43 protein-coding genes (2 of these 43 running past the window's edge) are annotated in these 57,671 nt (G+C 61.3%); 19 read left to right on the top strand and 24 right to left on the bottom strand.

What is annotated here, in order from left to right; all coding sequences use genetic code 11:
- Positions 1-524 carry the start of a lipid A export permease/ATP-binding protein MsbA gene (gene msbA / locus AB4O05_RS07260; protein ID WP_460131939.1) on the bottom strand. The gene continues 1,282 nt to the left of window position 1, outside the view, so 524 of the gene's 1,806 nt are visible here — the first part of the coding sequence; it begins with the start codon at positions 522-524; the stop codon falls past the left edge of the window.
- 158 nt (positions 525-682) lie between these two features.
- Here msbA and AB4O05_RS07255 point away from each other — a divergent pair, with 158 nt between their 5' ends.
- Complete coding sequence (locus tag AB4O05_RS07255; protein WP_460131940.1) at positions 683-2,536, top strand: O-antigen ligase family protein; 1,854 nt, start codon at positions 683-685, stop codon at positions 2,534-2,536.
- Between the two features lie 46 nt (positions 2,537-2,582).
- Here the strand turns inward: AB4O05_RS07255 and AB4O05_RS07250 are convergent, their stop codons facing one another.
- The 15 genes from AB4O05_RS07250 to glnE all read right to left on the bottom strand — a co-directional run bounded on the left by AB4O05_RS07250 (position 2,583) and on the right by glnE (position 20,863).
- A complete protein-coding gene (locus tag AB4O05_RS07250; RefSeq protein WP_460131941.1) occupies positions 2,583-3,467 on the bottom strand; it encodes a glycosyltransferase in 885 nt (294 codons plus the stop codon).
- Complete coding sequence (locus AB4O05_RS07245) at positions 3,464-4,618, bottom strand: glycosyltransferase family 4 protein (protein ID WP_460131942.1); 1,155 nt, start codon at positions 4,616-4,618, stop codon at positions 3,464-3,466. Before AB4O05_RS07245 ends, AB4O05_RS07250 begins: the two co-directional genes overlap by 4 nt.
- The gene (locus AB4O05_RS07240) at positions 4,615-5,499 is read right to left on the bottom strand and encodes a DUF6625 family protein (protein ID WP_460131943.1); all 885 of its coding nucleotides are present in this window, start codon (positions 5,497-5,499) and stop codon (positions 4,615-4,617) included. Before AB4O05_RS07240 ends, AB4O05_RS07245 begins: the two co-directional genes overlap by 4 nt.
- A 57-nt stretch (positions 5,500-5,556) precedes the next feature.
- Complete coding sequence (locus tag AB4O05_RS07235) at positions 5,557-6,963, bottom strand: PIG-L deacetylase family protein (RefSeq protein WP_460131944.1); 1,407 nt, start codon at positions 6,961-6,963, stop codon at positions 5,557-5,559.
- Entirely contained in the window at positions 6,960-7,856 is an 897-nt protein-coding gene (locus tag AB4O05_RS07230) for an antimicrobial resistance protein Mig-14 (protein ID WP_460131945.1), read from the bottom strand. The genes AB4O05_RS07235 and AB4O05_RS07230 overlap by 4 nt, the downstream gene beginning before the upstream one ends.
- Positions 7,856-8,986, bottom strand: coding sequence for a glycosyltransferase (locus tag AB4O05_RS07225; RefSeq protein ID WP_460131947.1), 1,131 nt, complete (start codon positions 8,984-8,986; stop codon positions 7,856-7,858). Before AB4O05_RS07225 ends, AB4O05_RS07230 begins: the two co-directional genes overlap by 1 nt.
- A complete protein-coding gene (locus tag AB4O05_RS07220) occupies positions 8,970-10,727 on the bottom strand; it encodes a carbamoyltransferase family protein (RefSeq protein ID WP_460131950.1) in 1,758 nt (585 codons plus the stop codon). Before AB4O05_RS07220 ends, AB4O05_RS07225 begins: the two co-directional genes overlap by 17 nt.
- A 183-nt stretch (positions 10,728-10,910) precedes the next feature.
- Positions 10,911-12,362 carry a lipopolysaccharide kinase InaA family protein gene (locus AB4O05_RS07215; protein ID WP_460131951.1) on the bottom strand — a complete coding sequence of 484 codons (1,452 nt, stop codon included), beginning with the start codon at positions 12,360-12,362 and terminating at the stop codon, positions 10,911-10,913.
- Positions 12,362-13,114 carry a lipopolysaccharide kinase InaA family protein gene (locus tag AB4O05_RS07210; RefSeq protein ID WP_460131953.1) on the bottom strand — a complete coding sequence of 251 codons (753 nt, stop codon included), beginning with the start codon at positions 13,112-13,114 and terminating at the stop codon, positions 12,362-12,364. Before AB4O05_RS07210 ends, AB4O05_RS07215 begins: the two co-directional genes overlap by 1 nt.
- Entirely contained in the window at positions 13,111-13,845 is a 735-nt protein-coding gene (locus tag AB4O05_RS07205; protein ID WP_460131955.1) for a lipopolysaccharide kinase InaA family protein, read from the bottom strand. The genes AB4O05_RS07210 and AB4O05_RS07205 overlap by 4 nt, the downstream gene beginning before the upstream one ends.
- Entirely contained in the window at positions 13,845-14,651 is an 807-nt protein-coding gene (gene rfaP, locus AB4O05_RS07200; protein ID WP_460131957.1) for a lipopolysaccharide core heptose(I) kinase RfaP, read from the bottom strand. Before rfaP ends, AB4O05_RS07205 begins: the two co-directional genes overlap by 1 nt.
- On the bottom strand, positions 14,648-15,772 hold the full coding sequence (locus AB4O05_RS07195; protein ID WP_460131958.1) for a glycosyltransferase family 4 protein: 1,125 nt from the start codon (positions 15,770-15,772) through the stop codon (positions 14,648-14,650). Before AB4O05_RS07195 ends, rfaP begins: the two co-directional genes overlap by 4 nt.
- Entirely contained in the window at positions 15,772-16,833 is a 1,062-nt protein-coding gene (gene waaC, locus AB4O05_RS07190) for a lipopolysaccharide heptosyltransferase I (RefSeq protein ID WP_460131960.1), read from the bottom strand. The genes AB4O05_RS07195 and waaC overlap by 1 nt, the downstream gene beginning before the upstream one ends.
- A 1-nt stretch (position 16,834) precedes the next feature.
- Complete coding sequence (waaF, locus tag AB4O05_RS07185) at positions 16,835-17,869, bottom strand: lipopolysaccharide heptosyltransferase II (protein WP_460131961.1); 1,035 nt, start codon at positions 17,867-17,869, stop codon at positions 16,835-16,837.
- Positions 17,870-17,923: 54 nt separating this feature from the next.
- On the bottom strand, positions 17,924-20,863 hold the full coding sequence (gene glnE, locus AB4O05_RS07180) for a bifunctional [glutamate--ammonia ligase]-adenylyl-L-tyrosine phosphorylase/[glutamate--ammonia-ligase] adenylyltransferase (protein ID WP_460131962.1): 2,940 nt from the start codon (positions 20,861-20,863) through the stop codon (positions 17,924-17,926).
- 383 nt (positions 20,864-21,246) lie between these two features.
- On the opposite strand from glnE, the gene aceE reads away from it, so the two are divergent.
- The 4 genes from aceE to msrA all read left to right on the top strand — a co-directional run bounded on the left by aceE (position 21,247) and on the right by msrA (position 29,273).
- Positions 21,247-23,892: a pyruvate dehydrogenase (acetyl-transferring), homodimeric type gene (gene aceE, locus AB4O05_RS07175; protein ID WP_460131964.1), complete on the top strand. Its 2,646-nt coding sequence runs from the start codon at positions 21,247-21,249 to the stop codon at positions 23,890-23,892.
- 10 nt (positions 23,893-23,902) lie between these two features.
- Positions 23,903-25,546 carry a dihydrolipoyllysine-residue acetyltransferase gene (gene aceF, locus AB4O05_RS07170; RefSeq protein ID WP_460131966.1) on the top strand — a complete coding sequence of 548 codons (1,644 nt, stop codon included), beginning with the start codon at positions 23,903-23,905 and terminating at the stop codon, positions 25,544-25,546.
- A 313-nt stretch (positions 25,547-25,859) separates the two neighbouring features.
- Positions 25,860-28,553 (top strand): putative bifunctional diguanylate cyclase/phosphodiesterase, encoded by a 2,694-nt coding sequence (locus AB4O05_RS07165; protein WP_460131968.1) that lies wholly within the window; start codon positions 25,860-25,862, stop codon positions 28,551-28,553.
- Between the two features lie 72 nt (positions 28,554-28,625).
- On the top strand, positions 28,626-29,273 hold the full coding sequence (gene msrA / locus AB4O05_RS07160) for a peptide-methionine (S)-S-oxide reductase MsrA (protein WP_460131969.1): 648 nt from the start codon (positions 28,626-28,628) through the stop codon (positions 29,271-29,273).
- Between the two features lie 84 nt (positions 29,274-29,357).
- Here msrA and AB4O05_RS07155 read toward each other — a convergent pair whose 3' ends face one another.
- Positions 29,358-30,194 (bottom strand): 23S rRNA (adenine(2030)-N(6))-methyltransferase RlmJ, encoded by an 837-nt coding sequence (locus tag AB4O05_RS07155; protein ID WP_016975658.1) that lies wholly within the window; start codon positions 30,192-30,194, stop codon positions 29,358-29,360.
- Between the two features lie 174 nt (positions 30,195-30,368).
- Here AB4O05_RS07155 and AB4O05_RS07150 point away from each other — a divergent pair, with 174 nt between their 5' ends.
- Positions 30,369-31,646 (top strand): O-acetylhomoserine aminocarboxypropyltransferase/cysteine synthase family protein, encoded by a 1,278-nt coding sequence (locus AB4O05_RS07150; RefSeq protein ID WP_460131972.1) that lies wholly within the window; start codon positions 30,369-30,371, stop codon positions 31,644-31,646.
- On the opposite strand, the gene AB4O05_RS07145 is transcribed toward AB4O05_RS07150, so the two are convergent.
- The 3 genes from AB4O05_RS07145 to putP form a co-directional block, all read right to left on the bottom strand.
- Positions 31,632-32,357, bottom strand: coding sequence for a DUF4123 domain-containing protein (locus tag AB4O05_RS07145; protein ID WP_460131974.1), 726 nt, complete (start codon positions 32,355-32,357; stop codon positions 31,632-31,634). The genes AB4O05_RS07150 and AB4O05_RS07145 overlap by 15 nt on opposite strands.
- A gap of 16 nt (positions 32,358-32,373) precedes the next feature.
- The gene (locus tag AB4O05_RS07140; RefSeq protein WP_460131977.1) at positions 32,374-34,389 is read right to left on the bottom strand and encodes a type VI secretion system Vgr family protein; all 2,016 of its coding nucleotides are present in this window, start codon (positions 34,387-34,389) and stop codon (positions 32,374-32,376) included.
- Positions 34,390-34,593: 204 nt separating this feature from the next.
- On the bottom strand, positions 34,594-36,078 hold the full coding sequence (gene putP / locus AB4O05_RS07135; RefSeq protein ID WP_460131978.1) for a sodium/proline symporter PutP: 1,485 nt from the start codon (positions 36,076-36,078) through the stop codon (positions 34,594-34,596).
- 471 nt (positions 36,079-36,549) lie between these two features.
- Between putP and putA the strand changes: the two genes are divergently transcribed.
- Both putA and AB4O05_RS07125 read left to right on the top strand, forming a co-directional pair.
- Entirely contained in the window at positions 36,550-40,503 is a 3,954-nt protein-coding gene (gene putA / locus AB4O05_RS07130; protein ID WP_460131979.1) for a trifunctional transcriptional regulator/proline dehydrogenase/L-glutamate gamma-semialdehyde dehydrogenase, read from the top strand.
- A gap of 286 nt (positions 40,504-40,789) precedes the next feature.
- Positions 40,790-42,592, top strand: coding sequence for an acyl-CoA dehydrogenase (locus tag AB4O05_RS07125; protein ID WP_460131981.1), 1,803 nt, complete (start codon positions 40,790-40,792; stop codon positions 42,590-42,592).
- Here the strand turns inward: AB4O05_RS07125 and AB4O05_RS07120 are convergent.
- The gene (locus AB4O05_RS07120; RefSeq protein WP_460131982.1) at positions 42,589-42,879 is read right to left on the bottom strand and encodes a cell division protein ZapA; all 291 of its coding nucleotides are present in this window, start codon (positions 42,877-42,879) and stop codon (positions 42,589-42,591) included. The two genes, AB4O05_RS07125 and AB4O05_RS07120, sit on opposite strands and share 4 nt — an antisense overlap.
- Complete coding sequence (locus tag AB4O05_RS07115) at positions 42,876-43,106, bottom strand: hypothetical protein (protein ID WP_248077257.1); 231 nt, start codon at positions 43,104-43,106, stop codon at positions 42,876-42,878. Before AB4O05_RS07115 ends, AB4O05_RS07120 begins: the two co-directional genes overlap by 4 nt.
- A gap of 277 nt (positions 43,107-43,383) precedes the next feature.
- On the opposite strand from AB4O05_RS07115, the gene AB4O05_RS07110 reads away from it, so the two are divergent.
- The 5 genes from AB4O05_RS07110 to trxC all read left to right on the top strand — a co-directional run bounded on the left by AB4O05_RS07110 (position 43,384) and on the right by trxC (position 52,505).
- Positions 43,384-45,009, top strand: a complete 1,626-nt coding sequence (locus AB4O05_RS07110) for a methyl-accepting chemotaxis protein (RefSeq protein WP_460164857.1) — start codon at positions 43,384-43,386, stop codon at positions 45,007-45,009.
- A 168-nt stretch (positions 45,010-45,177) separates the two neighbouring features.
- A complete protein-coding gene (locus AB4O05_RS07105) occupies positions 45,178-46,920 on the top strand; it encodes a potassium/proton antiporter (protein WP_460131984.1) in 1,743 nt (580 codons plus the stop codon).
- Between the two features lie 52 nt (positions 46,921-46,972).
- Positions 46,973-50,353 (top strand): mechanosensitive channel MscK, encoded by a 3,381-nt coding sequence (mscK, locus tag AB4O05_RS07100; RefSeq protein ID WP_460131985.1) that lies wholly within the window; start codon positions 46,973-46,975, stop codon positions 50,351-50,353.
- Positions 50,354-50,401: 48 nt separating this feature from the next.
- A complete protein-coding gene (gene selO, locus AB4O05_RS07095) occupies positions 50,402-51,865 on the top strand; it encodes a protein adenylyltransferase SelO (protein ID WP_460131986.1) in 1,464 nt (487 codons plus the stop codon).
- 205 nt (positions 51,866-52,070) lie between these two features.
- Positions 52,071-52,505 carry a thioredoxin TrxC gene (trxC, locus tag AB4O05_RS07090; protein ID WP_460164856.1) on the top strand — a complete coding sequence of 145 codons (435 nt, stop codon included), beginning with the start codon at positions 52,071-52,073 and terminating at the stop codon, positions 52,503-52,505.
- 114 nt (positions 52,506-52,619) lie between these two features.
- Here the strand turns inward: trxC and AB4O05_RS07085 are convergent, their stop codons facing one another.
- Positions 52,620-52,790, bottom strand: a complete 171-nt coding sequence (locus tag AB4O05_RS07085; RefSeq protein WP_460131987.1) for a DUF6124 family protein — start codon at positions 52,788-52,790, stop codon at positions 52,620-52,622.
- A gap of 445 nt (positions 52,791-53,235) precedes the next feature.
- The gene (locus tag AB4O05_RS07080) at positions 53,236-54,006 is read right to left on the bottom strand and encodes a ParA family protein (protein WP_460131989.1); all 771 of its coding nucleotides are present in this window, start codon (positions 54,004-54,006) and stop codon (positions 53,236-53,238) included.
- Between the two features lie 328 nt (positions 54,007-54,334).
- On the opposite strand from AB4O05_RS07080, the gene AB4O05_RS07075 reads away from it, so the two are divergent.
- The 6 genes in view from AB4O05_RS07075 to AB4O05_RS07050 are tightly spaced (at most 9 nt apart) and all read left to right on the top strand, a layout consistent with a single transcriptional unit that may run on beyond the window.
- Entirely contained in the window at positions 54,335-55,054 is a 720-nt protein-coding gene (locus AB4O05_RS07075) for a beta-ketoacyl synthase chain length factor (protein ID WP_460131991.1), read from the top strand.
- The gene (locus AB4O05_RS07070) at positions 55,030-55,836 is read left to right on the top strand and encodes a lysophospholipid acyltransferase family protein (RefSeq protein ID WP_460131992.1); all 807 of its coding nucleotides are present in this window, start codon (positions 55,030-55,032) and stop codon (positions 55,834-55,836) included. The genes AB4O05_RS07075 and AB4O05_RS07070 overlap by 25 nt, the downstream gene beginning before the upstream one ends.
- Positions 55,820-56,089, top strand: coding sequence for a phosphopantetheine-binding protein (locus tag AB4O05_RS07065; protein ID WP_460131994.1), 270 nt, complete (start codon positions 55,820-55,822; stop codon positions 56,087-56,089). Before AB4O05_RS07070 ends, AB4O05_RS07065 begins: the two co-directional genes overlap by 17 nt.
- A gap of 9 nt (positions 56,090-56,098) precedes the next feature.
- Entirely contained in the window at positions 56,099-56,353 is a 255-nt protein-coding gene (locus tag AB4O05_RS07060; protein WP_460131996.1) for an acyl carrier protein, read from the top strand.
- On the top strand, positions 56,350-56,895 hold the full coding sequence (locus tag AB4O05_RS07055; protein ID WP_460131997.1) for a COG4648 family protein: 546 nt from the start codon (positions 56,350-56,352) through the stop codon (positions 56,893-56,895). Before AB4O05_RS07060 ends, AB4O05_RS07055 begins: the two co-directional genes overlap by 4 nt.
- Positions 56,892-57,671, top strand: the beginning of a protein-coding gene (locus AB4O05_RS07050) for an ApeI family dehydratase (protein ID WP_460131999.1). Its footprint extends 891 nt past the window's final position; the window shows 780 of its 1,671 coding nt (coding positions 1-780); it begins with the start codon at positions 56,892-56,894; its stop codon lies off the right edge, out of view. Before AB4O05_RS07055 ends, AB4O05_RS07050 begins: the two co-directional genes overlap by 4 nt.

The raw sequence follows: 57,671 nt of genomic DNA, 5'->3' as shown, positions 1-57,671 counted from the left end.
AGCAGGGAGGCAAACAGGAAGATCACCGTCATGCCTTCACGGATCACCACCTTGATCGCATCGGTCGCCGCCCCCGTGACCATCGTCACGTTGAAGGTGATACGGGAAATCAGGTGCCCGGAGTTGTGGTTGTCGAAATACCGGTTGGGCAGGGTCAGCAGGTTGTTGAACAATTGCACCCGCAGGTCGTGGACCAGGCCCAGGGAAACCTTGGCCAGCAGGTAGTTGCCCAGGAACGACCCCAGGCCCTGCCACGCCGCGATAAGGATGATCAGCAGCGGCACAGCCTGCAGCAGTTGCAGGTCACGCAGGAGCGGCACGCTGGGGAACAGCACGGCTTCCGGGTTGGACAGGCCGTCGACGAAGTACTTGAGGATGTACCCCAGCATTGGCTGGGTCGACGCGAAAATCAGAAATCCGACGATGCTCAACATGAACAAACCCGCGTAGGGTTTAACGTAACTGAGCAGGCGGAAGTATATTTTCAAGCTCGAAGGGCTTGCGCTCGGACTGGAGTCGGTCATATCACGCGGCGTTTTGAAAAAGGAGGCTGACTTTAGCACAGCTTCTCTGTTGTACTTGCACCCCGTAGGCGCTTCGGCGCTACTGGATCCAATCAGTGACATCACATAGCCATCACCTTATGATGGTCGGCTTTATCTATTCTGGAACGGCTTTTTGTATGCACTCCAAGCGCCTTACCTATGGCTCAAATCGCGTTTTCGACTTCCTGGTCCTATGGATTCTGCCCATTGGCTTGTTGTTGCTCTTGAGTTCGCTGTTCTTCGTCACCAATCGCAATGTGCTGCACAAGTTCTACTACGGCTTTTTCAGCGCGCCAACCTTGCTATTGCTATGCCTGCGGCCGCGAGAGCTCAAGAACCTGCTACGTGAACCCCTGGTGGTTGGTTTCGTGGTGTTCTGCGCCTGGGCGCTGATCACGCTGTTTTGGAGCCCGGAGTCCACCGTCGACTCTGACCTGTTCAAGCGACCGCTGCACACCTTCATGCTCTTTGCCGGTTGCGGGCTTCTGCTGCATTACCGCAACGAACTGATCAAACCGATTTTCTTCAGTGCCGCAGTGATCGCCCTGGTGGTGTGTCTATGCAACCTGGTGGCGTTCGTCAAAGGCTTTGAGCCGGGCATGCGCATGATCGGCGGCCGTGGCGCGCTGGATAACCCCCTGCTCAGCTCCCATCTCTTCGGGTTTTTCTGCGTCTATTGGCTCTATGTCTGCGTGACCACCCAGCGCCTGCGAGTATTGTGGTTCAGCGCTCCCGCGCTGGTGATCATGACGGCCGCGGTCCTGGCCACCGGCTCTCGCACGCCACTGGTTGCGTTGACGCTGGCAGCCGTTTGGATCGCCTTTGTCAGCCACAACCGCCGTTCCATACTGCTGATTGCCACGCTGGTGTTGGGCGGCGCGGCGCTTCTCGTGTTTTATCCTGAAGCGATTACCGAACGTGGCAGCTCATATCGCCTTGATTTGTGGGGTATGACGCTCCAGCGTATAGCCGAGCATCCCTTGATCGGCCACAGTTTCAACTCCGGACTGACCTTGAGCGTAGCCGGTATCGAGCTGATCGAGCCTCACAGCTTCGCCCTCGGTGTACTTTATTACGTTGGCATCATCGGCTTCATCCCATGGGCCTTCATGCTTGGGTGGGGGCTTTACAAAGGTTTCAAGGAGCGCGCACAGAAACTGTTCATCCTGACCTCCGCCCTGCTGGCCTACGGCATCGGCGCCGGCTTGACGGAAGGCGGTGGCATCTTGTCGCGGCCCAAGGAGCACTGGTTCCTGCTGTGGATTCCACTGGCACTGCTCGCCGGCCTGAGCATCGCCCAACGCCGTCGCAGCGTACTGCGCATGCCGGTGAAAACGCCGAAGTCGCAGGCCTTCGAAGCCCTGACCAACGGCGCTGACATCATCGAGGAAGACGGCCTTGGACCGAAAGTCCTGCGTCTTGAAGATGGCAGCTTCCTGAAACTGTTCAGGGCCCGCCGCTGGTATACATCCGGTACGTTCAACCCCTACTCGGAACGCTTTGCCAGCCACTGTGAACAGCTGCGGCAGCTCGGTATTGCCACACCGTCGATCCTTGATCTGTACAGCCTGCACGACAACAGCACCGCGGTGCGCTATCGCCCACTTCCCGGCCTGACCCTGCGCCAGACCCTGCAAAGCCTGGACAGCAGCCTGCGCGAATCGCTGATCGAACGCTTTGGTCGATTCATCGCCCACCTGCACGAGCACGGCGTTTACTTCCGCTCATTGCACCTGGGCAATGTGTTGATCCTGGAAAGCGGGGAATTCGGTCTGATCGACGTGGCCGACATGCGTATCTATCCGTCGGCACTGCGTAACACGCTGCGTCAGCGCAACTTGAAGCACATGCAACGCTATTCGCAGGACCGCAGCTGGTTATTCGAGACTCACTTTGAACAGTTGGCCAAAGGCTATGCGTCCGTTGCATCGCCGCAGGCAACGGTGAAGTTCCGTGAACAGGTGCTGACACTCGCCCGACCAGCGGCCTGAAACCTGAGCCCGGTGCGCCCCTGAACCGGGGCGCACCAGCGCCGTATCAGTCTTTTTCCAGCGGTGAGAAATACAGCCTCGCCAAGCCACGCCAGGTTTTCTTGTTCCATGCCCGAAACGGAATCTGCGCCAATAACTCGCGCGCCAATGCGCGGTTTCGGTTGGAGGTTTTAAGAAACATGGAGCTGAGGAACTTGTAACGCACCTCGTCGTATTGCGGATGGTCGCTGAACAACGCGTAGGAACGCAGAATATTGTCGATCATGAATCGATGGTTCTTGTACGAATTGGTGGCGTGCTTGCGGTAACGAGCCATAAGCACGTTCAAGCCGTCGATGAAGTACCCCGCACGGGTGATCTTCAACTCGATCAATAAGTCTTCCAGGCGAATCTCAGGATCAAACCCTCCGACCTTTTCCAGCGCCTCGCGCCGGATCATAAGCGTGGGCGCCGGCGGGTAAGGCTTACGCTCCAGGAACATGTCGTCGAAGTCCAGGCGTCGAAAAGGCACGTCCCGACGCTGGCGTTTTTCAGGATACAGCTCGCCCTGGGCGTCGATCAGCTCGATATTACCTGCGCAGATACCGACCTCCGGCTTGCCATCCATATAGGCAACCTGCGTGGCAATGCGCTCCGGCAACATGATGTCATCGGAGCCGAACGGCACAATCAGCGGCCCTTGAGACCGTGCAATAGCGCCATTGAGCGTATTGGTCAGGCCCTGGTTCTGCTGGACCCGAAAGTCGAACGTGTAGCGCTCTTGCAATCGGCGAATGCGCTCGACACTGTCATCCGTCGATCCATCGTCAATCACCAGCAACTCGATATTGGGATACGTCTGTTCCAACACACTGAGGATACTTTGCTCAATATAGGGAGCATGGTTATAAGACGCGATGATTACCGTGACCAAAGGCTGGCTCTGATTCATACATTGTTCCTGAGTACGTGAGCCAATTGTGAGTCGATCAGTTCCAGGTACTTCTGACGGAACACCTCAATGTCATGTTGCGCCTGAAGATACTGGTAAGCCTGCTCACCTTTCTGCGCGAGCGCCTCATCGGAGAGCGCCAAATAGGTGTCCAGCGCCTGGGTCAGTTCGGGGACATTGGCCGGCTGCACCGCCAAACCACCCGCGCCTTCAATCAATGGAAGCATCGCCGGCACGCTTGAGGCAATTACTGGCAAGCGGCCGCTCATACCCTCCAGCAAAGCCAGCCCCAGGCCTTCTGCCAACGAAGGCATCGCCCAGATATCGAAGGCTCGAACATATTGCAGGGCATTCTCCTTGAACCCCAGCAAGTGCACACGTCCATCCAGGCCGAGGCTGTGGATTTCAGCAGCCAGGTTGGACTCCTCCCGCCCCGCACCAATGATGGCGAGCTGTGCCATAGGGTAGTTGTCTTTAAGTGCCGCAAACGCCTGCAACAGATAGGTATGACCTTTGACGGGAACCAACCGCCCCAATGCGCCGATCAAACGAACCGAGGGGTCGATGCCCAGCAACTCGCGCGCGCGTTCACGCGGGTGCTGCAACGCTTCGGCCTGCTCGATGTCGATGGCATTGGTAATGGCGTAGGTATTTTGTTCGGTAAACCCGCACTGGCAATCCAGCAGGTACTGCTTGACCGCCGGCGACACGCCGACAAAACGCCAATGTTCGTCAATCCAGCGCTGCGCCTGCTTGCGTCGGTATAGACGCTCATACTCACCAAAACCGTGGGAGATACCGATACACAGTGGAATCTTCAACCAACGGTTCAGTTGCAACATCATATTGACCGGCTTGAAGCGGTTGCACACCACAACGTCAAACTTGTTCTTGCGACAGAACTGGTACAACCGCCACATGGCGCGCAGCCGCAGCCCCTTGAGCGACTTGTCAGAAAACTCAAAGTAGACGGACGAGGCCGCACGACTGACCGGCCCGCCAGCCTTTGGCCGGCCACGCAGAAACGCAGCGGTAACTTCATAGCGGTCTGCAGGCAATGCCTTGACGATCTGTTCGGCCAGATCGGCAAAGTCATGGGATTTAACATTGTAGTCAGGCTGCAATTGCAGGACCTTGAAACGCCGGCTCATAACTCTCCTCGATGGAAACCCGTGGCATCGACAACCCAGGCCGACTCTGCAGCCAGCGCCTCGACATACTCAGTGCCTGGCTGCGGCAGCAATGGCCACTGATTTCGTTTCCAACAGACAAAATGGAAATACGGAAATTCCCGGTCGCCATCCCTGTCGTTGGTCAATCTACCGTTATTCCAGAACCATTGATGGGGGAAGCGATCACTGCCGTCATGCCATTTGATCACGCCACCCGGCGTACTGAATGCCTCGACGAATTCACTGCGCCGGCGCCAGGGGTTGAACTTACCCACCAGCTCAAACAACGGCTTCGGGAAGTTCTTGCGCCACAGGAAAATCCGACTGAACGCGCCCTCATCCAACGCATGATGTGCCTGATCGGTGAAGCGCGCTTGCCAATCCTTGATCCGCATGAACACCTGCCGCTTTCTGGCGGTATTACGCATCAGGCACAAATGACCGGCGACTCGTCGCTCATGGGTCGAGAACAAGTCATAGCCCGCCAGCCGCTCCGCCGTGAAATACTTGCGCAGATTGCCGTAGATCAAGTCCAGGTCGCCAAACGCCCAAAAATCATAGCCCTCGAGCCGATCGGCATGGATATGCCCCAGCGCTGGCTTGATGTCACATAATTTGTAAGCCGCCTGCGGGGCAAAGTTGATACCCAGCCGCTGTGAAACCAGCGCGCAGTAATCGGCAAACGTGATGCTTTCGATTTTGACGTTGCCTGGAACGTTGCCCGGTATCGGGCAGTCGCTGAACAACAGCCAGTCGATATCGGCATTGCGTCGGCAGCTCTCGAGAAAAAACGGCATCCAGAATGGCCAGGAGCCAAAGTAAGGAATCAGGAAAAGGATGCGCGGGCATTGATTGATCATAAGGGACTCACTGTCATTTTTACGGGCGCGCTCCGCGCCTGGCTACGGTGCGCAACCTTACTCAGGCTTGATGAACCAAAAGAGCTCGTGCCGTCGGATGGCCTTGCGGAAAAACTCATTCTCTCCCCATGGCGAGACGGCTCTTCCAGCCAGAAGGCGTTGTATGAAACGCCGCGTACGTCGCTTAAACGGCATCCTGGGTTGCAGGTCATGCATCATGCCGAGCGACATGGCCTTGTCACGTTGGCGGCCCTTGGATAACGGCAAGCAATAAGGCCTCAAAGTGTACACGCAGTCGAAGAGCGGTGGCAAAGAGACACCATTACCAGCATCCCCCATCGGCCAGCGGTCGTTGTCATGCAAGTGATTGGCGTAGCCCAGCACCGTGGTCGGCTGCCACTCCAGCCCCTGCAACGCTTCCATCACGGCTTGCTGCGCGCACAGGTGATCCGGGTGCGGATCGAGCAGCGGGTGTGGCAACACGATCACTTCCGGCCGCGCGGTCAACAGCAGGTGGCGCAAATCGGCCAGCAGATTATTCCAGGTCGGCAGGCCGTCATGATCGGCGGGCAGGGCGAAGGGGTTGAATTGGCGAAACAGGCGAATATCGCTCAGGTCTGCCTCGCGTGAGGCCACAGGCTGATCCGGTGTTGCGCGCATCGCCGGCAGTTGCAGGCAGAAATAACCCAACTGTACGCACTGTGCCTGCGGCACCCCGGCCCACAATGGCACGGCAATGCTGTCCCAGGCACGCAGGCGCCCCTTGATTCGCGAGGCTTCAACCGGATCCAGGCCCATCTGCTGGTAATGCTCGGCTTCGATCTCCCCGGCGGTGAGGGTTACGATCCACGGTTCTTCTGCCTGGCTGTACAGGCCGAAAGCGGCCAGTTCGGCATCGTCGGCATGGGGTGCGATCACCATCACGCGCTGCGCGGTGTAATCCGGCGTCGCCCACGCCCACAACCTTGGCGCGCCCTGCAAGGTGCAAAAGCGCCCGCGCAAACGCAGTTCGCCCGCCGCCAGGGCGGGCGCCAAACCACTGAGGTTGAGATAACGCACGCCTTTCACACCGCGCTCGAACGTCTGCGAATCCAGGCTGCCTGCCCCTGAAATTTCAACACGGGGATCAAGAAACCGCCCCAACCAGCCGCTCTTGACCTCGATTGCCAATACCAGGGTCGCCTCCGCGCCAGGGGGTTGATCCACCAACAGCCGCCCACCTTCCAGGCGCGCGCCAGCCAGCTCGGCGTCTGCCGAAAAACGGTATTGATAGTCTTCGTTGGGGGCATAAAACAGATGGTCGGCAAACCACGCTTCATGGGCGACCCACGCCAGCACGCCGAGGACAAGGGGCAACCACCAGGCGACCCAGATGCCGACCACCACCAGCAGCAGGATACCAATGAGTAAACCGACCCGTTTATTGCGCCGATGGCGCTTGAGCAATTGCTGTTTGCGGCTCATACGGTCAGCACCGGCACAGGGTTGCACCAGCGGTCCTTATATTCACGGTCGGCACGCCCGAAGGAAAAGCGCAGCGGTTTGCCGACCTCGCGCGCCTGTTCCCAGGCACTTTGAGTATTCAGAAAACTCAACACACTGCCTGGGCTGAACGCACGGGTTTCAGGGTCGACGCCACCATTGACATATTCCACGCTGATCCACTCGGGCGACTCGACCCGATACACCAGTTGGACAGCAATAGGCGCATCATTGAGAAAAATCACCGAACCGATCAGCCACTCGCGCAACAACCCGATCACCTCGGCCATGCGCTCGGCGCCCGTGGCGACAAACCCCCAACGTCGCAGAAACAGATCGCAGTAGATCGCCGCCAGTTCAGCGCTGGAAAACTCGCTCACCGGGCGCGCAACGCCACCGGCCTCTTCCAGCAAGCGCAGTTCGCGGCGCTGGTTGTAGCGGAACTTCTTCGACAGTTCTTCCGGCGTGCGCGCCATGGCCAACTGCTCGGACTGGGGTTTGAGGCCGCTGAAACGGCCTTCATTCAGAGTCGACAGGTAGCGTGCGCGGTGCCGCAAGGGCGCCTGGGCGTCAGGAGCGGCGGGCAGGATCAACTCGGCGTTACCCAAGTCGAACAGGCCCTTCTTGCCGCGCTGCTTGAGTACATCCTTGGACAATGCCAGGTCGCGGCCCCAGGTGGCGATGCAGGCCTGCAATTCACCGCCTTGCTCCCAGGCCAGGTAACGCACCGGGATGTCGGCCAGCCCGGCCAGGCGTTCGATCACCTGCGGATGGGTGGCGACGCTGCCGCCAAAACGTTGCCAGGCGTCGCTGTAGACGGGTGCGTCAACGACGGACCAGCCCCGTTCCCGCCAGCCTTGGAATCGATTGAGCATCAAGCCCCCGCGGTCAATTCAAGAACGTGCGGCAGTTGCCAGAAGGTATCGCGTACCGCCTGATCCGAGAACTGCTCGCGCAGGCGCTCCAGCATCATCTCGGCACACTGGCGTCGTTGCGGCTGATCCATCGCCGCCAGGTGCCGCAAGCCCTGGGCCAGGTGTTCGGCATCGCCGAAGGGAAACAGGATACCGACGCCTTCGACCACTTCCCGCGCGCCGCCACAGGAGGTGGCCAGCATCGGCACACCCGCCGCCATGGCCTCCAGCAGTACCATGCCGAAGGGTTCGCGGTCCGAGCTCAGGGCAAACACATCGAACGCCCGAAAATACCGGCGCGCATCCGGTACTTGACCGAGGAACAGCACGTTGTCGGCGATCCCCAGCGCCCGCGCCTGCGCCTTGAGGTCCTGCTCCAGGCGCCCGCTGCCGAGGATTGCCAGGCAGCTTTCAGCCGGCAAATGCGGTAACGCCAGGGCGAACCCCTTGAGCAGCGTGGCCTGATCCTTATCCGGGTGCAGGCGGCCGACATTACCGACCACCCACGCATCCGGCGACAGCCCCAGGGCATCGCGCGCCTCATGCACAGGCACCTGGGTGGCCTGCTGGGCATCGACATCAATGCGGTTATACAAGGTCTGGATACGTGACGCGGGCCAGGCAGGCAGGCAGCGGCGCATGTCGTCACGCACCGCATCGGACACCCCCAGCAAACTCAGGCGCTGGCGGAACATCCCGGCAAACAGCCTGCGACTGCCGCGCTGATAATCACCAAAGGCGTGATGCACACCGATCACCGGCAGCCGCGTGCCGAGCAAGGCGATGTAGATCGGCTTGAAGCGGTGCGCAATGCAGAAACTGAAGTTGCGCGACGCAGCAATTTTGCGCAGTTCACGGATGGCGCCCAGCTTCAGGCCACGAATGGCCTTGGAGCTGAACTCCATGAACAGCACTTCATCGGACGCGCAACCAGCGGCCACGTACGGGTCGGCGGCCCCGGTGAGAAACACCGTGGTCACCTTGTAGCCTGTGCCTGCGAACAAGCTGGCATACTGCCGCGCGCAATCGAGGAACGGCCCGTCATAGCCGTGGCAGAACTGCAGGACGTGGCGGTCAGCCGAGCGCGTCATATGGGTCCACGCCGTCCTTGACGACCAGGATGTCTTCCATGATCAGGTATTGCAGGTCGGAGCCGAAGAACATGTTCAGCGCGTCGGTCGGCGAGCAGATCATCGCTTCGCCACGGCGGTTGAGCGAGGTATTCAGCGACACGCCGTTGCCGGTCAGTACTTCCAGCTCTTTCATCATGTCGTAGTAGCGCGGGTTGTATTCGCGCTTGAGCACCTGGGCGCGCGAGGTGCCGTCTTCATGGACCACTTCCGGCACGCGGGTCTTCCATTCTTCCGACACTTCAAAGGTGAAGGTCATGAACGGCGCCGGGTGATCGACCTTGATCATCTGCGGGGCCACGGTGTCGAGCATCGACGGGCAGAAAGGCCTCCAGCGCTCGCGGAACTTGATCTGATGGTTGATGCGGTCAGCCACGCCAGTCGCGCTCGGGCAACCGATGATCGAACGTCCGCCCAAGGCACGCGGGCCAAACTCCATGCGGCCCTGGAACCAGGCCACCGGGTTGCCGTCGACCATGATTTTGGCGATGCGCTCAGGCGTGTTTTCGATCTTGCGCCAGTTCGGCTTGCTCTCGTGCTTGGCGCACGCAGCGATCACGTCTTCGTTGCTGTAGGACGGGCCGAGGTAGACGTGTTCCATCTTCTCCACCGGCACACCACGGGCGTGGGACACATAAGCGGCCGCGCCGACGGCGGTGCCGGCATCGCCGGACGCCGGCTGCACGAACAGCTCCTTCACGTCGGGGCGGGCAATGATCTTCTGGTTCAGCTTGACGTTCAGTGCACAGCCGCCGGCGAAGGCCAGCTTGCCGGTGTCCTTGAGGATGTCGCCCAGGTAGTGGTCGATCATCTGCAGCGCCAGCTTCTCGAACAGCGCCTGCATGCTGGCGGCGTAGTGGATGTAAGGCTCGTCGGCGATATCGCCTTCGCGCTTGGGGCCCAGCCACTCGATCAGTTTCGGCGAGAAGTAGAAACCCTTGCCTTTCTCTTTGTAGCGACGCAGGCCGATGACGTTGGCGTAGTCGGTGTTGATCACCAACTCGCCATTCTCAAAGGAGGCCAGGCGCGAGAAATCGTATTTGCTGGCATCGCCGTACGGCGCCATGCCCATGACCTTGAACTCGCCGTCGAGCATCTCGAACCCGAGGAACTCGGTGATCGCGCCATACAGGCCGCCGAGGGAGTCCGGGTCGTAGAATTCCTTGATCTTGTGGATCTTGCCGTTTTCGCCGTAGCCGAAGAAGGTGGTGGCGTACTCACCTTTACCGTCGATACCGAGGATCGCGGTTTTCTCCTGGAAGCCCGAACAGTGGTAGGCACTGGAGGCGTGGGCCAGGTGGTGTTCAACCGGTTCGATCTTGATTTTCTTCGGATCGAAGCCCAATTGTTCCAGGCACCAGACGATCTTGTTGCGGTAGCGTTTGTAGCGACGGTTGCCCATCAGGATCGCGTCGAGCGCGCGGTCCGGGGCGTACCAGTAACGCTTGGCGTAGTGCCAGCGCGCCTCGCCGAACAGGCTGATCGGGGCGAACGGAATCGCCACCACGTCCACGTCGGAAGGCTTGATGCCAGCCTGTTCCAGGCAGAACTTCGCCGATTCGTAGGGCATGCGGTTCTTTGCATGTTTGTCGCGTACGAAGCGCTCTTCTTCGGCGGCCGCGATCAGCTTGCCGTCGATATACAGGGCTGCGGAAGGATCATGGCTAAGGGCGCCGGACAGGCCAAGAATCGTCAATGCCACTGGGGTCTAGCCTCTTTTAGTCTGCATGCAGGCGGGTCGCGCCTGAAAAAAATGTGCTTCCCGCCTGGGCGAGAAACAGCTAAAGGGCGGGATTATAGCGTAAAAGCGCTGAAAAGCAGTTAGCGACAAAGGGCCGCGAAGCTCAATGCCGCGCTGCATGGCAACATCGCTGGCACACGCACTTCAACCCTCGACGCCAGTCTGCGTGGGTAACCGCTGATCAATCAACTGATACAGCGCACTCTCCCGAGGCCAGTTACGCATGAATCGCGCCCGATCCTTGACGAACGCCGCGGCGAAACTGGCAGCGGAGCTGTGTTGGCACATCGCATCGAGGTCGATCAGCGCCCAGCGGTCTTCGTGCCAGAACAGGTTATGGCCTTTGAGATCGCCATGGCTGATGCGCTCGCGGATCAGCTCGGCGAACAGGTGGTCCAGCGCCAGCAGTTCGTTTTCCGGCGCGTCACCGTGCTCGACGTAGGGTGCGAAGCGCTCGATGATATCCGGGCCCGGCAGGTATTCGGTGATCAGGTAAGCCCGGCCGCGCAGCCAGCAAAAGCGTTTTTCCAGCACGGCCAGCGGTTTGGGCGTGGCGATGCCGAGGAACGCCAGGCGGTTGCCTTCGCGCCACGAATGCCAGGCACGGCTCGGGCGCCAGAAGCGTTTGAGCCAATGGGCGAAGCCCTTGATGTTGTAGCGTTTGATCACCAACGGGCGACCGCCGACTTCGACCTTGGCGACACTGGCGGCGCCGCCGGTCTTGTACAGGTGGCCCTGGTCGAGCAACGCGTCGGCCTGTTCCAGCACCGGCAGCATGGCGCGCTCTTCTTCACGCCGAATCGCGCGCAGGGCAAAGGCGCCGCGCACCACGCTGAACAGTGTGCATTCGCGGCCAACCTTGTTCAAAAAGTCCTTCAAGCGCCAGGCGCTGACCTTGCGTACCTGTTTTTCCAAGGCTTGCAAGGGCAAGGCGTGTTCGCCGTTGCCGAGCAGGTAGTACACCAGCAGCTCTTCGGTAAACGGCTCGAGGTTTTTCGGCAACTGGGCGAAAAACACCCCGAGGTTTTCCAGCACGCGGTTGCGCGACAGCGGCTTACCGGCCTCTTCGACACGAATGCCGGCGCCGTCGATCAAGTACAGCTTGCCACCATGACGCAACAGGTTGTCCAGATGCAGGTCTTCCTGCCACAAACCGCGAGTGTGCATCTGCGCAATCGCACCCAGCGCTTCGGCCAGCACGGCGGTTTGTTCGTCTGCCAATGGCGGCGCACCTTCAACGGCCTGCCAGGCATCGCCCAGGCTTTCGGCGCCCTCCAGAAACTCGAACAACAGCCAGCCGCCCTCGCCTTCCTGCAACCCATCGGCGAGCAGCAATGGCGTGGTCAGGCCTTGTTCGGCTAGCAGGCGCACGCCGCTCAGTTCACGCTGGAAATGCCGCGCCGCCTTGCCGCCCACCAATAACTTGGCCAGCACCGGACGCCCGCGCCAGACCGCCGCACCCACGTAACGCTCGCCCGGCAATACGCGCAACAGGCTCAGCAGCTGCAACTGACCGGGACCGGCGGCATCCGCCAGCTCGAGGGTCAGCGGCAGGTCCGGTGCACGACCGGCGTTTTTCAGCTCGGACAGACGCATCAGCGGTTCTCCTTGAGGCTGCGCCGCATCGTCAGGCGTTGCAGCCAGGTGGCGACCAGCGCGCTGTCTTGCGGTTGATCGAGGTAGGCCGCCAGCAGCTGGCGCACCTGCGCATCCGACCATTGCGGCGCACGACGCAATAACGGCTCCAGGTCCTTGACCCGATCACGCCAACCGAACAGCAGCGGGCGGGTTTTCTCCAGGTCGATCAACTGCGCGGAACAACCCCCACCGCTGGCCTGCAGGAAAATATGCTTGGGGTAAAAACAGCCATGGACCTGGCCCACGCTGTGCAACTGCCGCGCCAGTTGGCCGCAGGCCAGCAGGATCGCGCGATGCTCGGTGTCGCTCAAGTGCGGCCACTGCTCCAGCAATGAATCCAGGTCGTTCCAGCCGTCCAGGGCGCGGGTCAGCAACATCGCGCGGTGTTCGCCGGCGACCTTGCGCTCACCGTAGAACGCCGCCTGCAAGGCGGGGATGCCCAGTGCGCGGTAACGGCTGATATTGCGAAATTCGCGCGAGAAACTCGGCTCGCCCAACGGCCGGCGCAGGCTGCGCGTGAGGTAGTTGCTCTGGCGCTTGAGGTAATAGCCGTAGCCGTCAAGCTCCAGGCGAAACACGCTGCTCCAGCCGCCACGGCTGGTGTTCGGCTCGTCCACCGCGTCCAACTCCTTGGCCCACAGCGCGTCGAATGTTGCGAGGCCGTGGCGCTCCAGCAGGGCGCGGTCTTCAGCCGCCAGGAAATCACTCATTCACGTCCCTCGAAAAACTTCACCACGTGGCGAATACGCTGCTTGTCCGATGCGGTCAGGTGCCGGCGTTCACGATACTGCATGTAGAAACGCAGGCGCTGGGTGGCCGACAAGTGATACTTGGCCACCTTGTCCAGGCAGGCCAAGTCTTTGGTGATGCGGTACTTGAGCCAGAAGCCACGCCAGAAATCGCCGTTGGGGCAGTCGATCAGGTACAGGGTCGACTGGTCGTCGACCAGCAGGTTGCGCCACTTCAAGTCGTTATGGGTAAAACGATGTTCGTGCATGGTGCGGGTGTATTCGGCGAGCTGGCGGCTGACCACGCTGACCCACTTGGGGTCGCGCAGGCGCGGGTCGTTACGCTCGGCCAGGACCGAGAGGTCTTCTGTCTTGGGCAACTCGCGAGTGATCATCGCGCCACGGTCATAGGCCAGGCCCTTGCGTTCCAGACCCCAGGCCACCACATCGGCGGTAGGAATGCCCCACTTGGCGAAGCGCTTGAGGTTCTGCCATTCGGACTTGACCCGAGGCTTACCCAGGTAACGACGCAGGCCCTTGCCGGCGCCGACGTAGCGCTTGACGTAGTAATGGACCCCGCCACGCTCCACGCGGATCACTTCGGACAACGGGTCACGGGTCAGGCGCTCGCCTTGCAGGGCGAACACCGCCTCGAGGCTACCAAAATCATCCGCCAGGGCGGTGTAAGCGGGTTCCAGGTTCCAACCCGCCATCAGAGCGCATCCCCGTATCGCTGTTTGCGCGCGTAAAGCTTGTCGGCCTTGCCTTGCAGCCACTGCAGTAACGCAGCCTCTTCGGCAAGGATCTGGCGCAGCGGCTGCTGGAAGTACCCCTTGAGGAAACGCAGCTTGTCGCGGTGGGTCAGGCCGATGTCCAGCGCCGAGAAATACAGCGCGGCCAGGTCCTTGTTGCGCCAGCGCAGGCTGATCTTGTCGCGGGTCTGGGCACGGTGCAGGTCAATCACCGAGAGTTTGAAGTTGTCGGCGCTCACCGGCGTGTCGGTGTGCAGCAGGAAGTGGCAGATGTAACAGTCACGGTGGTTGACCCCGCCGCGATGCATCATGCCGGTCATGCGCGCCACTTCAGCGATCAAGGCGCGCTTGAGGCGCGGCTCGGGCGCTTGCTTGAGCCAATCGATGCTGAAATCTTCCAGGCTGACGGTAGGCGCCAGTTCCTCGGTGATGATGAATGAGTGCTGGTCCGCCGGGTTGCTGCCGCGCTCGCCGTAGGCCACCGCCGTCATGGTCGGGACACCCAGTGCCTGCAAGCGCTGGATCGCCAGCCACTCCTGACCCGCGCCCAGCACCGGCAGCTTGGCGGTGACCAGGTTCTTGACGATCTCGCCCCAGCCGATGCCGCGGTGGATCTTCACGAAATAGCCACGGCCATCCACCTCGGTACGCAAGGTGCGACGCGCTTCCAGTTCACGGTACACCTCACCTTCCAGCGCCTCGACGGCGGCGAACGCATCACGCCCGGCCCAGAGGGTCTTGAACGGTTCGGCAAGCATCAACTTCATGGTTTTGGCTCCGCCAGAATCACATCCGCAGCGTGCTGCGGCATGCTGTAGAGGTCGGCCGTCTCGGCGAAGGCCAACCCATTGCGGCTCCAGGCCGCGCGCTGTGTGGAATCACTCAACATCCGCGCCAGGTACCCGTTCAATTGCGCTTGCTCAAACGGCTCGTCCAGCACCAGGCCGCTGTCGGCTTCGGCGATGTAGTGGGCGTAGCCACACACGGCCGAGACCAGCACCGGCAAGCCGGCCACCAGCGCTTCGAGCAACACGGTGCCGGTGTTTTCGTTGTACGCCGGGTGGATCAACAGATCGGCGCCCAACAGGAAACGCGGGATATCGCTGCGCCCCTTGAGGAACTGCACGTTGTCGCCCAGGCCCAGAGTAGCGCTTTGCAATTGGAATACTTTGGGGTCGTCCTGGCCGATTACAAACAGGCGCGTGCGTTTTTTCAGCTCTGCCGGCAACGCGGCCACGGCCTTGAGGCTGCGATCGACGCCCTTGGTCTTGAAGCCCGAGCCGATTTGCACCAGCAGCAGGTCGTCGTCCGCCAGGTTGAATTCCTTGCGGAACCCTTGGCGGATCTGGGCCGCATTCGGCGGTGCGCGGCGATCCTGGGCGATACCCGGCGGCAGCAGGTGGAAACGCTCAAGCGGGGTGTCGTAATGCTTGATGAACAGCGGCTGCTGCACTTCGGAAATCATCAGCACTTCAGTCCTGGCGTCCTTGGCGAACACCGCGCGCTCGTATTCGGCAAAGTGGCGATAGCGGCCAAAACTGCGGTACAGCGAATGGCGCAGGTTTTGCGCCTTGTCTTCAAAGCAACCGTCGGCGGCGTAGTACACGTCCAGGCCAGGCATTTTGTTGAAACCGATCAGGCGATCCACCGGGCGCTTGGCCAGGTCGGCTTCCATCCAGGCGCTGAGCTTCTCGTTGCGCCGATGGTTGAAGAACGCCTTGACCGGGGCCACCAGCACTTCGAAACCGGGCGGGATGTCGCCTTCCCAGATCAGCGTATAGACACGAATCTGGTGGCCGCGCCGCTGGCACTCCAGGGCGATGCGCATGAAGTCGCGCTGCAGGCCACCGAAGGGGAAGTATTTGTACAAAACAAAAGCCAGTTGCATCAGTGCAGCTCCTCAGCCAATAACAACGTGCTCAGTCGGCTGGCCACACGCTCAGGGTTCAGGCGCGTGAAGCACAGGGGCGACTCGCGCGTGATGTCGAACCGACGCAGGTCGTCGGCCGTCGGTTGATAGGTACAGTGCTTTTGCAGGCACGGCGCGCACGACCAGTCGCTGGCCAGGTGAATCTGGCCCTTGCCGTAGGCGCCGGTCAGGCCGGGGTTGGTCGGGCCGAACAGGGAAATGGTCGGCACATCCAGCGCGGCGGCCAGGTGACCCAGGCCGGTGTCCACCGCTACGCAGGCACGGGCGCCGGCCAACACGCGAGCCACACCGGCCAGGTTGAGCTTGGGCAGCACTTCGGCATTGTTCAGGCCGTGGGCCAGGCGTTCGGCACGGGCTTTTTCGGCGGCGTTGCCCCACGGCAACTTGACGTCCACACCCAGGCGGCCCATGCGTTCGGCCAGCTCACGCCAATAGGCTTCGGGCCAATGCTTGGTGTCCCAGGTGGTGCCGTGCAGCAGCAGTACAAAGGGTTTTTTCGGCGGCAGACCGAGCAGCTTGTCAGTGCTCAGGCCATAGTCGCCCAGGCCTTTGGGCAAGTCATAACCCAGCGCCACGGCGAACAACTGGCGCAGACGCTCCACCGCATGTTGCCCACGGGCCACCGCCAAGCGTCGTGAGTAGAAGCGCGCGGCAAGCGGCTCGCGAGCGGAGTTTTTGTCAAACCCCGCCACCGGCGCACGCACGTAGCGGGTCAGCCAGGCGCTTTTGAGCAGGCCCTGGGCGTCGATCACCAGGTCGTATCGGGTCGACTGGATTTGCTGTTTGAAGCGCCGCCACTCACCGCTCTTGAGGGTCTGCCAGAGGTTTTTGCGCCAGCGACGAATCGCCACCGCAATGACCTTGTCCACCGCCGGGTGCCAGGTGGGAATTTCGGCAAAGCCTTCTTCCACCACCCAGTCGAATTGAATGCCAGGGATCGCCCGCGCCGCGTCGGTGAGTGCCGGCAACGCATGGATCACGTCGCCCAGGGATGAGGTCTTGATTACCAGAACCCGCAACTCAGTGAACCTCGACCACGTCGCCCTGCAACCGCTGCAAGGCGTCGGTCACCGGCTGCGGCAGCAACTGGCGCAGGCAGTTGTAATGGCCGAAACGGCAGGTGCGCTCAAAGCACGGGCTGCAATCCAGGCCCAGGCGCACCACTTCGACCTTGTCGGCCAGCGGCGGGGTGAAGCCCGGCGAGGTGGAACCGTACACCGCCACCAGCGGGCGGTCCAGCGCCGCCGCCACATGCATCAGGCCGGAGTCGTTGGACACCACCGCGTCAGCGCAGGACAGCAGGTCGATGGCCTCGGCCAGCGAGGTGTCGCCACTGAGGTTCACTGCCTCTTCGCGCAACCCGGGAATCAGACGCTGGCGGATGTCTTCACCCACCGAATGGTCATTTTTCGAACCGAACAACCACACCTGCCAACCTTCGCGGATCTTCATCTCGGCGACTTTGGCGTAGTGCTCCGACGGCCAGCGCTTGGATTCGCCGAACTCGGCGCCCGGGCACAGCGCCAATACCGGGCGATCCAACGCCAGGCCGAACTTGACCAGCGCCGCGTCGCGGGTCACCGGGTCGATCTGCAGGCTCGGGCGCGGGTACGGCTTGGGCAACTCGGCACCCGGCGCGTAGGCCAGGGCCATGAAGCGCTCGATCATCAGCGGGTAGCGCGCTTTGTCCAGCGTGCGCACATCGTTGAGCAGCACGTAGCGAAACTCGCCGCGCCAGCCGGTACGCTTGGGGATACCGGCAAAATACGGCACCAGCGCCGACTTCAGCGAGTTGGGCAGCAGGATCGCCTGGTCGTACTGGCCGGCCAGGGATTTACCGATGCGACGGCGCGTAGCCAGTTCCAGAGCGCCATGGCCGAGCGGAAAACTCAAGGCCTTGCGCACTTCGGGCATGCGCTCAAGAATCGGCCGGCTCCACTCGGGGGCGAGCACGTCGATCTGGCAATCTGGGTGGCGCTGGCGCAGGCACTGGAACAGTGTCTGTGCCATCACCATGTCACCGACCCAACTGGGCCCAACGATCAGAATATTCATGTAGTTTCCACAAACGATGCGGGGAGGCTTATGCCTCCCCGCCCTAATAGTGTTTCAGCTCAACCCCAGCTCCCGCCAGATTCGCATCACCTGGCGCCGTTCCTCGGCAAACTGATCCCCAGCCACCGTACCGGCCTCGTTTTGCAAGGCCTGGCGATGCGCGGCGGAACGATAGGCCTTATACACCTCGCGCAGCAGATGGGCATCGGCGGCGGGCATCAACCCCACCTGCTCCAAACCCTCCAGAATGCGGATATTGTCGGTATAGCGCAGCAACGATGGATGCTGCGCCGACCACGCCAAAGCCGCGTATTGCACCATAAATTCAATATCGACGATACCTCCGGCATCCTGCTTGAGGTCGAACGCCGCCGAGGCTTCGAAGGCATTGGCCGCGGTGCCGGCCGCCGTGGCCTTGGTGCCCAGGTTGTCACGCATCTTGGCGCGCATCTCGCTGACCTCCTGGCGCAGCTTCACCAGGTCGCGTTCACGCCCCAGCACTTTAGCCCGCACCTGCTCGAACGCACGCCCCACGTCCTGGCTGCCCACCAGCACACGCGCGCGAATCAGAGCCTGATGTTCCCAGGTCCAGGCTTCATTTTCTTGATAGCGGTCAAACGCGCCGAGGGAACTCACCAGCAGGCCGGAGGCGCCGGAAGGTCGCAGGCGCATATCCACTTCGTATAACTGGCCGGAGTTGGTCTGGGTGGTCAGCAGGTGAATGATGCGCTGCCCCAGGCGCGTAAAGAACTGCGCACCATCGATCGGCTTGGCGCCATCGGTTTCGGCCTGCGGGTCGCCATCGTGGATAAACACCAGGTCCAGGTCCGAACCATGCCCCAGTTCGATGCCGCCGACTTTGCCATAACCGACAATGATGAACCCGGGATTGCACAGGGTGCCGTCCAGGCGTTGCGGCGCGCCGTGACGGGCGACCGTCTGGCGCCAGGCCAGGGCCAGCACTTGCTCGAGGATGGCTTCGGCGAGCCAGGTCAGGTAGTCGCTGACTTTCATCAGCGGCAGGCTGCCAGCGATTTCCGAGGCCGCCACGCGCAGGCGGTGAGCCAGCTTGAAGTGACGCAGGGCCTCCATTTGCTGTTCAAGGTCGTCTTCGGGGATGCGCGTAAGGCGCTCGCGCAATTCGGCGGCCAGTTCCGGCGCCAATGGCGGCTTGAACAGCCGGCCTTCGTTGAGCAACTCGTCGAGCAGCAACGGAAAGCGCGTGATCTGCTCGGCGATCCAGGGGCTGGCGGCACACAAGGTCAACAAGCGGCGCAGGGCGTCGGGGTTTTCCGTGAGCAATACCAGGTAAGCGGAACGCCGCGCGACGGCCTCGACCAGCGGCAACACACGCTCCAGCACCAGGTCGGGGTTGGCATGCTCCACGGCCTGGGCCAGCAGGCGGGGGATAAACGCGTCCAGCCGCTCACGGCCGAGGCGCTGCATGGCGCGCAACTGCGGGCTGCCGCGCAGGCCGGCCAGGGCCTTGAGGGCCTTGGGTGCATCGGTGAAACCGCCTTCGGCCAATTGACGGCAGGCGGCGTCTTCATCCTGGGACTCTTCCCACAACGGCAGCCATTCGCCCCCCACAACCAACTCGCTTTCCGTGCCCTCTTCTTCGTCGGGGTCGGCAATTACCTGGCGGAAGTGCCAGTCCACCCGGCCACGCCAGTACATCAGGCGCTCATGAAACGCAGCCCAGTCGGCAAAGCCCAGCATAAAGGCAATGCGCGCCTGGTCTTGCGGGCCGTCCGGCAGCATTTGCGTCTGGCGATCGGCAATCGCCTGGATCGCATGCTCGGTGTAACGCAGGAACTCATAACCATTGCGCAGCTCGGCGATCACCGCCGGCGGCAGGTAGCCCTGGCCTTCCAGGGTGCCGAGCACCTTGAGCAGCGGGCGCTGTTGAAGGCTGAGGTCGCGGCCACCGTGGATCAACTGGAACGCCTGGGCGATGAATTCCACCTCGCGGATGCCGCCCGAGCCCAGCTTGATATTGTCGGCCATGCCTTTGCGCCGCACTTCCTGCTGGATCAACTGCTTCATGGTGCGCAACGCTTCGATGGCGGAGAAGTCCAGGTAACGGCGGTACACGAAGGGCCGCAGCATCTCCAACAGTTGCGCGCCGGCCACCTGGTCGCCTGCGACCACGCGCGCCTTGATCATCGCGTAGCGCTCCCAGTCTCGCCCCTGGTCCTGGTAGTACTGCTCCAGCGCGTTGAAGCTGAGCACCAACGCACCGGCCGAGCCGTAAGGACGCAGGCGCATATCCACGCGAAACACAAAGCCGTCGACCGTCATTGGGTCCAGGGCCTTGATCAGTTTTTGACCAAGGCGAATGAAAAATTCCTGGTTATCCAGCGCACGTTTCACCCCCACCGTCTCGCCACCCTCGGGGTAGGCGAAGATCAGGTCGATATCGGAGGAGAGGTTCAGTTCCACGGCGCCGAGCTTGCCCATGCCGAGGATCACCATGTGCTGCGGCTCGCCGCTGCGCCGCCCGGTGGGCGTGCCGAACTGCACGCAGTGGCGCTGGTACAGCCATTGGTAGGCCTGGTCGATGCTGGCGTCAGCCATGTCGGAAAGGTCGCGACAGGTTTGCACCAGATCGGCCTGGCGGGTCAGGTCACGCCAGATGATCCGCACCTGCTGGCGCGTACGCTGGCGACGCAAGACCCGGCCAAGTTCATCTTCTGTTTCAGCCTGTTGCACGGCGCCGGCGATCTGGCCGCACAGCTCGCCCGGTGCAAAACCACGGTCCAGCTCACCCCAGGCGGCCAGCTCGAGCAACATCAAAGGGTCACGAACACTCTGTTCAATGACGAAATCACTGGCGGCACAGACACGGGCGAAGTCGGCCCAGCGTTGCGGCGTCCACGCAGAAAGGCCATGATCGTCGTCCAGCGCGGCCACCGCGTCACGAAATGACTGCTCGGCACGTTGGGCGATTGCCAGGAGGACAGCCGGCAGTTCGGCCAGCGTTGGAAGGCTCATGGTCTATCCTTGATCGGCGCGCCAGGGGCTTGTGGTTGTAAACGCAGGAACCACGCGCGGTGACGGACTGTCGAACAAAGGTTATAAATAGCTGAAAATTTATAGTTTTTGGCAGGCAACATTGAATTTATACCTTTTCTTGTTCGCAAAAGATCAACAATACCGATTATGCTCACCAATCAGACTGAGTAATCCGCTCAGTCTTGTGTAGTTTTACTACTCGTATATACATTCGAAAGGCTGAAATGGCCGACGATTTGTAGTAAAACTACAGGACGCCGAAGCAACCTTCGGCCATCCAAGAATTTATGTCGTCTGCCCACAAGGCCAGTCGCAAACTTCAGGCAACCGATTCTGGTAGCCTTTCCGCCCTGGAGCAAGCCATGCAAGACCTCGATCCCGTCGAAACCCAGGAATGGCTGGACGCCCTGGAATCGGTTCTCGACAAAGAAGGCGAAGACCGTGCTCACTACCTGATGACCCGTATGGGCGAACTCGCGACCCGCAGCGGCTCGCAACTGCCCTACGCCATCACCACGCCATACCGCAACACCATCCCCGTAACCCACGAAGCACGCATGCCTGGCGACCTGTTCATGGAACGCCGCATTCGCTCGCTGGTACGTTGGAACGCCATGGCGATGGTAATGCGCACGAACTTGAAAGATTCGGACCTGGGCGGTCACATCTCCAGCTTCGCTTCCAGCGCGACCCTGTATGACATCGGCTTCAACTACTTCTTCCAGGCCCCGACCGACGAACACGGCGGCGACCTGATCTACTTCCAGGGCCACACCTCGCCAGGCGTCTACGCCCGCGCGTTCATGGAAGGTCGCATCAGCGAAGAACAAATGAACAACTTCCGCCAGGAAGTCGACGGTCAGGGCCTGTCGTCCTACCCGCACCCTTGGCTGATGCCTGATTTCTGGCAGTTCCCGACCGTTTCCATGGGCCTTGGCCCGATCCAGGCGATCTACCAGGCCCGTTTCATGAAGTACCTGGAAGCCCGTGGCTTCATCCCGGAAGGCAAGCAGAAAGTCTGGTGTTTCCTGGGCGACGGCGAGTGCGACGAGCCCGAATCCCTGGGCGCCATCTCCCTGGCCGGCCGCGAGAAGCTGGACAACCTGATCTTCGTCATCAACTGCAACCTGCAGCGCCTCGACGGCCCGGTGCGCGGCAACGGCAAGATCATCCAGGAACTCGAAGGCGTGTTCCGCGGTGCCCAGTGGAACGTGACCAAAGTCATCTGGGGCCGTTTCTGGGACCCACTGCTGGCCAAGGACGTCGACGGCATCCTGCAACGCCGCATGGACGCAGTTATCGACGGCGAGTACCAGAACTACAAAGCCAAAGACGGCGCGTTCGTGCGTGAACATTTCTTCAACACGCCGGAACTCAAGGCGATGGTTGCAGACCTGTCCGACGACGAGATCTGGAAGCTCAACCGTGGCGGCCACGACCCGTACAAGGTCTACGCGGCGTACCACGAAGCGGTCAACCACAAAGAGCAACCGACCGTCATCCTGGCCAAGACCATCAAGGGTTATGGCACCGGTGCCGGCGAAGCGAAGAACACCGCGCACAACACCAAGAAAGTCGACGTCGACAGCCTGAAGCTGTTCCGCGACCGCTTCGACATCCCGGTCAAGGACGAAGAGCTGGAGAACCTGCCGTTCTTCAAGCCCGAGCCAAACAGCGCCGAAGCCCGCTACCTGAGCGAGCGCCGCACTGCGCTGGGCGGTTTCGTGCCGCAGCGTCGCGCCAAGAGCTTCAACATCCCGACGCCGCCACTCGATACCCTCAAGGCCATCCTGGACGGTTCGGGCGACCGTGAAATTTCCACCACCATGGCCTTCGTGCGGATCCTCGCGCAGTTGGTCAAGGACAAGGAAATCGGTTCACGCATCGTGCCGATCATCCCGGACGAAGCCCGTACCTTCGGTATGGAAGGCATGTTCCGTCAGTTGGGCATCTACTCCTCCGTCGGCCAGCTCTACGAGCCAGTCGATAAAGACCAGGTGATGTTCTACAAGGAAGACAAGAAGGGCCAGATCCTCGAAGAAGGCATCAACGAAGCGGGCGCCATGAGCTCCTTCATCGCTGCCGGTACTTCGTACTCCAGCCACAACCAGCCGATGCTGCCGTTCTACATCTTCTACTCGATGTTCGGCTTCCAGCGGATCGGCGACCTGGCCTGGGCAGCAGGCGACAGCCGTACCCGTGGCTTCCTGATCGGCGGCACCGCCGGCCGCACCACGCTGAACGGCGAAGGCCTGCAACACGAAGACGGCCACAGCCACATCCTGGCTGCCACCATCCCGAACTGCCGCACCTTTGATCCAACCTACGGCTACGAGCTGGCGGTGATCATCCAGGACGGCATGAGGAAGATGACCGAAGAGCAGCAGGACGTTTTCTACTACATCACCGTGATGAACGAGTCCTACCAGCAGCCAGCGATGCCGGCTGGCGTGGAAGAAGGCATCATCAAGGGCATGTACCTGCTCGAGGAAGACACCAAGGAAGCGGCACACCACGTCCAGCTGATGGGCTCCGGCACCATCCTGCGTGAAGTGCGTGAAGCGGCGAAGATCCTGCGTGACGAGTTCAACGTCGGCGCCGACGTGTGGAGCGTGACCAGCTTCAACGAACTGCGTCGCGACGGCCTGGCCGTAGAGCGCAGCAACCGCCTGCACCCTGGCCAGAAGCCTGCGCGCAGCTACGTCGAAGAGTGCCTCAGCGGCCGTAAAGGCCCTGTCATTGCCTCTACCGACTACATGAAACTGTTTGCTGAACAAATTCGCCAGTGGGTCCCGTCCAAGGAATTCAAAGTCCTGGGCACCGACGGTTTCGGCCGCAGTGACAGCCGTAAGAAGCTGCGTCACTTCTTCGAAGTCGACCGTCACTTCGTGGTGTTGGCAGCCCTGGAAGCCTTGGCTGACCGTGGTGAGATCGAACCCAAGGTGGTGGCTGACGCCATCGTCAAGTTCGGGATCAACCCGGAAAAACGCAACCCACTGGACTGCTGAGGAGACTTTTGTGAGCGAACTCATTCGCGTACCTGACATCGGCAGCGGTGAAGGTGAAGTAATCGAGCTGTTTGTGAAGGTTGGCGACACTGTCGAAGCCGACCAGAGCATCCTGACCCTGGAATCGGACAAGGCGAGCATGGAAATCCCTGCTCCCAAGGCCGGCGTGGTCAAGAGCCTGAAAGTGAAGCTGGGCGATCGCCTGAAAGAAGGCGACGAACTGCTGGAGCTGGAAATCGCAGGTGCCGCCGATGCGGCCCCTGCGGCGGCCGCTCCTGCTGCTGCCCCGGCCGCCGCCGCACCCGCTGAAAAACCTGCCGAAGCTCCAGCCGCCCCGGCCGCTGCTCCGGCTGCCGCCACCGTTCAGGACATTCACGTCCCGGACATCGGTTCGTCGGGCAAGGCCAAGATCATTGAGCTGCTGGTCAAGGTCGGCGACACCGTCGAAGCCGACCAGTCGCTGATCACCCTGGAGTCCGACAAGGCCTCCATGGAAATCCCATCGCCGGCGGCCGGCGTGGTGGAAAGCATCGCGGTCAAGCTGGAAGACGAAGTCGGCACTGGCGACTTCATCCTCAAGCTGAAAGTCCAAGGCGCCGCACCGGCTGCCGCTCCAGCACCCGCCGCCGCTCCGGCTGCTGCAAAAGCTGAAGCTGCACCGGCCGCCGCCCCTGCGCCGGCTGCAAAAGCCGAGGCCGCACCGGCCCCTGCTGCTGCCGCACCTGCGCCAAGCGGCGCCAAGGTTCACGCCGGCCCGGCGGTACGCCAACTGGCGCGTGAATTCGGCGTCGAGCTGAACGCTGTGTCGGCTACTGGACCGCACGGTCGCGTGCTGAAGGAAGACGTGCAGGTCTACGTCAAGGCCATGATGCAGAAAGCCAAGGAAGCTCCGGCTGCCGGCGCTGCAACGGGCGGCGCGGGCATCCCGCCGATCCCGGTCGTGGACTTCAGCCGCTTCGGCGAAACCGAAGAAGTGCCGATGACCCGCCTGATGCAAATCGGCGCGTCGAGCCTGCACCGCAGCTGGCTGAACATCCCGCACGTGACCCAGTTCGACCAGGCCGACATTACCGACCTGGAAGCTTTCCGCGTTGCGCAGAAAGCCGTGGCCGAGAAGGCCGGCGTGAAGCTGACCGTGCTGCCACTGCTGCTCAAGGCGTGTGCACACCTGCTCAAGGAGCTGCCGGACTTCAACAGTTCTCTGGCGCCAAGCGGCAAGGCGATCATTCGCAAGAAGTACGTGCATATCGGCTTTGCGGTCGACACCCCGGATGGCCTGCTGGTACCGGTCATCAAGAACGTCGACCAGAAGAGCCTGCTGCAACTGGCGGCCGAAGCCGCTGCGCTGGCCGCCAAAGCCCGCGACAAGAAGCTCACCGCAGACGACATGCAAGGCGCTTGCTTCACTATCTCCAGCCTCGGGCACATTGGCGGTACCGGCTTCACGCCAATCGTCAACGCGCCGGAAGTGGCGATCCTGGGTGTTTCCAAGGCCACCATCCAGCCAGTCTGGGACGGTAAAGCGTTCCAGCCGAAGCTGATGCTGCCATTGTCGTTGTCCTACGATCACCGTGTGATCAACGGCGCCGCAGCTGCACGCTTTACCCAGCGCCTGAGCCAACTGCTGAACGACATTCGCACCATTCTGCTGTAAGCCTGCACAGGCCTCCCTGTCGGGAGGCCTGGTTGTACCGATTTCCGAGCGCCACGCTCGTACCTCAACCCCGCCACTTGGCGGGGCTTTTTTTGCCTGGGTTTCGAGCAGTAAATTTTACAAACAAAACAGGTTTGTACACCTTCCGTCACCCTGACTGTAGAAAACGTTCCGGCAGCCGATAACACCCTTATAGCACTTAGCCTTCATCCTCTCTTGTCAGGCTGTGCCGCATGATGCAACCTTGCCGCTGGCAACAGAAAAGAGGGCGCAAGCCCGGCGCCGTGCGCGTTATTTCAAGTGAGTTTCCCCCATGAAAAGCCAACCCGATGCCGCCCGAACGGCGGCCGAGGTAGTGACGCAGTTACCGGTGCCTTCGCGCCTCGGTATGCTGCGTTTCGAGCGGCTTAATGAGGCAAGCTGGGCCCTTCTGTACCTCGACCCCAATTGCGAGCGCCAATTCGGCCTGTCGGCGGTCGAGTTGTGCGCCCTGCTCGGCACCCCCTTCGCCAGCCTGATGGAGCCCCAGGCGCGCTATCAGTTGCACGATGCCATCCAGCAACAACTGACCCAGAGCCCTCACTACCTGGTGCGCTACACCCTGCACACCAATGACGGCCCCCTGAGCCTGCTGGAGATGGGCGAAGCCTATAAACAACACAATCGCCACCTGCTGCGCGGCTATCTGATGGTGGTCGACGGCCTGTTCAACGAAATCCCCCTGCCTGTCCCGACGGCGGAGCTGGAAAGCCAGAACAGCCGCCTGCAGATCGCCCTGGAACTCAACCAGCGCGCGCAGCAGGAACAATTGCAACACCTGGAGCGCGTACGCGCCCAGCAGGAACTGATCCTGCTGCTGGCCCGCCAGCGCTACACCGCCAACAATTCGCTGCAGGAAGCCGCCGAGCTGATTACCCGCAGTGCTTGCGACATCTACCAGATCGACTGCGCCAGCATCTGGAACCTTGAAGGCCAGCGCCTGGTGCCGATCTCGGCCTACCACCGCGACGATCAGCAGCACCGTCTGCCTGAGCCCATTGACGTAAGCTGCTTCCCGGATTACCTGGAAGCCTTGCACAGCAGCCGCGCCATCGACGCCACCAACGCCATGCGCGACCCGCGCACCCGCGAAATGGCCGAGAACCTGCACACCAAGGACGTGCATGCCATGCTCGATGCGAGCATCCGCGTCGACGGCCAGGTGGTCGGCGTACTGTGCCTGGAGCAGAGTGGCAGCGAGCGCGCCTGGCAGGCCGATGAGATTGCCTTTGCCGGCGAGCTGGCAGACCAATTTGCGCAAGTGATCAACAACCACAAGCGCCGTACCGCCACCAGCGCTCTGCACCTGTTCCAGCGCGCCGTGGAGCAAAGCGCCAACGCCTTTCTGCTGGTCAATTGCGACGGCGTGGTCGAGTACGTCAACCCCAGCTTTACCGCGATTACCCAATACAGCGCCGAAGAAGTCCACGGCCACCGCCTGGCGCAATTGCCGGCGCTGGAGAACCTCAGTGAGTTGCTATTCGACGCGCCGTCGAGCCTGGCCAAGAGCAACAGCTGGCAGGGTGAATTCAAAAGCCGGCGCAAGAACCTTGAACCCTACTGGGGGCAACTGTCGATCTCCAAGGTGTATGGCGACAACCGAGAGCTGACCCACTACATCGGCATCTACGAAGACATCACCCAGACCAAACTGGCCCAGCAGCGTATCGAGCGTCTGGCCTACACCGACAACCTGACCAACCTGGGCAACCGCCCGGCGTTCATCCGCAACCTCGACGAACGGTTTGCCCGCGACAGCGACAGCCCGATCAGCCTGCTGCTGGTGGACATCGACAACTTCAAGCGCATCAACGACAGCCTTGGCCACCAGACCGGCGACAAGCTGTTGATCAGCCTGGCCCGTCGCCTGCGCAACAGCCTGAGTTCCGGCGGCAGCCTCGCGCGCTTTGCCAGTAACGAGTTTGCGGTATTGCTCGACGACACCGACCTGGAGAGCGGCCAGCAGGTCGCCAGCCAGTTACTGGCGACCCTCGACAAACCGATGTTCGTCGACAACCAGTTGATCAGCGTCACGGGCTCCGTGGGCCTGGCCTGCGCACCGTTACATGGCCGTGACCCGCAAACCCTGATGCGCAACGCCGGCCTGGCATTGCACAAGGCCAAGGCCAACGGCAAACACCAGGTGCAAGTGTTTACCGAAGCGCTGAACGCCGAAGCCAGCTACAAGCTGTTCGTGGAAAACAATCTGCGCCGCGCCCTGACCCAGAACGAGCTGGACGTGTTCTACCAGCCCAAGCTGTGCTTGCGCAGCGGCCGCTTGCTGGGCATGGAAGCGCTGTTGCGCTGGAACCACCCGGAAAAGGGCATGATCCGCCCCGACCAGTTCATCAGCGTGGCCGAAGAAACCGGGCTGATCATCCCCATCGGCAAATGGATCGCGCGCCAGGCCTGCCGCATGAGCAAGCAACTGAGCGCGGCCGGCATGGGCAACTTGCAAGTGGCGATCAACCTGTCGCCCAAGCAGTTCTCCGACCCGGACCTGGTGGCCTCGATTGCCACCATCCTCAAGGAAGAACAATTGCCGGCCAACCTGCTGGAACTTGAGTTGACCGAGGGCCTGCTGCTGGAAGCCACCGAAGACACGCGCCAGCAACTGGACCAGCTCAAGAGCTTCGGCCTGACCCTGGCCATGGATGACTTCGGCACCGGTTACTCGTCGCTGAGCTACTTGAAAAAATTCCCCATCGACATCATTAAGATCGATCGCAGCTTTATCCATGAAATCCCGGACAACCAGGACGACATGGAAATCACCTCGGCCGTGATCGCCATGGCCCACAACCTCAAGCTCAAGGTCGTGGCCGAAGGCATCGAAACCGCCGAACAGCTGGCGTTCCTGCGCCGGCATCGCTGCGATGTGGGCCAGGGCTACCTGTTCGACCGGCCGATCCCCGGCGCAGAGCTGCTTGAGAAGCTTAAACGCTACCCTCGCGGGCCAATCGCCTGACAGCGCTGTAACACTCGGGCACACTGGCTGTCTGAATTTTTACTGTTACTCAACCTGACGAGAGGACGGATCATGGTCTTGCGCTCGGAAATTCTGGTGAACAAAAACGTGCTGCCTACTCAAGAACAAGCGTTACCTGGTCGTGAAACCCCGATGAACCTGCCAGAGACACACTTCGTCAATGGCAACCCGCTGCTCGGCCCGTTCACGGACGACGTAGGCTTCGCGATCTTCGGCCTGGGTTGCTTCTGGGGCGCGGAGCGCAAGTTCTGGGAGCGCGACGGCGTGGTCAGCACCGTGGTCGGTTACGCCGGCGGCTACACGCCAAACCCGACCTATGAAGAAGTCTGCTCGGGCCTGACTGGCCACAGCGAAGTGGTGCTGGTGGTGTACGACCAGGCTAAAGTGAAATACGAAGACCTGTTGAAGATGTTCTGGGAATTGCACAACCCTACCCAGGGCATGCGCCAGGGCAATGACATCGGCAGCCAGTATCGTTCTGTGATTTATGCCACCACGCCTGAGCAATTGGCGGCGGCGAAGGCCAGTGCCGAGGCTTATCAGCAAGAGCTGAGCAAGGCCGGCCTGGGTGAGATCACCACGGAAATCGACGAAGCCCCGACGGTGTATTTCGCCGAGGCGTATCACCAGCAGTACCTGGCAAAGAACCCGCAGGGCTACTGCGGGATCGGGGGTACAGGCGTGACATGTCCGATCTGAGGATCGGAGCTTTGAGTTTCAAGCTGCAAGCTGCAAGTAAGAGCTGGAGCGCTTTTCTTGTAGCTTGTAGCTTGCAGCTTGCAACTACTCAGCAATGAGCCAATCCATCTGCCACCCACCCTGGGTCTGGCCAAGCTTCTTGGACAGCCACGGCAGCAGCTCGCGCAATTCCTCTTCCAGGCCCCACGGCGGGTTGGCAATCGCCAGGCCCGAACCAGTCAGAGTGTTGGGTGTGTCCAGTGGATGCACCAGCAATTCCACACGCAGCAATTTCGGCGCGCCGGTGCCGGCCAGGTCCTGGTAGAAGCGACGCAGCATGCGCTGGTCCTTCACCGGGTACCAGATGGCCGCGACGGTCTGGCGCATGCGGCTGACCGCTTCCTTGAGGGAGGCGGCACAGCGCTGCATTTCATCGAGTTTCTCGAACGGCGGGTCGATCAGCATCAACGCACGTTTTTCCGGTACCGGCAGCAGAGCACGCGGGACATGCCAGCCTTCGCCCAGGTGTACCTTGACCCGGCGGTCGCCCTTCATGTTGTCCTTGAGCAACACGCCGTCTTCCGGGTGTTTCTCATTGAGCAACACGCGATCCTGCGGGCGCGTGAGGCGCCGCGCCAGCTCCGGCGAGCCTGGGTAGTAGCGCAACTGACCATCCGGGTTCATCTCGTGCAGCACACGCATGTAATCGGCAGTCAGCGGCGGCAGGTCGCTTTCGCCCCACAGGCGCGCGATGCCTTCCAGGTATTCACCGGTGCGGTTGGCCTGGTCGCCTTGCAGGTCGTACAGCCCGATCCCGGCGTGGGTGTCGAGGTAGGCGAACGGCTGCTCCTTGCGCGACATCAGGGCAATGAGGCGGGTCAAGGTCAGGTGTTTGAAGACATCGGCGTGGTTGCCGGCGTGAAAGGCGTGACGATAATTCATGGTTGCTCCTGCGCAGGGGGCGAAGTTTACCTTCTACGCGGGCAAAGGTGCAGGGCTGCGTGCCAGGCGGTGCTTATGCCGTAAAGACAGGCGGCCGGCTGAAAAAAATCTAAATGGCGGTACCAAGGTGGATTTATTGTGGCCATCCATTCTCCAGGGAGGCCAATAACCATCATGAAAGACGCCACCATCGCACTGCATCACGGCTTCAAGTCGGACCCGACCACCAAGGCCGTCGCCGTACCGATCTACCAGAATGTCGCCTTCGAATTCGATAATGCCCAGCACGGTGCCGACCTGTTCAACCTCGACGTACCCGGCAATATCTACACACGCATCATGAACCCCACCAACGATGTGCTGGAGCAACGCATTGCTGCCCTTGAAGGCGGTATCGCAGCGTTGGCTGTGTCGGCCGGCAGCGCGGCGATCCACTATGCGATCCAGACCCTCACCCGTGCCGGTGACAATATCGTCACCACCCCGCAGCTCTACGGCGGCACCTACACCCTGTTCGCCCACTTGCTGCCGAGTTTTGGTGTGGATGTACGTTTTGCCCGCGACGACAGCGCCGAGGCCATCGCCGAGCTGATCGACGACAACACCAAGCTGGTGTACTGCGAAAGCATCGGTAACCCGGCGGGCAATATCGTCGACCTCGAAGCCCTCGCCAGCGTGGCCCACGCCCGTGGCGTGCCGCTGATGGTGGATAACACTGTAGCGACGCCGATCCTGTGCAAGCCCATCCAATTCGGCGCAGACATCGTGGTGCACTCGGTGACCAAGTACATCGGCGGCCATGGCAACTCCCTGGGCGGCGTGATCGTCGACAGCGGCACCTTCCCCTGGACCCAATACCCGGAAAAATCCCCCGGTCTCAACACCCCCGAGCCGGCCTATCACGGCGTGGTCTACAGCGAAAAATTCGGCCCCGCTGCCTTCATCGCCCGCGCCCGTACCGTGCCGTTGCGCAATACCGGTGCCGCGCTGGCGCCGATGAATGCGTTCCTGCTGCTGCAAGGCCTGGAAACCCTGGCCCTGCGCATGGAGCGCCACACCGAGAACGCCCTCAAGGTTGCGCAGTTCCTGCAAGATCACGCTGCCGTGGAGTGGGTCAGTTATGCCGGGCTGCCGGATCATCCGCATCACGCATTGGCGCAGAAGTACCTGCAAGGCAAACCCTCCGCGATACTGTCCTTCGGCTTGAAGGGCGGCTTTGATGCCGGCGTGCGTTTCTACGATGCCCTGCAAATCTTCAAGCGGTTGGTCAATATCGGTGATGCCAAGTCCCTGGCCTGCCACCCGGCCTCCACCACTCATCGCCAGATGAACGAGCAGGAACAGGCCAAGGCCGGGGTGAAGCCAGAGATGATCCGCCTGTCGGTGGGCATCGAGGCGATTGAAGACCTGATCGACGATCTGCAGCAGGCACTGCGCTCAGCTCAGTTCTGAGACCAGGTAATCGGCCAATGCCTCATGACTCACGGCCGGCCTGCGCACGAAGCAGGCGACCTTGTGCTGCAAGGTCGCCGGCGTAAACGCGGTGTACAGGTCCGGACGCTGCTCTTGCAGCCATTGCAGCAGGTTGTCGATCAAGATGTGCGGTGAGTGTCCTGCCAGCTGTTCCAGCAACGATGCCGGCACTCGCCACCATGGGCTGGTGCGGGCAGCCGCAACCTGCGCAACCGTCACCGTCAGTGGCTGGCCATTGATCAGATAACGCTGGAACACCGGCAATATCGCTCCCGTCTCGTCGCCCAGGTTTTGCACAATTGGCAGAAACTGAGCGCCATCCCAGAAGCGCAGGAACACCTCCTGTCCATCGGGAAGCAGCACCTTGGTCAGGCTTTGCAGGTGAGCGACGATGGTTTCCAGCGGGCTGGACGATACCGCCAGCCACCCCCAATCCGTGGCCTCAGTGGCTGCCGCCCAGTCGAGGAAGGCACTGTCCGGCTCGACGATCCCCACGCAAGGCGTCACTTCATCCCACCCGGCATAGGCCGTGCCTGCCCAGATCGATTGCGGTGGCGCCCCCGCCGCCATGGCTTGCCATGCGGCAAGCGGTTTGGCGTCGCTGGCATTGCCCAGTACCACGTAGAGCTGTTCATCTGGGCGCAGGGGGACTTGTGCGAGCCAGGCGCCGGGGGTCAAAGGTCGAGACATCAGCGGTCAATTCCTTTTAAGAGTGAACGGAATGGGGGATATCGCACTGCCCGTGCTTGCAGCGTTCGCACTCTTCGCAAAACGGTGCGCTGCGTTTCAAGCTGGCTACCTGCACCCGACTTAGCGGCGCAGGAATCAGCCCCAGCAGTTTCTCCTTCACGCCAGGCAGCAACGGCGACGCCCCTGCCGCGGGCCCACCACCCACCTGAATCGGCACACTGCTGAAAATCCCAGCCGCCGACAGCGTGATCGACTGCCCTGCGGCCTGAATCGTCACGCTGGCGCCCGCGTCGATAACCACGCTTTGCCCGGCACCAAGCTCAATGGTCCGTCCGGCCCGCATCTGCTGCGAGCCACCCACCACCACGTGATCGTCCTGCTTGAGTTCAGTCAGGCGATTGCCATGGGTGATGCGCTGTTCTTCGCCCCGCACCTCATGGTGTGACTCGCCGCCCACCCTCACCCGCCGCTGGTTATCGACCTGCACCTGCTGGTCATGCAGCACATGCTGGGTCCAATCGCGCTGGGCGCGCAGGTAGATTTCCTCGGCGCCCTTGCGGTCTTCGATGCGCAGCTCGTTGTAGCCACCGCCGCCGGGGCTGCTCTGACTGCGGAAGATGCTGCGGGTTTTGTCCGCAGGCAGATCCAGGGGCACTGGCGTCGCGGCGTTAGGCAGGCAGCCCATCACCAGTGGCATATCCATGTCGCCGTTCACGAACCCCACCAGCACTTCCATGCCCACTCGCGGAATAAGCACTGAGCCGTAGCGGTCGTGGGCCCAACCGCTGGCGACCCGCAGCCAGCAACTGGAATGATCGTTGTGCTCCGCGGCGCGATCCCAGGCCAGTTGCACTTTGACCCGGCCGTATTCGTCGCAATGGATTTCGCTGTCGGCAGGGCCGGTCACCACTGCATGTTGATAACCTGAGAGCATCGGGCGCGGCTGATCGGGCAGGGGCGGGCGAAAGATCACGTCCCACGGTGCGGCGATAAAGGTGTTGCGATACCCCTGACGAAAATCCCCGCCATCGACCTCGGTTACCGCTTCCTCCAGCACCTGGGGTTGCTTACCCTCGTGAGTCACGTGGGTCACCAGCCACAAGTCGTTCCATTGTTCACGCGGGTGCCCGCTCAACGCGAGGTACCGACCACTGACCAATGCGGGCTCGTCACCCTCGCCACGGGCGATCTGATAGTCACTGCGGTGCCGCTCCAGACCGCGTTGCGCGAGGTATTTACCGTATGGCCGATCGGAGAAATGACCGGGATAGGCCTGCTCCTCGAGTGCCGGCAGCTGCTCGCCGACGACGCCACTCTCCAGCTCGAGGCCCGGCTTGCGCCAATCGTAATCGCGCAGGTTTACCGCCGTTGTCCGGGTTTGCAACTGCACGGCAAAGCGCTTGATCGCCGGGGTATCCGCCACCATTCCGGAACCGGGCCTATAGGGGGTTGGCTGATCGGCTTGTGCGAACACCGTCTGGTCATCACCAAACACCAGCAGATGTTTCTCGGGCGAATGCTGGAAGTGATAGTGAATCCCCGTCTCGGCACACAGACGCTGAATGAACGCCAGATCGGTTTCGCCAAACTGCACGCAATACTCGCGTTCGGGGTAAGTGCCGCCCAGGCGAAATTCAAATTGGTCGCCCTGAATGCCCTGCCCCGCCAACACCAGCGCGACAATTTGCGGCACCGTTTTGTGCTGGAAAATCCGCTGGTGGCTGCTGTGCTGCAAATACGCCAACTGCGGCACAAGACTGAGCTGATAGCGCGTCAGGCGCCGCCCGGAATCCCCCTGCGCCACGCGGTAAACCAGGCCGTGGACGCCATGCCCCTGATCATCGAAACCCAGGTACACCTGGCGATGCAGCAGGCTTTCCAGGTCAAGATCGGGTAGCTCACCGACCAGTTCAAGGTCAAAACAGTAGGGCTGGCTGAGCGCCTCATTACCGTTGAAGCGGTAGACCTTGAGGTCACTGGCAACCCCATCAAGGGTCAGGGTGAAGGCACTTTGATTGGCAGGAGCGAACATCCGGTGTTTCTCTGCGAGGGGTGGGCGGAAGATTCTGCACCACGGTTTCGCCTTGCTGAGCACTCGCCTAACAAATCAGTAAAACCCTACGCACGGGTGCCTGAATCTTCTTCAGACCGCCTCGAATCACACGCAAAAAAAGACCCGCCATCCATAGGACGCGGGCCTTTTCTTTAACTCAGCGGGTGCTTCACACCCGACGAATTACTTGTTGAGGTTGTAGTCTTTTTCCGCTGCATCAAAACGCTCGACCATGCCGGCCGTCGGTGCGCCCAGCTTGCTCACGATGTAGATCGCGAGGCTGGCGAAGATGAAGCCTGGAATGATTTCATACAGGCCCAGCAACGAGAAGTGCTTCCACACGATCACGGTGATCGCGCCAACCAGGATACCGGCGAGTGCGCCATTGCGGGTCATGTGTTTCCAGATCACCGAGATCAGCACCACAGGGCCGAACGCAGCACCGAAACCGGCCCAGGCGTAGCTGACCAGGCCCAGCACGCGGTTTTCCGGGTTGGCAGCCATGGCGATGGCGATCAGAGCGACCACCAGCACCATCAGACGACCGATCCACACCAACTCAACCTGGGAGGCATTCTTGCGCAGGAAGGCTTTGTAGAAATCTTCAGTCAGGGCACTGGAACACACCAGCAATTGGCAGCTCAGGGTGCTCATGACGGCCGCGAGGATCGCCGACAGCAGCACACCGGCAACCCAGGGGTTGAAGAGGATTTTTGCCAGCTCGATAAACACACGCTCAGGGTTTTCGGTCACAGGCCCTGCCACTTCCGGGTGCGCCGAGAAGTAGGCGATACCAAAGAAGCCCACAGCCACGGTACCGGCCAGGCACAGGATCATCCAGGTCATGGAGATGCGACGTGCCTTGGCGATCGACTTCACCGAATCCGCCGCCATGAAACGCGCGAGGATATGCGGCTGGCCGAAGTAACCCAGGCCCCAGCCCATCAGCGAGATCACGCCGATGAAGGTGGTGTTTTTCAGCATGTCGAAGCTGGTCGGGTCCTTGGCTTCGATGGCCAGGAAGGTGGTATCGACGCCACCGGTGGCCAGCAGCACGATGATGGGCGTCAGGATCAACGCGAAGATCATCAGCGTGGCCTGCACGGTATCGGTCCAGCTCACTGCCAGGAAACCACCGATAAAGGTGTAGGCAATCGTCGCCGCGGCACCGGCCCACAGCGCTGTCTCATAGGACATGCCGAAGGTACTTTCGAACAGACGGGCACCGGCCACGATGCCGGATGCGCAGTAGATCGTGAAGAACACCAGGATCACGACAGCGGAAATGATCCGCAGCAGGCCGCTTTTGTCTTCAAAGCGGCTGGAGAAGTAATCCGGCAGGGTCAGGGCGTCGCCGTTGTGCTCGGTCTGTACCCGCAGGCGACCGGCCACGAACAGCCAGTTGAGGTAAGCACCGACGATCAGGCCGATGGCGATCCAGCTTTCCGACAGGCCGGACATGTAGATAGCGCCAGGCAAGCCCATCAACAACCAGCCGCTCATGTCCGAAGCACCGGCGGACAACGCCGTCACTACGCTACCGAGGCTGCGACCGCCGAGGATGTAATCGGAAAGGTTGTTGGTGGAGCGATAGGCCATCAGGCCGATCAGCACCATTGCTGCGATGTAGATCACGAACGTGATCAGGGTGGGATTGCTAACGCTCATAGGAGTTACGCCCTGGCTTTGTTTTTATGTAGCGGCGGTCTGTCAGACGGCTACCTACTGATCAGTCTGGTCAGTAGGTAAGCGTAGCTGCGTGCCGCGCATTTATGACTGACGTTTCCCCAGGAAAGCCGTCAGCCGATGAACCCCCGCTTCCGGAATGGTTGCACCTTGGCCGCGAATGCTATTCAACAAAGCAAATAAGGTGCAACCAGTTTTTGGGGAATAAGTTGCACCTGAGCGTAAATACCAGAAAACACCCTGTTTTTGCTCCTTTTCGGAGCAAAAACAGCCGATCTCAGAAGCAAATGCACCAACGCGCAGCGGATTTCGTCGAAGGCCGGTTTTTTTCCGATGAAGCGTCTAAAATTTCATGAACAAAAAGGGTTGCACCCGGTTGCACCTGCTCATGGGCAAAGCTAATCTTGCCGCCAGCTGATGCCACTCGGTAGTGGCACCCATGAGGATAAGAAAATGGCGACGACCACCCTTGGGGTCAAACTTGACGACCCGACCCGCGAACGCCTTAAGGCTGCCGCGGCCTCCATTGATCGCACACCGCACTGGCTGATCAAGCAGGCAATTTTCAATTACCTGGAGAAACTCGAGGGTGGTGCAACCCTGACCGAGCTCAATGGCTTGAGCAGCAAAGACGCTGATGATGCAGGCGAGGTCCAGGCCGATCATGCGCACCAGTGCTTCCTTGAGTTCGCCGAGAGCATCCTGCCGCAGTCGGTCCTGCGCGCCTCGATCACCGCCGCTTACCGTCGCCCCGAGCCGGAAGTGGTGCCGATGCTGATCGAGCAGGCCCGCCTGCCGGCCCCGATGGCCGAAGCCACCAACAAGCTGGCCGCCTCGATTGCCGAGAAACTGCGCAATCAGAAGAGCGCTGGCGGTCGTGCAGGCATTGTTCAGGGCCTGCTGCAAGAATTTTCCCTGTCGTCCCAGGAAGGCGTGGCGCTGATGTGCCTGGCCGAAGCGCTGCTGCGCATCCCGGACAAAGGCACCCGTGACGCGCTGATCCGCGACAAGATCAGCACTGGCAACTGGCAGCCGCACCTGGGCAACAGCCCATCGCTGTTCGTCAACGCCGCAACCTGGGGCCTGCTGCTGACCGGCAAGCTGGTCGCCACGCACAACGAGGCGGGTTTGACCTCATCCCTGAGCCGCATCATCGGCAAGAGCGGCGAGCCGATGATCCGCAAGGGCGTCGACATGGCCATGCGCCTGATGGGCGAGCAATTCGTCACCGGCGAAACCATCGCCGAAGCCCTGGCCAACGCGAGCAAGTTCGAAGCCAAGGGCTTCCGCTACTCCTACGACATGCTCGGTGAAGCCGCACTCACCGAACACGACGCCCAGAAGTACCTGGCCTCGTACGAGCAAGCGATTCATTCCATCGGTAAAGCCTCCCACGGCCGTGGCATTTATGAAGGCCCGGGCATCTCCATCAAGCTCTCGGCACTGCACCCGCGCTACAGCCGTGCACAGTACGAACGTGTGATGGACGAGCTGTACCCGCGCCTGCTGTCCCTGACCCTGCTGGCCAAGCAATACGACATCGGCCTGAACATCGACGCCGAAGAAGCCGACCGCCTGGAGCTGTCCCTGGACCTGCTCGAACGCCTGTGCTTCGAGCCGCAACTGACCGGCTGGAACGGCATCGGTTTCGTGATCCAGGCCTACCAGAAGCGTTGCCCGTACGTGATCGACTATGTGATCGACCTGGCACGCCGCAGCCGCCATCGCCTGATGATCCGCCTGGTAAAAGGCGCGTACTGGGACAGCGAAATCAAGCGCGCCCAGGTTGAAGGCCTGGAAGGCTACCCGGTGTACACCCGCAAGGTGTACACCGACGTTTCCTACATTGCCTGTGCACGCAAGCTGCTGTCGGTGCCGGAAGTCATCTACCCGCAGTTCGCCACGCACAATGCCCACACCCTGTCGGCTATCTACCATATCGCCGGTCAGAACTATTACCCCGGTCAGTACGAGTTCCAATGCCTGCATGGCATGGGCGAGCCGCTTTACGAACAGGTTGTAGGCAAGGTTTCCGAGGGCAAGCTGAACCGTCCATGCCGCGTGTACGCACCGGTCGGTACCCACGAAACACTGCTGGCCTACCTGGTGCGTCGCCTGCTGGAAAACGGTGCCAACACCTCGTTCGTCAACCGGATCGCCGACCAGTCCATCTCCATTCAGGAGCTGGTGGCCGACCCAGTGGCCAGCATCGAGCAAATGGCCACGCAGGAAGGCGGCTTCGGCTTGCCGCACCCGCGTATCCCGTTGCCGCGTGACTTGTACGGCAGCGACCGCGCCAACTCGGCCGGTATCGACCTGGCCAACGAGCACCGCCTGGCATCGCTGTCGTGCGCCCTGCTGGCCACCGCACACAACAACTGGAAAGCCGCGCCGATGCTCGGTTGCGCCACCAGCGAACAAACTCCGGCAGCGGTGCTGAACCCGTCTGACCTGCGCGATGTGGTGGGCCATGTACAGGAAGCCACCATCGAAGACGTCGATAACGCGATCCAGTGCGCCATCAGCGCAGGGCCGATCTGGCAGGCCACCCCGCCCGCCGAACGCGCCGCAATCCTGGAGCGTGCCGCCGACCTGATGGAAGGCGAGATCCAGCCACTGATGGGCCTGCTGGCCCGTGAAGCCGGCAAGACCTTCGCCAATGCCATCGCCGAAGTGCGTGAAGCCGTGGACTTCCTGCGTTACTACGCGGTGCAGGCCCGCAACGACTTCACCAATGACGCCCACCGCCCATTGGGCCCGGTGGTCTGCATCAGCCCGTGGAACTTCCCCCTGGCGATTTTCAGCGGCCAGGTCGCGGCGGCATTGGCTGCCGGCAACCCGGTATTGGCCAAGCCTGCCGAGCAAACCCCGCTGGTCGCCGCACAAGCTGTACGCATCCTGATCGAAGCCGGCATTCCGCAAGGCGTGCTGCAACTGCTGCCGGGCCAGGGCGAAAGCGTCGGTGCCCGCCTGGTAGGTGATGAGCGTGTCAAAGGCGTGATGTTCACCGGCTCCACCGAAGTGGCGCGCCTGCTGCAACGCAATGTCGCCGGCCGCCTGGATGCCCAGGGCCGTCCGATCCCGCTGATCGCCGAAACCGGCGGCCAGAACGCAATGATCGTGGATTCCTCGGCACTCACCGAACAAGTGGTTATCGACGTGGTGTCCTCGGCGTTCGACAGCGCCGGCCAACGCTGCTCGGCCCTGCGCGTACTGTGCCTGCAGGAAGATTCGGCAGACCGCGTGATCGAAATGCTCAAGGGCGCCATGGCTGAATGCCGCCTGGGCAACCCGGAGCGTCTGTCGGTGGATATTGGCCCGGTGATCGACGCCGAAGCCAAGGCCGGCATCGAGAAACACATCCAGGCCATGCGCGACAAAGGCCGCACTGTGTACCAGATGGCGATTGCCGATGGTGACGAGATCAAGCGCGGCACCTTCGTGATGCCAACGCTGATCGAGCTGGAAAGCTTCGACGAACTGCAACGCGAAATCTTCGGCCCGGTGCTGCACGTGGTGCGCTACAAGCGCAAGGAAATCGATCAGCTCATCGCGCAAATCAATGCGTCCGGCTACGGCCTGACCCTGGGCGTGCACACGCGCATCGACGAGACCATCGCCAAGGTGATCGACAACGTCAATGCCGGTAACGTCTACGTCAACCGCAACATCGTGGGTGCCGTGGTCGGCGTGCAGCCGTTCGGCGGCGAAGGCCTCTCGGGTACTGGCCCGAAAGCCGGTGGCCCGTTGTACCTGTACCGCCTGCTGTCGACCCGCCCTACCGATGCGATCGAACAATCCTTCGTGCGTGGCGACAAGTTGACGGCACCGGACGTGCGCCTGCGTGATGCGATGAGCCAACCGCTGACCGCCCTGAAAACCTGGGCCGACAGCCACCAGTTCAGCGAACTGAGCGCGCTGTGCACGCGGTTTGCCGCGCAATCGCAGAGCGGCATCACCCGTCAGTTGACCGGCCCGACCGGCGAACGCAACAGCTACGCCATCCTGCCGCGCGAGCATGTGTTGTGCCTGGCGGAAGTGGAAGGCGACCTGTTGACCCAACTGGCTGCGGTACTGGCGGTAGGCGGTTCGGCGGTATGGCCGGAAACCGACCTGGCCAAGGCGTTGTTCCCACGCTTGCCGAAGGAGATTCAGGCGAAGATCAAGCGCGTGGCTGACTGGACCAAGGACGATGTAGTGTTCGACGCCGTCCTGCACCATGGCGACTCCGACCAACTGCGCGCGGTGTGCCAGCAAGTGGCCCAGCGCGGCGGTGCGATTGTCGGCCTGCATGGCTTATCCCAAGGCGAAACGGCGATTGCCCTGGAGCGTCTGGTGATCGAGCGGGCGTTGAGCGTTAATACTGCTGCTGCCGGAGGCAATGCCAGCCTGATGACTATTGGGTAGCAGCAGCGGCAAGTTGTAAGCTACAAGCTACAAGTAAAGGCACGCAGCTCTTACTTGCAGCTTGCGGCTTAATACTGCTGCTGCCGGACGCAATGGGTAGCAGCGGCGGCAAGCTGTAAGCTACAAGCTACAAGCTACAAGCTACAAGCTACAAGTAAAGGCACGCAGCTCTTACTTGCAGCTTGAGGCTTGCAACTTGTGCCGCCCCATCACCCCTATCTATCTTCCTTCCCGATTTTTATTAGCGCTCCTAGACTGCGGCATACTCCTCAAAAGGTAATCCGCCATGTCCGAGACGCTGCTCAGTTCCCGCAATCTGGCTTTCGAGCTGTATGAAGTCCTTGATGCCGAGGGCCTGACCCAGCGCGAGCGGTTTGCCGAGCACAACCGCGAAACCTTCGATGCCGCCATCAGTACCGCGCGCAATATCGCCGAAAAATACTTCGCACCGCATAACCGCAAGAATGACGAAAACGAACCGCGCTATGAAGACGGCCAGGCGATCCTGATCCCCGACGTCAAACCGGCCGTGGACGCCTTCCTTGAAGCCGGCTTCCTCAACGCAGCGCGCAGTTTCGACGCTGGCGGCATGCAGCTGCCGACCTTGCTGTCCCAGGCCTGTTTTGCGCACTTTCAATCGGCCAATGCGGCGTCCACGTCCTATCCGTTCCTGACCATGGGGGCGGCCAACCTGATCGAAAGTTTCGGCACCGAAGAGCAAAAGCAACGCTTCCTGCAGCCGATGATCGACGGACGCTTTTTCGGCACCATGGCCCTGACCGAGCCCCACGCTGGTTCCTCCCTGTCGGATATTCGTACGCGCGCAGAGCCTGCGGCTGACGGCAGCTATCGCCTCAAGGGCAACAAAATCTTCATTTCCGGCGGCGATCACCCGCTGTCGGAAAACATCGTGCACATGGTGCTGGCCAAACTGCCGGATGCACCCGCCGGGGTGAAGGGTATTTCGCTGTTTATCGTGCCCAAATTCCTGGTCAACGATGATGGCAGCCTGGGCGAGCGCAACGACGTGCTGCTGGCCGGGCTGTTTCACAAGATGGGCTGGCGCGGTACCACCTCCACCGCCCTGAACTTCGGCGATAACGGTAACTGCATTGGCTATCTGGTGGGCAAACCGCATCAAGGCTTGAGCTGCATGTTCCAGATGATGAACGAGGCCCGTATCGGCGTGGGCATGGGTGCGGTGATGCTCGGTTACGCCGGCTACCTGTACTCCTTGGAATACGCCCGCGAACGCCCGCAAGGTCGCCTGCCCGACAGCAAGGACCCGAGCACCGCGCCGGTCTCGATCATCCAGCACGCCGATATCAAGCGCATGCTGCTGACACAAAAAGCCTACGTGGAAGGCGCCTTCGACCTGGGCCTGTACGCCGCGCGCCTGTTCGATGACACCACCACGCTGGAAAGCGAAACCGAACGTAAACAGGCCCACGAACTGCTGGACCTGCTCACCCCCATCGTCAAATCCTGGCCATCGGAGTTTTGCCTCAAAGCCAATGAACTGGCGATCCAGATCCTCGGTGGCCATGGCTACACCCGCGAGTACCCGGTAGAGCAGTACTACCGCGACAACCGCCTGAACCCGATTCACGAGGGTACCCACGGCATCCAGTCGCTGGACCTGCTGGGGCGCAAACTGGCGCAGAACGGTGGCGCGGGGTTGAAACAATTGATCCGCCTGATCACCGAGACGGGCGCACGAGCGCATCACTACCCATCCCTCACCGCATTAAGAGAACCGCTGGAACAGTTGGTGGCACGCCTGCAACAAGTCACCCTTGGCCTGCTGACGGATCTGGCCCAGGGCAAGGTCAACAGCAGCCTGGCGAACTCGGCGCTGTACCTGAAGGTATTCGGGCATACGGTGATTGGCTGGCGCTGGCTGGAACAAGCGATTCGCGCCGAAGAAGGGCTGGCCAAAGGCAATGCGGCGGATGTGGCCTTCTATAGAGGCAAACTCCAGGCCGCCCGCTACTTCCTGACCTGGGAAGTACCGGGCTGCCATCATGAACTGGCGATTCTGGAGGCTCGTGATGACACGTGCCTGGGCATGCAGGATGCGTGGTTCTAAGGCCCGATCGCCTTGGAAATCACCTCGACCGTGGCGCTTACTTGCTCTTGGTAACGGTCGAGTTCCTCTTGGTGCGCCTGTTGCATTTCGATCTGCTCGGCGCACAGGTTCAGCGCCGCCAATACCAATAATTTGTCCCCAATCAGGGTCGGGTACTTTTTCTTGGTAGTGGCCAGGGAGGCCTTGAGCATGGTCACGGCGTGCATCAGGGTTTTGTCTTCGCCTGCCGGCGCCTTGATCGAGTAATCCTCTCCGAGAATCGAAACGACCTTTATCCCTTCACTCATGCGCCGACAGGACCTGCGCTCACGCGCTCGACCAACGCTTGAATACGGGCGGCGGTAGCGCCGTGCTTTTCTTCCTGTTCCATCAGGCTCAGTTGCAGGCTGTCGTTCTCATCCTTGGCGCTGGCAAGTTCCGCCTTGAGGGATTCGTTGCGGCCCAACAGGTCTTGATTCTGCTGTACCAGGTCGCTGACCAGTTGTTCCAATTGGCTGAGGGATGCTTCTAACATTTTGATTTCTCTTGCTTTTTCAAAGGGCGGTGACGATAAAGAAAATTCACCTCGGAAGCCAGGGTTATCCCCGGCGCGCGGCCCTGATTTTCAAGGGGCGAGCCACGCTTTCGAGCCTTAGTGACTGCATTTCCCCCATCTGGTTCCTGAATCGGCCCAACACCTGGTCAGGTGCGACAAAAACGCACAGCCTCCTTTAGACTTTAGTCGTACGACCGATAGAGAGGTACACACAGTCTCACGGCCGCACGGATCGCGCCTCCCCCAGGATTCCAGCATGTCGCTTCGTAATATGAATATCGCTCCGAGGGCCTTCCTCGGCTTTGCGTTGATTGGTGCACTCATGCTGTTTCTGGGTGTGTTCGCCCTCAACCAAATGAGCAAGATCCGTGGCGCAACCGAAGACATCACCCAGTCCAGCGTGCCAAGCATCCGTGCCCTCGACGAATTCACCCAACTGACCCTGCGCTTGCGCGTGCTGTCTTACCGGTTGCTCACCAACCGTGAGCCGGAGGTTCTGCAGAAAACCCTGGAAGCCTTCGAACTGCGTAACCAGCAGATTCGCGCCGCCCAGAACGCCTACGAAAAACTGATCGACAGCAGTGAAGAGCGTTCGATCTACGACGAATACACACGTCTGCTCACGCAGTACCAGCAGATTGAAGCGCGCATGAAAAGCCTGTCGAGCGCCAACAAGACCGACGAACTGCGCACCTTGCTTAACACTGAGATGGTGAGCAACGCCGATCAGGTCAACACGGTGCTCAATCGCCTGCTGGACTACAACAACAAAGCGGCCCTTGCCACCAATCAAGAGGCTGAAGACCGGTACAGCATGGCCTTTGACCTGGTGATTGGCCTACTGGTGATAGCGACAGCGCTGACGATGCTGTTCGCCTGGTTGCTGACCCGCAGCATCACCCTGCCGATCGCCCAGGCGCTGGAAGCGGCCGAAGAAGTCGCTGAAGGCAACCTGACGCGCCCGATCAAGGTCGACGGCAACGACGAAGCCGGTCGCCTGCTGGCGGCCATGGCCAAGATGCAGGACAAATTGCGTGACACTCTGCAACGCATCGCTGGTTCCGCCACCCAATTGGCTTCTGCGGCGGAAGAGCTGAACACCGTCACCAACGAGAGCGCCCGCGGTCTGACCCGGCAAAACAACGAAATCGAACAAGCGGCGACCGCTGTCAATGAGATGACCAGCGCCGTCGAAGAAGTCGCGCGCAATGCGGTGAGCACCTCCGAAGCCTCGCGCAACGCCACCACCTCTGCCGGAGACGGCCGTGACCTGGTGCAGGAAACCGTCAGCGCCATCGAGCGCATGAGCAGCGACGTGCAGGCCACCGCCACGCTGATTGGCGACCTGGCCAATGAGTCCCGTGATATCGGCAAGGTCCTGGACGTGATTCGCGGCCTGGCCGACCAGACCAACCTGCTGGCCCTCAACGCCGCGATTGAGGCGGCCCGCGCCGGTGAAGCCGGGCGTGGCTTTGCGGTAGTGGCCGACGAAGTACGGGCCCTGGCCCATCGCACTCAGCAGTCCACCAGCGAGATCGAGCGGATGATCGGCAGCATCCAGGCCGGCACCGAACATGCGGTGGATTCGATGCGCAACAGCACCGAGCGCGCGGAATCAACGCTGAACATCGCCAAAGGCGCCGGGATGTCGCTGGATACTATCAACACCGCAATCGTCCAGATCAACGAACGCAATCTGGTGATCGCCAGTGCTGCCGAAGAGCAGGCGCAAGTCGCGCGGGAAGTGGACCGCAACCTGGTGAATATCCGCGACCTGTCGGTGCAATCGGCCACCGGCGCCAGCCAGACCAGCGTTGCAAGCAGTGAACTGTCGCGCCTGGCGGTGGATTTGAATGGAATGGTCGGGCGCTTCCGCCTGTAACTGACACCGCAATCCCTTGTGAGAACTGGCTAGCCTGCTCCCACATTTAGACTTACGTGAATCAGAAAAGCTTTTTGACAGCGCAGCAATTCAACAGGTTAGAATCGCTGGCACGCAGACTGCATGGTCAGTTTGCGTCCTGTCTTATTTGCTCATGGAGTACTGCCTTTGAATGCGACGACCATCAACAGCCTGTTCTTGATCGGCGCGTTGCTGGTGAGTGCGAGCATTCTGGTAAGTTCTCTTTCGTCACGCCTGGGCATCCCGATCCTGGTGATCATCCTGGCCGTGGGCATGATCGCCGGCGTCGATGGCGGCGGCATCATCTTTGATAACTACCCGACCGCCTACCTGGTGGGCAACCTCGCCCTTGCAGTGATCCTGCTCGACGGCGGCTTGCGCACACGGGTGGCGAGTTTCCGCGTGGCGCTGTGGCCGGCCTTGTCGCTGGCCACGGTGGGGGTGTTGATTACCACCGGCCTCACCGGCATGGCGGCGGCCTGGCTGTTTGACCTCAATATCATCCAAGGCTTGTTGATCGGCGCCATCGTCGGCTCCACGGACGCGGCGGCAGTGTTCTCGCTGCTGGGCGGCAAAGGCCTGAACGAACGCGTCAGCGCCAGCCTTGAGATCGAGTCCGGCAGCAACGACCCGATGGCGGTGTTCCTCACCGTCACCCTGATCGACATGCTCGCCAGCGGCCAGACCGGCCTGCATTGGAACCTGTTGATTCACCTGGTGCGCGAATTCGGCATTGGCGGCCTGATCGGCCTGGGCGGCGGCTGGTTGATGCTGCAGATGGTCAACCGTATCAACCTGGCCAACGGCCTGTACCCGATCCTGGTAATCGCCGGCGGCCTGTTCGTGTTCGCCCTGACCAACGCCCTGCACGGCAGTGGTTTCCTCGCCGTGTACCTGTGTGGCCTGGTGATCGGCAACCGCCCGGTGCGCAGCCGTCATGGCATTTTGCATATGCTCGATGGCATGGCCTGGCTGGCGCAAATCGGTATGTTCCTGGTGCTGGGCCTGCTGGTCACGCCTCATGATCTGCTGCCGATCGCCCTGCCGGCCCTCGGCCTGGCGCTGTGGATGATCCTGTTTGCGCGGCCGCTGTCGGTGATGGTCGGTTTGCTGCCGTTCAAAGCGTTCCATGGCCGCGAAAAAGCCTTTATCGCCTGGGTCGGCCTGCGTGGCGCGGTACCAATCATCCTGGCGGTGTTCCCGCTGATGGCGGGCCTGCCCCATGCGCAGCTGTACTTCAACCTGGCGTTCTTTATCGTACTGGTCTCGCTGCTGGTGCAGGGCACAAGCCTGCCGTGGGTGGCCAAGTTGCTGAAAGTGACCGTTCCGCCGGAGCCCGCGCCGATCTCCCGCGCCGCTCTGGAAGTGCACGTCACCAGCGAGTGGGAGCTGTTCGTCTACCGCCTGGGCGCGGAAAAATGGTGCATCGGCGCCGCCCTGCGCGAGCTGAAAATGCCCGAAGGCACGCGCATCGCCGCCCTGTTCCGTGGCCAGCAACTGCTCCATCCGTCGGGTAGTACCGTGCTGGAAGTCGGCGATCTGCTCTGCGTGATCGGCCATGAACATAACTTGCCAACCCTGGGCAAGCTGTTCAGCCAAGCCCCGCAACGCGGCCTCGACCTGCGCTTCTTCGGCGACTTTGTTCTCGAAGGCGATGCCCAGCTGGGCGCGGTTTCGGCGCTGTATGGCCTCAAGCTCGAAGGGATCGACCCGGACATGCCGCTGAGCCGCTTCATCACCCAGAAGGTCGGCGGTGCGCCGGTGGTGGGTGACCAGGTGGAGTGGAACAACACCATCTGGACCGTCGCGGTCATGGAGGGGAACAAGATCGGTAAAGTCGGCGTCAGATTCCCCGAAGGAAGTCGCCCGGGCCCCGGACTCTTCCTCTAAACTGCGGAGCGATAGCACGCTCCCGATTCTTCACCTTGCAAGACCGGTCTCTATGCCAACCCTGCGCACTTTTCTCGCCACTGCCCTGCTGGGCCTGACCCTTTGTGTCGGCAGCGTCAACGCCGCCGAACCGCCCAGCGCCGACGCCATCCAGCAAACCCTGGACAAGCTGCCCGACCGCAAGCTGCCCGACGCCGACATGAAGGCGCTGCAATCCATCCTGCAACAGACCCTGACCTACCTGGGCAACAAGCAGGATTACGAGCAGCGCCTGGCCGACCTCAAGCGTCAGCTGGAAGACGCGCCGCGCCAGACCAGCGAAAACCAGCGCGAGCTCACCCGGCTCAAGGCCACCAAAATCATCCCGGTGGCCCAACGCTACGCCACCCTGCCGGTGCCGCAGCTTGAGCAACTGCTGGTACAGCGCACCACCCAGCAAGGCGACCTGCAAAAGGAACTGGCCGATGCCAATAGCCTGACCATCGCCGCCCAGACCCGCCCCGAGCGCGCCCAGACCGAAATCAGCAACAGCCAGGCGCGCATCCTGCAGATCAACTCGACCCTCAAGGCCGGCAAGGACAATGGCAAAACCCTCAGCGGCGACCAGCGCAACCAGCTGAACGCCGAACTGGCGGCCCTGAACGCCTTGATCCCACTGCGCCGCCAGGAACTGGCCGGCAACAGCCAACTGCAAGACCTGGGCAACAGCCAGCACGACCTGATCCAGGAAAAAACCGCGCGCCTGGAACAAGAAATCCAGGACCTGCAAACCCTGATCAATCAGAAACGCCTGGCCCAGTCCCAGCAAACCGTCACCCAGCAGTCCATCGAAGCGCAAAAGGCCGGCGGCAGCAGCATTCTGGCCACGGAGAGCGCAGAGAACCTGAAGCTCTCCGACTACCTGCTCAAAAGTACCGACCGCCTCAACGACCTGACCCAGAAGAACCTGCAGACCAAGCAGCAACTGGACACCGTGACCCAGAGCGACTCGGCCCTGGACGAGCAGATCAACGTGCTCAAGGGTAGCCTGCTGCTTTCCAAGATCCTGTATAAGCAAAAACAGGCCCTGCCACGCCTCACCGTGGACCGCGACCTGGCGGACGACATCGCCAACATTCGCCTGTACCAGTTCGAGGTCAACCAGCAGCGCGAGCTGATCAATTCTCCCAGCGCTTATGTGGACAACCTGCTGGCCAACCAGCCGCCAGACGACGTCACCCCGCAACTGCGCCGCACCCTGCTGGAACTGGCGGTCACCCGCAGCGACCTGCTGGAGCGCCTGAGCCGTGAGCTGAGCGCGCTGCTCAACGAATCCATCACCCTGCAACTGAATCAGAAACAACTGCTCAGCACCGCCACCACCCTGCGCGCCACGCTGGATGAGCAGATGTTCTGGATCCCCAGCAACAAACCGCTGGACACCGAATGGCTGGAAACCGTACCGGAGCACCTGAGCAAGCAAGTCACCACCCTGCCCTGGGCCTCCAGCGTCAGCGAACTGTATGACGGCCTGACCCAGCGCCCGCTGCTGTTCCTGCCGCTGCTGCTGTTGATCGGCGCACTGCTGTGGCGGCGCAACGCCCTGTACGCACGCCTGAAAAAAGTCCACCTGGACATCGGCCACTTCAAGCGCGACAGCCAATGGCACACGCCCCAAGCGATCCTGATCAATATCCTGCTGGCGATGCCGGTGGCCCTGGGCCTGGCGCTGTGCGGCTACGCGCTGCAAATCGACGCCCGTGGGCAAAACGCCAACTTGGGCGCGGCGTTGCTGCAAATCGCCCAGGCGTGGATGGTGTTCTATACCGCCTATCGCATCCTGGCACCGGGCGGCGTGGCTGAATTGCACTTCCGCTGGGAAAAACCCCAGGTCGAATTCCTGCAAGGCTGGGTACGCAAACTCGGGCTGGTCGTGCTCGCGCTGGTGGCCGTGGTGGCCATCGCCGAACATCAACCGGCGGCCCTGGCCGACGATGTGCTGGGCATTGGCGTGGTGCTGACCTGCTACGCGCTGATGGCCTGGCTGCTTGGGCGCCTGCTGCTCAACAGCCCCACCCACGAAAAAGCCTCGCTGTTTCGCAAAGCCATGGGCCTGTTGTTTACCGCGCTGCCCATCGCACTGTTCATCGCGGTGTGCTTTGGCTACTACTACACCGCGCTGAAACTCAGTGACCGGTTGATCAACACCCTGTACCTGCTGATGTTCTGGCTGGTGATCGAGGCGACCTTCGTACGCGGCCTCGGCGTTGCCGCACGGCGGCTGGCCTATTCCCGCGCCCTGGCCAAACGCCAGGCCGCCAAGGAAGCCGGAGATGGCGAGGCGGTGATCGAAGAGCCGACCCTGGACATCGAACAGGTCAACGAACAGTCGATGCGCCTGATTCGCCTGGCCCTGCTCGGCGGCTTTATCGCCGCGCTGTACTGGGTGTGGTCGGACCTGATCTCGGTGTTCTCCTACCTGGACAACGTCACGCTGTACGAATACACCAGCGGTACCGGTGCGAATATCAGCATGGTGCCCATCAGCATCGGCGACTTGCTCGGCGCATTGATCATCATCGGCATCACCTTCGCCCTGGCGCGCAACCTGCCCGGTCTGCTGGAAGTGCTGGTGCTGTCCAAGCTCGACCTGGCCCAGGGCAGCGCCTACGCCACCACCACGTTGCTGTCCTATGTGATCGCCGGCGTGGGCTTCGTGTCTACCCTGTCGACCCTCGGCGTGAGCTGGGACAAGTTGCAATGGCTGGTGGCCGCGCTGTCGGTGGGCCTGGGCTTCGGTATGCAGGAGATCTTCGCCAACTTCATCTCCGGCATCATGATCCTGTTCGAACGCCCGGTGCGTATCGGCGACACGATCACCATCGGCAACCTGTCGGGCACGGTGAGCAAGATCCGCATCCGCGCCACCACCATCACCGACTTCGACCGCAAGGACATCATCGTCCCCAACAAGACGTTTATTACCGGGCAACTGATCAACTGGTCGCTGACCGACACCATCACCCGCGTCACCCTGAAACTCGGTGTGGACTATGGCTCCGACCTGGACCTGGTGAAGGAATTGCTGCTCAAGGCCGCCAGGGAAAACCCACGGGTACTGAAGGAACCGGAACCGCACGTGTACTTCCTCAACTTCGGCGAAAGTACGCTCGACCACGAACTGCGCATGCACGTGCGCGACCTTGGTGACCGCAACCCGGTGCTGGATGAGGTCAACCGCTACATCAATCGTGAGTTCAAGAAACAGCACATCAACATCTCGTTCCGACAGATGGAGGTGTACCTGAAAAACCTCCATGGCCAGGAGTACAAGCTGGTACCGGTGGAAGACGATCGCAAGACCATCGCCACGCCCGCAGAGCAGGACGCACCCGAGCCGCCGGCCGGAAAAGTCGAGGATGCGCCGGAGCCACCGCCCAGCAAACTCGACTAAAGCGCCTATCCCCAGCAGAATGCTCGGACATTCTGCTGGAGATGGCCGGTGAAAGCCCTCGACGAACTGACCTTCGACAACCGCTTCGCACGCCTTGGCGACGCGTTCTCAACTCACGTCCTGCCCGACCCCCTCGATGAGCCGCGCCTTGTCGTGGCGAGTGATGCCGCCATGGCCCTGCTCGACCTCGACCCGGCGGTAGCCGCAACGCCGGTATTCGCCGAGCTGTTCGGCGGCCACACGCTGTGGGCCGAGGCAGAACCCCGGGCGATGGTCTATTCCGGGCATCAGTTCGGCGGCTACACGCCACAGCTGGGCGATGGCCGAGGGTTGTTGCTGGGCGAGGTGTATAACCAGGCCGGTGAACATTGGGACCTGCACCTCAAGGGCGCCGGGATGACGCCATACTCGCGCATGGGCGATGGCCGCGCGGTGCTGCGCTCGTCGATTCGTGAATTCCTCGCCTCCGAAGCGCTGCACGCGCTGGGCATTCCCAGCAGCCGGGCCTTGTGCGTCATCGGCTCCAGCACCCCGGTCTGGCGTGAGAAACAGGAGCGCGGCGCGATGGTACTGCGCCTGGCCCGCAGCCATATCCGCTTCGGGCACTTCGAATACTTCTACTACACCAAAAAGCCCGAGCAGCAGGCGCAACTGGCCGAACATGTACTGAACCTGCATTACCCCGAGTGCCGCGAACAACCCGAACCGTATTTGGCGATGTTCCGTGAAATCGTCGAGCGCAACGCCGAGATGATCGCCAAATGGCAGGCCTATGGCTTCTGCCATGGGGTGATGAACACCGACAACATGTCGATCCTCGGCATTACCTTCGACTTCGGGCCGTTTGCGTTTCTCGACGACTTTGACGCGCACTTCATCTGCAACCATTCGGATCATGAAGGGCGTTATTCCTTCAGCAATCAGGTGCCGATCGGGCAATGGAACCTCAGCGCGTTGGCCCAGGCGCTCACGCCGTCCATCAGCGTCGACGCGTTGAAGGAAGCGCTTGGCCTGTACCTGCCGCTGTACCAGGCGCATTACCTGGATTTGATGCGTCGACGGCTGGGGCTCACCACCGCCGAAGACGATGACCAGAAGCTGGTGGAGCGCTTGCTCAAGCTGATGCAGAACAGCGGCGTGGATTACACCCTGTTCTTCCGCCGTTTGGGGGATGAGCCGGCGGCGTTGGCCGTAACGCGATTGCGCGATGATTTTGTCGATTGGGCCGGGTTCGATGCCTGGGCCGAGCTATACACCGCTCGCGTTCAGCGGGACGGGGAATACAGCGAGGAGCAGCGCCGAGAGCGGATGCATGCGGTGAACCCGCTGTACATCCTGCGTAACTACCTGGCGCAGAACGCCATCACCGCCGCCGAGGCTGGAGACTACAGCGAAGTACGGCAGTTGCATGCGGTGCTTTCCAAGCCGTTTGAGGAACAAGCGGGGATGGAGCAATACGCGCAACGGCCGCCGGATTGGGGCAAGCATTTGGAGATCAGTTGTTCGTCGTGATACGCCATGCTCCAGCATCATTGATCGCAGTACGTCGACACCGCGCACCTCAGGCACGGGCCAATGCTCCAAGTCGTCGGCCTTAACCCAGTCACCGATGATATCGACCACGCCCATCAACGGATGGGCCTCGTCGCCCCCGAGCTTGATAAAGCTGATACCTGACTCCAGATAGGGAGCATTGGCCACATCCACGGAGCCCACCATGTCCGAACCTCTCGTCATCCCCTGCCCTCATTGCAACGGCCTCAACCGCATTCCCGGCGAACGCCTGGGTGACGCGCCAAAGTGCGGGCGCTGCAAGCAGCCCGTGTTGCTGAACACGCCGTTCGAACTGAAACAAGGCGACTACACCAGCCAGATCAAGGGCGACCTGCCGTTGCTGGTGGATGTATGGGCCGACTGGTGTGGGCCGTGCAAGTCGTTTGCGCCGGTGTTTGAACAAGCCGCCGGGCAGCTGGCGGGCAAGTGCCGGCTGGCCAAGCTGGACAGTGAGGCCAACCAACAGTTATCGGCGCAACTGGGGATTCGCTCGATCCCCAGTTTGATCCTGTTCAAGAATGGCCGCGAAATAGCGCGCCAGAGCGGGGCATTCCCGTTGCCACAACTGATGAGCTGGTTGCGCAGCCAAGGGGTGTAAACGCGGTCAATGTAGGAGCTGGCTTGCCTGCGATGCAGACGCCTCGGTTTGGCAGGCGCACCGAGGTGATGCTATCGCAGGCAAGCCAGCTCCTACATTGGCCGCATTTCAAGTTCAGGCGAGCGGCGCTTCGCGGTCCATCATCTGGCCGACCAGCATGACGCCCAGCTCACTCAATTGGTGGATGGCCAGGGCCACGTCACGGTGTTCGCCGGGGAGGTTGGGGGTAATGCTGTAAAGATTACTGGTTGTCATGATCATCGCTCGGGATAAGGCCGCCCTCACAACGCTACTAAACGAGGGGTGGCAGCTGTACGCAGGTTAGTAGACCGGGTGCGATGCAAAGCCGGCGCACACGAAGGTGCCCTACGCACAGCCACCATCAAACAAAGATAAAACTTGCTCGACGGGGCTTGTGCCCTTTACATGCTCTTCAGGCTACTAAACCCGACCACTGAGAATTCAGCGGCCCGAGAACCTTAGAGACGCCCATCCAGACGCACAAGCCGGCGGATTCTGGCCTAGCTGTAGGCATCGAGACAAGGTACAGCACCTATTGCCAGACCCTTCCTACAGCCTCTGTGGGACAAATCCATCTGCCGGAACGCAATCCAAAGTGTGGGAGCGGGCTTGCTCGCGAATGCGATCTGTCAGCCAGCACCTTTGGCACTGAGACACCGCATTCGCGAGCAAGCCCGCTCCCACATGGGGATTTATGCTGCCTTTGAGGTCAGCCGTTTTCCAGCAAGTTATGCAGTTCCACAAACTGCAACGTCAGCTTATGCCGTGGGTCCAGGTGGATCAGCGGCTTGTTCTCCTGGTGCGACTCACGCATGCGCACGGAGCTGGCCAGGTACACCGGCAACACCGGCAAGCCTTCGGCAATCAACTCATCGAGCATCTGCTGCGGCAGGCTCGCCCGGGCCTGGAACTGGTTGACCACGATGCCTTCCACTTCGAGGCCTTCGTTGTGGTCTTCCTTCAATTCCTCGATTTCCGCCAGCAGGCCGTACAGGGCCTGACGCGAGAAGCTGTCACAATCGAAGGGGATCAACACTCGATCAGCGGCGATCAGCGCTGAAACGGCATAAAAATTCAAGGCCGGTGGCGTATCCAGGTAAATCCGGTCGTAATCTTCGCTCAGTTCATCCAGCAGCTTTCGCAGCTTGTTGATCTTGTGCTTGGCCTCGAGCTTGGGCTGCAAATCCGCCAACTCTGCCGTCGCAGTGATCACGTGCAGGTTATCGAAGGGCGTTTCGTAGATATCGACCTTGTTCTTCTTCGAAAACGGCCCGGAAGAGAGGGTTTGCTTGAAAAAATCCGCGATCCCCATGGGAATATCGTCGCCGGTCAGCCCGGTAAGGTACTGGGTTGAATTAGCTTGTGCATCGAGGTCCACCAACAGGGTTCGATAGCCTTCGCTGGCGCTGACCGCCGCCAGGTTGCAGGCGATGCTGGACTTGCCCACGCCGCCTTTCTGATTGAACACCACGCGCCGCATGGAAAAACCTCCGCGTTTCAATGAATGTCCGAGTGTAGAGGGCAAAAGTGTCTGTTAGCTACCTCGTTCATCGATGCCTGCCACATTGAAGATGCATCGAGTACAAGTGAATAGGAACGGTCCGACAATCCAACCCGCCTCTGGGTAAAGGACAATCCGCAAATCTTTCCCGCGCGCGCTGGTCATCTGCCTTGCACATTTCTTTACCAAAGTTTGCTAGAACCCCACGGCACCGGGATAATGCGCGCCATTCGGCGATTGCTCCCTGTCCCGGTATTCGGGGCCAAACGCCGCACATGGAAGCCCGCAGGGGCGGGATAACTTCTCAGTGATCAACTTCAACATCGCCCAATGGCGCGCCTGGGCCCCTGGCCTGGAGAGTGCGGACGACTGGCACGCCTGGTGTCGGGCCCCAGTGTTGCTGCCCGCCAGCGCAGCCTCGCCCGACGTGTCATTTCTGCCGGCCATGCAGCGCCGCCGCCTGAGCCGCCTGGCACGCATGGCCTTCAGCGTGGGCTGGCCACTGGCCGAGGGCCTGCCAGACCTGCCGCTGGTGTTTGTTTCCCGGCACGGCGAAACCCCGCGCACGCTCGACATTCTCAGCGACCTGGCGAATGACCAGCCGCTGTCGCCGACCCAGTTCAGCCTGTCGGTGCATAACGCGGTGATTGGCCTATGGTCGATCCTGCGCGATGAAACCAGCGAGATGACCGCCCTCGCCGCTGCCGGCGACGGCCTGGAGCACGGCATGCTCGAAGCCGCCGCGCTGCTCAACGAAGGCGCACCGGCCGTGTTGCTGATCATCACCGAAGAGCTGCCGCCCGAGGCCTACACCCACTGGATCGTTGATGTGCCCTTCCCCTACGCCCTCGGCCTGTTGCTGACCCCAGGCGACGAGTGGCAGCTGGAACTTTCCAGCGGCACTGTCCAACCCACTCAAGCCCAGTGGCCTCACGCCCTGAACCTGCTGCGCGCCCTGCTCACCCAACAGGACGCCTGCCAACATGCCTGGAAGAACCGAGTATGGAATTGGCAACGCAAGCCCTGACCGACAAGCCACGGGACGCCTATTACTGGCGCCTGTTCGCGACCGCCGCCAGCTTCGTGCTGTTCGGCTTCGGTGGGCTGTGCCTGCGTTTGCTGGTATTTCCCCTGCTCAGTTGCCTGCCGGGGGACGCGGCCAAGCACCGCCAGCGTGCCCGCCACACGATCAGTTGGTTGTTCTGGTTCTTCATTCGCCTGATGCAGCGCGCCGGCGTGCTGACCTATAGCGTCGAAGGCGCCGAGAAACTCGGCCGCCCCGGCCAGATGATCATCGCCAATCACCCATCGCTGATCGATGTGGTGTTCTTGATCGGCCTGGTGCGCCAGGCCAACTGCGTGGTCAAGCAGAGCCTGTGGCAAAACCCCTTTACCCGTGGGCCGGTGCGCGACGCCAGCTACATCAGCAATGACGGCAGCGCCGAGATGCTCGATGCCGCCGCCGACGCCCTGAAAACCGGTCAGACCCTGATCATCTTTCCCGAAGGCACCCGCACCACACCCGGCGCGGCGCCTGCCTTTCATCGCGGGGGCGCCGCTATTGCGCTGCGCGGTGCGACAATCATCACCCCCGTGGTGATCAAGGTCAGCCCCACCACCCTGACGAAGGCCGAACCCTGGTATCGCATCCCCAAATGCCGCGTGCACTTCAGTTTGCGGGTGGGTGCCGATATAGAACCACAGGCGTTCGCAACATTGGGGCCCGCGCCCCAGGCCTCGCGTAAGCTCAACGATTACCTGCACCACTATTTTATTAAGGAGCTCGCCGAAGATGAGCGACCAACATAGCCTTGAGCACGACATAAAAACGCTGATCATCGAGGCCCTGGGCCTGGAAGATATCAGCGCCGACGATATCGGTAGCGATCAACCCCTGTTTGGCGAGGGCCTCGGCCTGGATTCGGTAGATGCCCTGGAATTGGGCCTGGCGATCCAGAAAAACTACGGCATCAAGATCGATGCCGACGCCAAGGACACCCGCAATCACTTCACCAACGTGGCCAGCCTTGCGGCGTTCATCACGGCCAGACAGGCAGCTTGAGACCGGACCATGCAAACTCGTGACGATATTTTCAACACCCTGCGCGATGCCTTGGTGGAACTGTTTGAACTGGAACCTGAACGCGTCACCCTTGAGGCCAACCTCTACCAGGACCTGGAAATCGACAGCATCGATGCCGTGGACCTGATCGACCATATCAAGCGCCAGACCGGCAAGAAGATCGCCGCCGAAGAATTCAAGGCGGTACGCACCGTGAACGACGTGGTTGAGGCGGTATACCGTCTGGTCGCGCCTGCCGCATGAGCCGCCTGATCGGCCTTGGCCTGTTGTTGGCGGGGCTGCTGTACCCCTTTGCGGTGTATTACGGCACCGAGCACTTTGCGCCGTGGCAATTCGGCCTGCTGCTTGGCGGCCTGTGGCTGTTGCGCGCGCTCACCGGCGAACGGCGCCCAGGCAGCCGCTGGATGGCCGTGGCGGTGATGGTGTTCTGCCTGGCTCTGGCTTGGTTCGACAACCCGCAATTACTGCGCTGGTACCCGAGCCTGGTCAGTGCGTTCATGTTGACGCTGTTCGGCCTGAGCCTTAAATACGGCCCGCCAGTGGTCGAGCGCCTGGCCCGCATGACCGACCCGCAGTTGCCACCCCACGCGATTGTGTATACGCGCCAGGTTACCGTGGTGTGGAGTGTTTTTTTTCTGTGTAATGGCCTGCTCGCCGCCGCCCTCACCCTATGGGCGCCGCTGAGCTGGTGGACGTTGTACAACGGGCTGATCGCCTACGGGCTGATGGGGCTGTTGTTTGCCGTGGAATGGCTGGTACGACAAAGGGTTCGAGGCCGCGTATGAATGGGTTGAAACTTGAGCACTTGCTGCTTGAGCCGCTGCAACAGCGTGGGGTCACCACCGAACCTGCGATGAATCACGCCCAGCTGTGGGAGTCCGCTCTCAGCCTGGCGGCCGGCCTGCAAGCGCGCGGCATTCGGCGCCTGGCCGTGCACCTGGGAGATGCCGGCAGCCTGGCGATTGCCCTGCTGGGTGCCTGGCGCGCCGGGGTCAGCGTGCTGCTGCCCGCCGACCTGCAACCTCAGACCCGCCATCGCTGGGCGGATGCCGTCGACGCCTGGCTGACCGAGACTGCGGACCTGGACGCACTGTATCAAGCCCCACTGGAGCCCGCCGCGCTCGACCTGGACACCTGCCAACTGAGCCTGTGCACCTCCGGCTCCAGTGGCGAGCCCAAGCGCATCGACAAAACCCTGCGCCAACTGGCCAACGAGGTCGAGGCCCTGGAAACGCTCTGGGGCGCAGACCTCAAGGGTGCGTGCATCATCGGCAGCGTCGCCACTCAACATATCTATGGCCTGCTGTTTCGCGTGCTCTGGCCGTTGTACGCCGGTCGCACCTTTGTGCGCCGCCAACTGGCCTTCCCCGAAGACATGCAACGCGCCAGCCGCGAGCACACGCAGTTCGCCTGGGTGGCAAGCCCGGCGCTGCTCAAGCGCATGGGCGACAACCTCGACTGGCCCGCGCTGAGCCAGGTGTCACGGGTGTTTTCCTCCGGTGGTGCGCTGCCCATCGAAGCCGCCTCCAGCCTGTACGACCGCCTGCAACAATGGCCGACG

It is taken from the genome of Pseudomonas sp. S1_G07, assembly GCF_054668565.1.
Note: the sequence above shows the minus strand (reverse complement) of the source record. Positions and strands in the feature narration are given on the sequence as shown.

Bases quoted from the DNA above. Each gene is read 5' to 3' on its own strand.
- AB4O05_RS07255 (WP_460131940.1), top strand. From the start codon at position 683: ATGCACTCCAAGCGCCTTACCTATGGCTCAAATCGCGTTTTCGACTTC.
- AB4O05_RS07250 (WP_460131941.1), bottom strand. From the start codon at position 3,467: ATGAATCAGAGCCAGCCTTTGGTCACGGTAATCATCGCGTCTTATAAC.
- AB4O05_RS07245 (WP_460131942.1), bottom strand. From the start codon at position 4,618: ATGAGCCGGCGTTTCAAGGTCCTGCAATTGCAGCCTGACTACAATGTT.
- AB4O05_RS07240 (WP_460131943.1), bottom strand. From the start codon at position 5,499: ATGATCAATCAATGCCCGCGCATCCTTTTCCTGATTCCTTACTTTGGC.
- AB4O05_RS07235 (WP_460131944.1), bottom strand. From the start codon at position 6,963: ATGAGCCGCAAACAGCAATTGCTCAAGCGCCATCGGCGCAATAAACGG.
- AB4O05_RS07230 (WP_460131945.1), bottom strand. From the start codon at position 7,856: ATGCTCAATCGATTCCAAGGCTGGCGGGAACGGGGCTGGTCCGTCGTT.
- AB4O05_RS07225 (WP_460131947.1), bottom strand. From the start codon at position 8,986: ATGACGCGCTCGGCTGACCGCCACGTCCTGCAGTTCTGCCACGGCTAT.
- AB4O05_RS07215 (WP_460131951.1), bottom strand. From the start codon at position 12,362: ATGCGTCTGTCCGAGCTGAAAAACGCCGGTCGTGCACCGGACCTGCCG.
- AB4O05_RS07210 (WP_460131953.1), bottom strand. From the start codon at position 13,114: ATGAGTGATTTCCTGGCGGCTGAAGACCGCGCCCTGCTGGAGCGCCAC.
- AB4O05_RS07205 (WP_460131955.1), bottom strand. From the start codon at position 13,845: ATGGCGGGTTGGAACCTGGAACCCGCTTACACCGCCCTGGCGGATGAT.
- rfaP (WP_460131957.1), bottom strand. From the start codon at position 14,651: ATGAAGTTGATGCTTGCCGAACCGTTCAAGACCCTCTGGGCCGGGCGT.
- AB4O05_RS07195 (WP_460131958.1), bottom strand. From the start codon at position 15,772: ATGCAACTGGCTTTTGTTTTGTACAAATACTTCCCCTTCGGTGGCCTG.
- waaF (WP_460131961.1), bottom strand. From the start codon at position 17,869: ATGAATATTCTGATCGTTGGGCCCAGTTGGGTCGGTGACATGGTGATG.
- glnE (WP_460131962.1), bottom strand. From the start codon at position 20,863: ATGAGCCTTCCAACGCTGGCCGAACTGCCGGCTGTCCTCCTGGCAATC.
- aceE (WP_460131964.1), top strand. From the start codon at position 21,247: ATGCAAGACCTCGATCCCGTCGAAACCCAGGAATGGCTGGACGCCCTG.
- AB4O05_RS07165 (WP_460131968.1), top strand. From the start codon at position 25,860: ATGAAAAGCCAACCCGATGCCGCCCGAACGGCGGCCGAGGTAGTGACG.
- msrA (WP_460131969.1), top strand. From the start codon at position 28,626: ATGGTCTTGCGCTCGGAAATTCTGGTGAACAAAAACGTGCTGCCTACT.
- AB4O05_RS07155 (WP_016975658.1), bottom strand. From the start codon at position 30,194: ATGAATTATCGTCACGCCTTTCACGCCGGCAACCACGCCGATGTCTTC.
- AB4O05_RS07150 (WP_460131972.1), top strand. From the start codon at position 30,369: ATGAAAGACGCCACCATCGCACTGCATCACGGCTTCAAGTCGGACCCG.
- AB4O05_RS07145 (WP_460131974.1), bottom strand. From the start codon at position 32,357: ATGTCTCGACCTTTGACCCCCGGCGCCTGGCTCGCACAAGTCCCCCTG.
- AB4O05_RS07140 (WP_460131977.1), bottom strand. From the start codon at position 34,389: ATGTTCGCTCCTGCCAATCAAAGTGCCTTCACCCTGACCCTTGATGGG.
- putP (WP_460131978.1), bottom strand. From the start codon at position 36,078: ATGAGCGTTAGCAATCCCACCCTGATCACGTTCGTGATCTACATCGCA.
- putA (WP_460131979.1), top strand. From the start codon at position 36,550: ATGGCGACGACCACCCTTGGGGTCAAACTTGACGACCCGACCCGCGAA.
- AB4O05_RS07125 (WP_460131981.1), top strand. From the start codon at position 40,790: ATGTCCGAGACGCTGCTCAGTTCCCGCAATCTGGCTTTCGAGCTGTAT.
- AB4O05_RS07120 (WP_460131982.1), bottom strand. From the start codon at position 42,879: ATGAGTGAAGGGATAAAGGTCGTTTCGATTCTCGGAGAGGATTACTCG.
- AB4O05_RS07115 (WP_248077257.1), bottom strand. From the start codon at position 43,106: ATGTTAGAAGCATCCCTCAGCCAATTGGAACAACTGGTCAGCGACCTG.
- AB4O05_RS07110 (WP_460164857.1), top strand. From the start codon at position 43,384: ATGTCGCTTCGTAATATGAATATCGCTCCGAGGGCCTTCCTCGGCTTT.
- mscK (WP_460131985.1), top strand. From the start codon at position 46,973: ATGCCAACCCTGCGCACTTTTCTCGCCACTGCCCTGCTGGGCCTGACC.
- trxC (WP_460164856.1), top strand. From the start codon at position 52,071: ATGTCCGAACCTCTCGTCATCCCCTGCCCTCATTGCAACGGCCTCAAC.
- AB4O05_RS07080 (WP_460131989.1), bottom strand. From the start codon at position 54,006: ATGCGGCGCGTGGTGTTCAATCAGAAAGGCGGCGTGGGCAAGTCCAGC.
- AB4O05_RS07070 (WP_460131992.1), top strand. From the start codon at position 55,030: ATGGAATTGGCAACGCAAGCCCTGACCGACAAGCCACGGGACGCCTAT.
- AB4O05_RS07065 (WP_460131994.1), top strand. From the start codon at position 55,820: ATGAGCGACCAACATAGCCTTGAGCACGACATAAAAACGCTGATCATC.
- AB4O05_RS07060 (WP_460131996.1), top strand. From the start codon at position 56,099: ATGCAAACTCGTGACGATATTTTCAACACCCTGCGCGATGCCTTGGTG.
- AB4O05_RS07055 (WP_460131997.1), top strand. From the start codon at position 56,350: ATGAGCCGCCTGATCGGCCTTGGCCTGTTGTTGGCGGGGCTGCTGTAC.